This is a genomic window from Mucilaginibacter sp. NFR10 (genome assembly GCF_900100445.1).
GTDB lineage: Bacteria > Bacteroidota > Bacteroidia > Sphingobacteriales > Sphingobacteriaceae > Mucilaginibacter > Mucilaginibacter rubeus.
In genome coordinates this window covers 57672-115342 of sequence record NZ_FMTV01000005.1, presented here as the reverse complement: position 1 = coordinate 115342, position 57671 = coordinate 57672, and the positions used below count along the sequence as shown (strand labels likewise).

Here is a 57671-nt window from a genome sequence, read left to right as displayed (position 1 = left end):
GCCTAAACAGGCCACAAAAATGGCGATGCCGGTAAATACGCCAAACACCTGCCCAAAGCGCTGATCAGTTTTGTATTGCTCGTTAAAATGCTGATCTAAAAAGAAATAATCAAACTGGTCGCCTGGGAAAAAACTGGCCCAGGTTTTCTTTAAGTCGGCGATGGTTTGCGGCATATTGGTTGTACTTACCTTTACCGATACCGGGCCCCGAACATCAGGGATACAACGGAAGATCATGGAATCGTAGGCATCATGTAAGGATTGCTGGTGAAAATTATCAGCCACTCCTATTATCTCATAAACCTGTCCCCAAAAATCGATGCGTTTGCCAAGGGCATCGGCAGGTTTGCTAAAGCCTAACTGTTCAACCCCTTTTTTGGTGAATATCACTTTATGTGGTTCATCTCCAAACTCTTTCGAAAACTTACGACCGGCTATCAGTTTGATATCGTAGGCGTTAAGGTAATCGTAATCGGCACCGATAATGCGGTATTGTTTGCTTGTACTTTGATTTGAGCCAACCAACTTAATACCGCCAGCATTCCATTGCACAGGTTCACCGGGGATAGAAGTAGATACGGTTACACTTTTAACGGCAGATTGTGCCAGGCATTCGTGTTTAAATGAGCTCATGCTGCGGTAAAACGAATCTACCTTAACCAACGGAGCTTTAATGACCAGTGTTTGATCTATTTTTACCCCTAACTTTTGGCTTTGCATGTATTTAAGTTGTTTGAACACCGTAAGCGATCCTATCAGTAAAAATATCGAGGCAGCAAACTGGAATACCACCATTGCCTTACGTAATATCACTCCCCCTGGCGATGCCAGGATCTTGCCTTTCATCACCTCAACCGGCCTGAACGCCGATAACACTATAGCCGGGTAAAAGCCGCTGAAGAATGAGCCCAACACAAAGATTCCCAAAACAGCCAGCCAAAAAGTTGCTTTAGTAAATAAGGTAAAGCCCATCTGCATGCCGGAAATATTGGCGAATGCAGGCAAACAGGCCATAATGATAAGCAATGCGAGGCCAATAGCCATGGCGTTAAGCATCATAGCCTCCAACATGAACTGGGTAATCAACTGCGCTTTTGCCGAGCCCAAAGTTTTACGTACCCCAACTTCTTTAGCCCGGCCAATTCCACGGGCAGTAGCGAGGTTGATATAGTTGATCCATGCTATGATGATCACAAAGATGGCAATCCCCAAAAGCAGGTACACCGATTTGCCATCGCCATTGGGCTGAAACTCCAGCATCCTGTTGGAGTACAAGTGGATATCCTTTACCGGCTGAAGTGTATAAATGCCACCTTCGCCCGTACCGGGATATTTATCATATGCTTTTTTTACTACAGGGATAAACTTAGCTTCCAAAGCACGCGGATCAACTCCCGGTTTAAGCAGCAGGTATGTTGTGCAGCCGTCATTTAGCCAGGCATTATCGAGATTAAAATCTTTATTAGGCGGATTTTCTTTAAGCAGCGTAGCGTAGGATTGCATGATATCGAAATTCATATGCGTATTGGCAGGCATATTTTCCATTACGCCGGTAATTTTAAGCGGCTTATCTGTATTAATATACAAGGTTTGCCCAACGGGATTTATGCCATGAAAAAGCCTATCGGCAATTTGCCGGGTAATTACCGCGGTGTTGGGTTCTTTAAGTGCGGTATTTCCGTCGCCGTTTATTAGCGGGAAAGAAAATGTTTTGAAAAATGCATCGCTTACATAGTAAACATTCCGGATCACCATTTTCTGATCCCTGTAATTGGCTATGGTTTGCCCTGCTCCTACAATCTTTACGTATTCTTCAATATCGGGCAGCGCATTTTTAAATGCTGTGCCGGGTGCAAAAGCCCCGCCGGCCCATTGAGTACTTAACTTGCCATTGTTGTATCTGTCCTGATTAATCCGAAAAACGCGGTCTTTTTTGGTGTGGAAATCATCGAAACTAAGCTCAAAGCTAACATATTGCAAAATGAGCAAGCAAGCCGCCATGCCAATAGCCAGTCCTACTATGTTTATAGCGGAGAAAGCTTTGTTTTTTGAAAGGTTTCTAAAAGCAACCAGCAGGTAATTTTTAAGCATAATTGTGGGGTTTATACTGGCAATTCAGCTAATCGCGTGCCTTATTTTTAAATCACTGACTATAAGTAATTTAAATCAAAATCAATCAACGAAACTGTTCGTTTCCGCACAGTTATTGTGCGATTGTGGTTAGAGATTTGAGGTTCGGTTATTTTTACTGCGCAAGTATTGTGTGGCTGCCTATGAGAGGATTACTTGCGCCTTCTGCATCTTGTCCGGGTAGTTTGAAATCGTTGGACACAAGCAAATGAACGGACAGAGAAGGCTTTGACTAAACATCATTAGCTCGTGTAGTGGATTGTTTAGTGTTTTGTATTGATTAAGTATTATAACTAACTTACAGACAATTATAAACCTGATTATCAATCAATACAATCAACCTTGTTTTCAATTACCATGGATCAACCCAAAGTATTTATCAGTGTTGGGGGAACCTCAACTCCCAGCCAGGAAGATTTTGTAAAATCTATAGAAGACAGACTTAGAAGCGAAAATTTGATTCCCTACACCATCGGAAGAAATACATTCAGTTCTGATTCGCCTTTAAAATCAATAAAGGGATTGATGGATGAATGTTCAGGCATCTTAGTTATTGCACTTGAGCGAATCTATTTTGAAAGCGGGATTGAAAAACGGGGCAGCGCTAATGAAATAACACTATCAACAACCAAATTTGCTACTCCCTGGAATCAAATTGAATCAGCGATAGCATACACTAAGAATCTTCCGATTTTAGTTATCGTGGAGGAAGGAATACGTGCCGAGGGCTTATTAGAAAAAGGCTACGACTGGTATGTGATGACAGTAAAACCCAACCAAAATTCGTTATCAACAGTAGAGTTTAATGGTGTTTTGGCCAGTTGGAAGAGCAAAGTGGAGGCACTCAGCATTAGCAAAAATAATACTGCTGCCGAAAAAAGGAAAATTGTCCCGGACGAGCTAACTGTCGGCGAGTTACTATCAAATATGAAACTTGCTCAACTATGGGGAGTGTTGGCCGCTATTATTGCATTAATGGCTGCAATTTTCGTGATTGGCCAGCATTTTCCGGGCTAAATAGAATTTTAAGTTTGTAGTAGATCATTTCCTTGCGCAAACATTGTGCTTTTGCCTGTAGGGAGGCTTACTTACGCCCTCTGCATCAGATATCTCATGTCCAGGCAAATAAAAAAGGGTTGGATACCGGCAGGTGGACAAATAATGATAAAAATGAAAATACCGTATTATATAAGATTCTTTATTTTGGCTGAAGCAACTAAACCGATAATCAAAACAAGTCATCATGGGGCTATTCGACCTTTTCAGGAAAAAACCACCAGAACAAATCCAACCAACTGCACAGCCTCAGAAAGAAGAACCTATTGCAAAATATAGCGATTATAATGGCTACCTCATAGAGGTACTTAAAGACAGATTAGTTGAAATGGGGCACCAGGTTGAACGTCATCCGCAATATCTTACTTTGATACTTGATTCGGGCTTAGAAATATTCACTTCAATCATTGACGTGCCAGATGCACATCCATTTTTGATACAACTTAATATTTTAACCAGGCATCCTTTATATCTGGAGCAAGGGATATATGAATGTTTAGCCGGTATTGGCGAAACGATGGATAGGAGGATTACTTCGGCCTTAGATAATTACCTTAACATTGTGTTTCCGCCAATAATGGATGGCTTTACGGATACTCATGACCCGGAAGCTGATATGCTGGTAATTACAAATGCTCGGGAGATACTTTGGCACCCTAAGTTAGGCGACTTAATGGTGCAGGGGCAATGGGAGGAAATGCCGGACGGAAAATATCTTTTTGAAACTTTAAGAGAGAAAATTCAACCGGTTTTAATCGACAAAAAATTTAACTCTCTAAAAATTTATATTTCCAAACGAGCCGATGGTACTATAATAGGCGAATGCGTTTTTAATAATCAGCAATGGAACGATGGCCTTGACGAAATGACCAAACACGCAGAAACCTGGGTAGTGAAAGGTGACTTTATGGCCTTGAAACAAGTAATTATGTTCAGGAGATGCGACGTTTATGATGGTTTGTAGCGGTTACCAAATCCTCACATCAACTCATTATCCTTTTTAACATGATAAGCCTTGTACGATAAGTAAAACAAGGCCAAAGCTGGCAGAGCGCCAAGGATTATCCCAACTGTATTAGGCTTTGGATAGGTAGACACTATTTGCACAATAAACAATATCGTGGCAACTATACCACCTATAAGATAAAGATATTTGAATTTGGGGTTCATAGGTTATTTACATACTAACAACAGGGCATCCTCAACTTGTTTACTTAGTTTTGAAAGACTTACGAAGTATTTGGAACTTCGTAAGTCTTTCAAAGCTGCTTACCGTTTCAATTCATATTTAGCAGGCACATCAGGTACCAGTTTAAATACCGCAGCCGCAAGCGGCGGTATAGTAATTTTGATAGACTGGCTTTTGCCATGCCAGCTTACCTGATCGCTGTTTACAGGCTCATAATTGATGATGCCGCTGCCCCAGTATTTTTCATTATCCGAATTAAAGATCTCTTTCCACTTACCGGCAGCGGGTACGCCTATGCGATAATCACGGCGTACAACAGGGGTCATGTTCAGAATGATCATCAGGTCGTTTTTACTGTCGTGTCCCATCCGGCGGTAAACCAGTATGGAATCATTGGCATTGCCGCCGTCAACCCACTCAAAGCCCTGGTGCGAAAAGGCCTTTTCATATAGCGCAGGCTCTGTACGGTATAAATGGTTCAACGCCTTAACTGTTTCGCTAATACCCTGGTGATTTGGATACTGCAGCACATGCCACTGTAACGATTTGCCGAAATCCCATTCATCGCCCTGCCCAAATTCGCCGCCCATAAAGAGTAGTTTTGAACCGGGGTGTGTGAACATGTATCCGTACATCAGTCTCAGGTTAGCAAATTGCCTCCACTCATCGCCGGGCATTTTGCGCAACATACTACCTTTACCATAAACAACCTCATCATGCGAGAAAGGCAGCATAAAGTTTTCGGTAAAGGCATATATGGTGCTAAAAGTTATTTCGTTATGATGATATTTACGATGGATAGGATCCTCATGAAAGTAATCGATAGTATCATGCATCCAGCCCATCATCCATTTCATCCCAAAGCCCAGGCCGCCTAAATAAACCGGGCGACTAACGCCGGTAAATGACGTAGATTCTTCAGCTATGGTTTGTACCGATGGGAAATGGCTGTAAACAGCTTCGTTAAATTCTTTCAGAAATGATATAGCTTCGAGGTTTTCGTTACCGCCATACCTGTTAGCTTCCCATTCGCCATGCTTGCGCGAATAATCAAGGTACAGCATTGAGGCCACCGCGTCAACGCGTAAACCATCGGCATGATACCTTTCCAGCCAAAAAAGCGCGTTGCTGATCAGAAAAGCCCTTACCTCGTTTCGGCCGTAGTTAAAAATATATGATTTCCAGTCGGGGTGAAAACCTTTGCGGGCATCGGCATGCTCATAGAGGTGTGTACCGTCAAATTTATACAGCGCATGGATATCTCCCGGAAAATGCGAAGGCACCCAATCCAGGATTACGCCAATACCGGCTTTGTGGAATTCTTCAATCAGGTACATCAGTTGTTGTGGTGTACCGTAGCGTGATGCCGCTGCAAAATAACCACTTACCTGGTAACCCCAGCTCGGATAATACGGGTGTTCCATAATAGGCATAAACTCTACATGGGTGAAGCCCATTTCCTTTACATAAGGCACCATTTTTTCGGCAAGCTGAGTGTAAGTTAAAAACTCGTCCGGACTTTCGGGATTACGCGCCCATGAACCCAAATGCACTTCGTAAACCGAATATGGCCTGTCGAGCGCGTTATGTTCATGACGGTTCTGCATCCAATCCTGATCCTTCCACTCATAAAAAGTATCGGCAACTATAGAGGCAGTACGCGGCGGCAGTTCCCAGCGTAAAGCAAAGGGATCGCTTTTTTCCAGGTCTTCGCCGGTTGATGATTTGATATAGTATTTATACGTTTCGCCATTGCCAACATTTGGAATAAAACCTTCCCAAATACCCGATGAATCCCAACGGGCATTCAAGCTATGCGAACCGCGGTTCCAGCCGTTAAAGTTGCCAATTACCGCTACGTATTGTGCGTTTGGAGCCCAAACGGCAAAATAAGTCCCAATAACACCCTGATATTCCACTACATGCGAGCCCAGTTTTTCGTACAGCTTATAATGTTTGCCCGACTTAAATAAACTGATATCAAAATCCGTAAAACGGCTGTATGGTTCAACGGCTTTAAGCTTTACAGGTTGCGGGGTAATTTCTGTCGGGTTATTGGCATTCACCGCTTTCGACTTAACCGGCGCAGCTTTTTTAACGGCTGAAGGCTTCTCAGCAGCAGTCGATTTTGTTTTAACCGGCTCAGCTTTCTCTGCAACGATAGGCTTTTCGGCAGCCGCTGTTTTTGTTTTAACTGCTTTTTTAGGTTCCGGGGCTCCTGTTTCAGGCGTTACTTTATCGGCTTTGACCTTAGTGACGGCTTTTTTTTCCTTTACAGGCTTTGTATCCGGTAAGGGGTTCTCGGTTTTAGTTGTTTTTTTGGCCATGATATAGATAACCTGTTAGGGTGTTAGTAAATAACCCAAATCACAGAAATGAGTTTGGTTTATATGTAATCAAATATAACAGGATTAATATATTATGCAGGGTTTTGGAGATTTATTTTTGGAGGGAAGATCGTCTGAATCAGAATTTACCGAATTTGAGAATTAACAGGATAACTTGTCTGAACTGATTTATTGAATTAAGAGAATTTATTAAATTTACTAAGCATTCTGTCCGTTCATCTAATCCAATAAATTCGAATTCATACAAAAAACGCCATTGCAGTAGCAATGGCGTTTTAATGAGATAGCCTTAACGTGAGCAAAGCTATAAAGGTTTTTTTTCTTGATTTACAAGGCTACAGCTACCTTTAACCTTTTGCCCTTCAGCTTTAACCTCTTCTAAATACTATCTGCTTATTTCAATATGTTTAAAGTTTTTACTGTATTTAAACTCTACCGTTTTATCATCATTTAGTTGAAATTCTTTTACCTCTTTGCCATCTACTTTTATTTTTGATGGCGTAAACGGCAAACCTATCAGGTTAAAATGATAGCCGTCATAGCGTGGGGTATACAAACCTTCCAGGCTCTGATCAATGGTTAAATTTTTGCTGCTGCCATTTACCACAAACTTTTTCTCCAGGTAAATATCCTGCTCGTAAGCAAAGGTTTCGCCGTAATCTTCAAACAGGAATGAATTTACTTCATAATCGGTATAGTAAATATTCAGCTTTACTTCTTCAATCTCTTTGTGGCCAACATACTGCATTACCGGGTATTCAGGGATTACCGAACCTGCTTTAATGAATAGAGGCATGGTTTCAAGTGGGGTATCTACTGATACTTCCTGGCCGCCGTTAACAACCTCGTGAGTCCAGAAGTTGTACCATTTACCTTTAGGCAGGTATACGTTGCGTTTGATCTGGCCAGGTTCCATTACAGGGCAAACCAGGATCTTATCTCCATAAGTAAACTCATCCTGGCGGAAGTGGTTTAGCTGTGTGTCCTGCTCATGCATTACAACCGGCCTCAAAATTGGGAACCCATAGCGGTGGTGCTCCCAGAAAGTGGAGTACAGGTAAGGGATCAAGCGGTAACGCAACTCGATAAACTTACGGTTGATGGCAGTGAATGGTTCGCCAAAACTCCATGGCTCGCGCTCTTTGGTATCACCTGCCGAGTGCGCACGCATAAACGGCGAAAAGGTGCCCATCTGAATCCAGCGGGTAAACAGTTCGCCATCGGGCTCACCACTAAAACCGCCAATGTCGGTACCGCAAAACGGAATGCCCGATATCGACAAGCGCTGACACTGGATATTACCCAGCTTCAGGTGTTCCCATGAGGCTACGTTATCACCGGTCCAAACCGATGAAAAGCGTTGTACACCTGAATAACCTGCCCTTGTAATAGTAAAAGGGCGTTTGTTTTTCATGATCTTGCGCAAGCCTTCGTAGGTTGAGCGTACCATCTGCATGCCATAAATATTATGCGCCTTGCGGTGTGATCCACGGTAACCATCGTACTGGTGACGCACATCATCAGGGAAGGTACCGGCACCAAATACAGCAGGCTCATTCATATCGTTCCAAACACCGGCAACGCCCATTTGAACCAATTCGTCAAACAAACCGCCCCACCATTCGCGCACTTCAGGATTGGTAAAATCTGGAAACTGGCAACGGCCTGGCCATACGTGGCCCTCCATAAAGTAATCATCGCTTCGGCGGCAGAAATATCGCTTCTCCTTACCCTCCCTGAATACCTCGTAGTTGTCATCCACACGGATCCCCGGATCAATAATTACCACCGTTTTAAAGCCATCAGCCGCAAGCTCGCTGATCATTTTTTTAGGATCGGGGAAATACTTACGGTTCCAGGTAAAGCAGCGGTAACCATCCATATAATCGATATCCAGATAGATACCATCGCATGGGATCTGGTTTTCGCGGAAACCTTTGGCTATCTTCTTAACCTTAGCTTCAGGATAATAGCTCCAGCGGCATTGATGGTAACCCAGCGCCCAAAGCGGTGGCATAGGGTGTGTACCGGTTAAGGTGTGGTAGCTTTTTACCACGTCCATCATGTGCGGCCCGTGGATATAGTAATATTGCAGTTCGCCGCCATCAGCCCAAAAACTTGTTTTAGTCCTGTCTTCGGCGCCAAAGTCAAATTGCGCTTTAAATGTATTATCAAAAAAGATACCGTGTGCTATACCCTCGTTTACGCTGATATAAAAAGGGATACTGCGGTACAAAGGGTCCTGGTTCCACTGAAACGAGTAGGCATCAGTGTTCCAGTTTTTTAGCCTTTTGCCACGCAGGTTAAATTCGGTTGGTTTATCGCCTAAGCCAAAGAAGCTTTCGTCGGGTGCGCAGGTTTTGGTGCAAAACACATAATAACCGCCCGCCTGCACGTTCTCTTCCCAATGCATTGGCACAGCATCGATGCTGGTTACATGGTTACTGCTATCTGAAAAAGAGATAAAGAAATCCTTTTTGCGGATATGGCAGTTCACTTTATAAGTAGATACCCGAAATTCATTATCATCTTCATGCAGAGTAAAACCTGCCGCCTTGGTTGGCAGCTTAGGCACCCCGTATGAAAAATCGTCTAAAAAAACGCTATGCGGCGCAAGCCTCACACGGATAATCTCGTCGGTAACAACTATAACTTCAACTTTAGCATCGCCATCAGTAAAGTAGAACTTATTCCCCACCTGATCAGCATGATTGGGTACACCGAGATACTTTTTTACAACCGGCTTAATACCATCGGCAGGGTTATTAAGGTGGTGAAATTCCTCTTCTTCTTCAAGTAAGTTTTCTGCTTCAATTAACTTACTGGTTATCAACTCCGGATTTGGGGTATTACTTTCCATTCAAACAAATTAGTGGCTTCTGCAAAGATGTATAAAGTGTACTTACTACGCAATATACAATAATTGAATTAACGAAAAACCATTAACCGTGCCAAATCCTTAATTTTTATTCAATTTGCAGCTTCAATTATTTGAATTTTCTTACCATCCTGAACAAAAAGAACAGCTATCGCCCCCAGGAACATAAAAATACCGGCCATTACTAAAGCATAAATGGCATGCCCGCTGTATGCATATTTCACTATCGGACCACCAATAATGCCATTAACTATTTGCGGAAAAGTAATAAAGAAATTAAAAATGCCCATGTACACGCCTATCTTTTTGGCTGGTATTGAGCTTGATAGAATAGCATAAGGCATAGCAAGGATACTACCCCAAGCCAAACCGACACCAATCATTGACAAGATCAGCAGACGGGGATCAGGAATAAAGAATACTGAGATTAACCCTAAACCGCCCATAGTTAATGAAAACGCATGTGCTTTTTTTCGGCTCAGTTTTTTAACTATGCGGGGCAATAACAAAGCATACACTGCCGATACTAAATTATATACACCAAACAATACATTTACCCAGTTGGCGGCATCATTATAAGCTGCCGAAGAAGTATCCCCTGCCGAGATGTGGTAAACATGATCAACAACTGCCGGGGTTGTAAACACCCACATAGAGAAAAGTGCGAACCAGGAGAAAAACTGTACCAACCCTAATTGCTTCATAGTTTTGGGCATATTGACCAGGTCGGAGAAGATCTCCAACAAACCGCCTTTATGCCCAGATACCGTTTCGTCCTTTTCATGAAAGGTTGCATAAACTTCGGGGGGATATTCTTTAGTGCGGACTACAGTCCATAAAATAGCGCCTATTAAAACCGCGGCACCAATGTAAAATGAATACAGCACATTATTAGGCACAATGCCCTGATCGGCTGTTTTGGCTATTCCAAACCATTCGGCAAAAACATAAGGTAGCCATGAACCAATTACAGCGCCTACACCTATCAAACAGGTTTGCATGGAAAAACCGGTTGTATGCTGGCTATCGGGCAGGTTATCAGCCACCAAAGCTCTGAAAGGTTCCATAGCTACGTTGAATGAAGCATCCATAATCATGAGCATGCCAGCGCCTACTACTATCGGCGGGATCAGCGCTGCCAACATAGATGAGTTGGGCATAAAAAACAATGCCAAACCCGATAAAATAGCGCCTGTTAAAAAGTAAGGGCGGCGGCGACCAAGACGGTTCCAGGTCCTGTCGCTGTAATGACCAATGATAGGCTGAACAACCATGCCTGTTATAGGCGCGGCCAACCAAAACCACGACAAATGCTCCACATCGGCACCAAAGGTTTGGAGGATGCGGCTTGCGTTACCTGTTTGTAAGGCAAAACCAAACTGGATGCCCAAAAAGCCGAAACTCATGTTAAAGATCTGCCAAAAGCTTAACCGTGGCTTTTGCGCGATGGTTGGTTTACTCATAATTGGTTTTATAATGTCAGAATCAAAATTCACAGATTTTTTTGGATTTTCAGAATATCAGGGTGTCATGCTGAGCCTGTCGAAGCATGGCGGCGAAGGCCTCTGCGCGCGACCCTTCGACAAGTTCAGGGTGGCAGGCCCGCACGGAACACTACGACCTTTCACAACATGACAAGCATTCTGTCAATTCTAAAATTCTGTAAATTCTGATCAAAACTCCAGCAACAATCCACTCATGGCTGGCAGGCTTACTTCAACACCATTACGTATATCATCGGTATTGAATTTAGCGCCGCTTAGCAGATCGGTGAATTGTTTATGGCCGCTTTGATTTAATTTTGTTAACAGGTCTTCCGGAAGCTTTACGGTTAGTTTACGCTCACTCCGGTTAAAATTGGTTATTACTAATATACGTTGATTGTTGGTATAACGGGCGTAGATATACAAACGGGTGTCAAATCCGGGCTGACGCTCGTTAGCGATCATCAGCTCATAAAAAGCACCCGATTTAAGAGCTTCACTATTGCGCACTGCGTTAAGCAGGTTATGATAAAAGCCGCGAAGCTTTTGCTGATCGGCAGATAGTTGCGCGCCATCGTACTCGTGATTATTCACCCATTTTTGATACTCAGGCACTCCCCAGTAATCAAAGATGGAAGTGCGGCCGTCATTACCGCTAAAGCCTTCGTTGCCTATAGCAGGTTCGCCTACTTCCTGGCCAAAGTAAACCATCACCGGGCCGGTATTTAAAGTGGCTGTTACGATCATGCCGGGAACGGCCAGCCAAGGGTTACCCGCAAAATCATTTGAAGCAATGCGCTGCTCATCGTGGTTTTCCATAAACCGGAGCATGTGCTCGTCGATGCCTTTGCTATCATGGTTCCAAACAGCATTGATTTCCCAGGTTGATGAGTTATGCTCATCGCGGGTAAGGCGTTTGATGGCATCGTACAGGCCTACCTTATCGTACAGGTAATCAAACTTGCCTTTATAAATATAATCGTTATATTTTCCTTTATCGTAAGCTTCACCAATGAATACCAAACCAGGATGTTCGGCTTTTAGTTTGGGGATCACCCATCCCCAAAATTCAATCGGCACCATCTCAACCATGTCGCAGCGGAAACCGTCGACACCTTTTTCGCTCCAGTAATGCAGGATATCATAAACCTTATTCCAAAGCGGGGGGATGGGGTCGAAATGACCGCGGCGATGATCCATGTAGTCAACACCGTAGTTCAGCTTCATGGTCTCGAACCAATCGTTGATTGATGGTGCAGCACTGAATACATCATTACCGGTTGCCTTAGCAGGATTTTCATCAAATTTACCATCCTTCAGCGGGCTTTTAAACTCATCGCCTCCGGGATTATAGCCTGACGGCACAACAAAAGGCTGACCGGGCATATAGTAAAAATCATTGGTTGGGCTAAAAGCTTTGCTCTTATCATCGTGCTGGCCAAAATCACGTACACCGGCAGGCTTAACGTCCGAACCATAGGTACGGGCTACGTGGTTAGGTATCAGGTCCATCAGTACCTTTAAGCCGTTGTTATGGCTACGCTTGATCAGTGCCTCATACTCGCCGATACGGTTTTTAACATCAACAGCCAGGTCGGGATCGATATCGTAATAGTCTTTAATAGCATAAGGTGAACCTGCCCTGCCCTTTACAATATCCGGATCATCGGCTTTAATACCATATTGCGAATAATCAGTCATGGTTGCATGCTCAATTACACCGGTATACCAAACATAGGTAAAGCCCATTTTTTTAATTTCCTGAAGGGCCTTATCATTGATATCGTTCAACTTGCCTACACCGTTTTCCTCAATAGATCCATTGGTTTTATTAAATGTGTTGGTATTGCCAAACAGGCGGGGCAATAACTGGTATATGATGAGCTTATGGTTGGTAGTTTGTTCCATGCGTTTTTTTGTATGATGTGGTTTTACCTGTGCCAACGTAATAACGGGCAACATTGTTGCAGCAATAAAACACGTAAATACCTTATTGCCTTTCATTACGCTTCAATCAGGAGTTCATCATTGGCTTTCACCGATTGCTCTTTACCATAAACCAGCACTGTTGTTTCCACATCCGAAGCGTTTTTGATCTGCACACCTTCTTTGCTCACTTTAATATTCAGCAAGGCACCGCGGAAACCAATATGGAACGAAAATGACGACCATTTTTCGGGAATGAATGGCTGAAATACCAGCTTTCCATCTCTTACACGCATCCCGCCAAAGCCTTCAACAACAGCCATCCAGGTGCCGGCCATAGAAGTGATATGGCAGCCATCTTCAGTATCGTTGTTGTAATCATCCAGGTCTAAGCGAGCCGTGCGCAGGTAAAACTCATAAGCACGGGCTTCATCGCCGAGCTTGGCAGCCAAAATAGCGTGCACGCATGGTGATAACGATGATTCATGCACCGTACGCGGCTCATAAAAATCAAAGTTGCGGCGAATGGTATCTATATCGTACTGATCTTCAAAAAAGTAAATTCCCTGCAATACGTCGGCTTGTTTAATGTAGCATGAACGCAGGATTCTGTCCCAGCTCCATTTTTGGTTGATAGGACGTTCGGAAGCCGGCAGGTCTTTTACCAGGATCTGCTCTTTATCCAGGTAGCCGTCCTGTTGTAAAAACACCTGGCGTTTCTCGTCGTACGGATAATACATCTTTTGGATGATATCCCTGAAACGGCCAAATTCGGTTTCCTCATTCAGGCTTACCTTGCTCACCAATACGGCGTATTTTTCCGGATCAGCTGCTTTTATTTTATCAGCAACATCAACGGTATATTGCATACACCACGTAGCAATAGTACTGGTGTACCAGTTATTGTTTACGTTGTTCTCGTATTCGTTTGGCCCGGTTACACCCAGCATTACATATTGCTGTCTATCCTCCGACCAGTTAACCCTTTGCGACCAAAACCTGGCTATACCTAACAATACCTCAAAACCGTAATCGCCTAAATAAGCTTCATCGCCGGTATAACGCACATAGTTATAAATAGCAAACGCAATAGCCCCATTACGATGGATCTCCTCAAAAGTGATCTCCCATTCGTTATGACATTCGGTACCATCCATGGTAACCATCGGGTATAATGCTGCGCCATTTTTAAAGCCTAATAATTGCGCGTTTTCAATGGCTTTGCCCAATTGTTTATAGCGATAAAGCAACAAATTACGGGTAACCTTTTGCGGCGCGGTAGAGAGGTAAAAAGGCACGCAATAGGCCTCGGTATCCCAATAGGTAGAGCCTCCGTACTTTTCGCCGGTGAAACCTTTGGGACCGATATTCAGTCGGTCATCTTCGCCGGTATAGGTTTGGTTAAGCTGGTAAATATTGAAGCGGATGGCCTGTTGTGCAGAAACATCGCCATCAATAATAATATCGTTATGCTTCCATTTTTCGGCCCAGGCAGCAGCTTGTTCGGCCAGCATGGTATCAATACCTTTGATGCTGATACGGTTAAGCGTGTCACTTAACTGCTCAATCAGTTCTTCGGGTTTATAGTTTTGCGATGAAAGGTTGGCGGCGTATTTAACCATCGTGATGCTTTCACCCTGTTTTGCCTGCACATCAACTTTAGCAGCTACATATTTTTCTTTTTCAATAGCTTGAACAATGGGTTCGGTAGCGCCATGGTTTTGTAAGACACTGAATCGCATACCTGTAGCCACCTCAAAACCCGTTTTTTTGGTGCGCATTAAGATGTAACCACCATCGCTTTGTGACACCTTGCTTACTTCGTCCCAAAACTTTTCATCATAGTTGGAATCTTTGTTCACCACATCGCCATCAATTGAAGGCGTTAAGGTGATAGCCCCACTGAAGTTTAACGGCGTAAGGGTGTATTTGATAGCACCTGTTTCATCATCTGCCATGCTGCAAAAGCGGATAGCCTCTACTTTTACTTCTTTACCCGATGCTGTTTTAGCGCTAAAATCGCGCTTCAGGTAACCTTCTTTCATGTTTAGTTCCCGGCGAAAACTGAATACTTCGCATTTAGCAAGGTCAAGTTGCTCGCCATCAATTACCACATCAATACCAATCCAGTTGGCGGCGTTAAGCACTTTGGCAAAATATTCGGGATAACCATTCTTCCACCAGCCTACACGGGTTTTATCGGGATAGTACACCCCGGCTACGTAGTTGCCCAACAGGGTATCGCCGCTGTAAGCTTCTTCAAAATTGGCGCGCTGGCCCATGCGGCCATTACCTAAGCTGAAGATACTTTCAGAAATTTTATTGTAATGAGGATCGAAGCCTTCTTCAATTATCTTCCACTCATCAGCTTTTATGTAGTTTTTCATTTGCCCCCTCTAAATCTCCCCCTAAAAGGGGAGACTTTTAGTTTAATAGTTAATAGTTTATTATGCCTCCATGCAATTCAAAAGCCCTCTCCCTTTAGGGGAGGGTTTGGGTGGGGCTATAGTTTATACAATTTATCCAGTGTCATTTCATCCAAACCTTTAATAACCAGGTTGGCGCCTTTAAGTATATCGGATGAGCCAATGCCTACCACTTTCATATCCCCGGCAATGGCTGCCTCAACACCAGCAATGGCATCTTCAAATACCACACATTCTTCGGGTTCAACGCCCAGGGCCTGCGCTCCTGCCAAAAACACTTCAGGGTCGGGCTTAGCTTTGCTTACCTTATTGCCATCAATTACTGCATCAAACATATCGGTGATACCAATTTTCTCCAATATGGTCATTGAGTTTTTACTGGCGGAACCCAGCGCCGTTTTAAGACCTACCGCACGGCAGGTTATTAAAAACTCTTTGGCACCAGGCAGGATCTCTTCGGGTTTCATCTGGTTTACCATTTCCATATACCAGGTGTTTTTTTGAGTAGCCAACTGCTCCTGCTCGGCTTCTGTTTTGGTAACGCCACCCCAGCCCAGGATCAATTGCAGCGAACGTACCCGGCTTACGCCCTTCAGCTGTTCGTTCTGATGTTCAGTAAAATCAAAGCCAAGCGAATTGGCCAGCCTTTTCCAGGCTTTATAATGGTAAACGGCAGTATCGACTATCACACCGTCAAGGTCAAAAATACAGGCTTTTATTGTATTCATTTTTTTGGGTAAAACACAGGGAATTAGTCCCCTAAGATATTATTTTAATGAGTAACACCGGGTATTAATTCTAACACTAAAGTTGTCTTGCCTGGTATAGTGACTTTATCCAGACCAATCATTTCATCCGTTAGTACATTCTTTGCTTTTTTAGCATCGCCGATACGCTCAAAATACCGTGCGGTAGTAGTTTCCTGTTCCTTATCGCTGCTGTTGAACATGACCATCACCGTTTTTTGGGCATCATATCTAAAATAAACATAAATACCTTTTTCGGGTACAAATTGCATCATTTTACCGGTTTGCAGGGCAGTAGTGCCTTTGCGATAATTAGCCAGCTTGCTCACATAATTAAAAGCGTCATTTTCTTTTTTACTGCGGCCTTCGGCGGTAAATTTATTTTCCTTATCGCCGGCCCAGCCGCCCGGGAAGTCCTCGCGTACCAAACCATCAGGGTTCGAGTAGTTTTTCATCAGAATCTCATCGCCATAATACATTTGCGGCACGCCCCTCATGGTCAGCAGCATAGCCATAGCCGATTTGTATTTGGTAATATCCTCCCCTACCATTGATAATAAACGGCTCATATCATGGTTATCCATAAATATGGTATTGCGGGTGGCATCCTGGTACAGAAAGTCCTGAGCCACTACCGAATACAAGCGACCAACGCCGTCGGTCCAGCCATCGTTACCATTAATAGCTTCATAAATGGCATCTTTTAAAACAGCATCGGTTACGCCGGGTAGCTGCGTATCAAAACCTCGGTTAACCGTATTGCCCTGCGTAAAAAATGCCTGGTTAGCGGCAGACCATACCAGCGTTTCGCCAAATATGGAAAGCTTAGGGAACTCGGCTTTTACATCTCTCGCCCATTTGGCCATATAAACAGGTTCATTATAAGGATAAGTATCCAGCCTGAAACCGTCGATACCAGCATACTCCACCCACCAGATGTGGTTTTGGGTAAGGTAGTTTTGCACGTAAACATTATTTTGGTTTAAATCGGCCATGCGGTGGTCAAACCAGCCGTCCTGCATCAGTTTGCGGTCCATTGGCGAGGCGTGCGGATCCATCACCGCAGCATCCCTGAAGTTTGATTTGGTGTACGCTGGCCATTGGTGTACCCAGCTTTTCATCGGCATATCCTGTATCAGGTAACCTTCAGTACCTGCGTGATTGTGTACAAGGTCTTTAATAACCTTAAGCTCCATGCTGTGGCATTTTTCGACAAACTTTTTGTAAAGGTCGTTAGTGCCGTAGCGGGGATCGATCTTGTAATAATCGGTAACGGCGTAACCGTGGTACGAAGCACTTGGCTCGTCGTTCTCAATTTCGGGTGTAAGCCAGATAGCAGTTACCCCTAAATTTTTCAGGTAATCCAAATGGTTCATGATCCCCTGAAGGTCCCCCCCATGGCGGCTGAACATCGAATCGCGGTGGATGCCTCGCTCACGCAGGTTATCAAATGAGTCGTTGGCGGCATCGCCATTGCTAAACCTGTCGGGCATAATGAGATAGATCAGATCTTTATTGGTAACGCCCTGCGCCCTGCCTGCAGATCTGTCGCGTTTGTTAAGCGTATAATTATATGTAAGGTCTTTTTCACCTGCTTTCTTAAATTTTATCGGGAACGTTCCCGGAATGGCCGATGAAAAAATTTGCAGGTCGATGAATAAATAATTCGGATTTTCAACTTTATGAACTGCTTTAAGCTTTACACCGGGGTAAGTAAGCACTACATTACGGGCGGCAATGTTGTTGCCATGCACAACCAGTTGGAGGTTGGGATTGCTCATGCCAACCCACCAGGACATGGGCTCAACTCGCTCAAGTGCAGGCGTTTGTGCCTTTACACCCAAAGCAGCCAGCAAGCAGCATAAGGCGGATAGTAAGGTTTTTCTCATATAAAAAATGATAAAAGGATAATTGGTTAGGTTACAGACAAGCCCATAACCACGCTCCAAATTTATAATAAAATTTATTGCTTGTATGAAAAAAAATAACTCACACTAATTATTTCGAATTAGAGCGAATTACACGAATTTGCTTATCCATCATAATTTGTCGATCCCGAAGCATTCGTACTAATAAATTCCCATACTAATTTGGCTAATTAAATTACATTAATGCCTCTACGCAATAATTCGTGTAATTCGATTAAATTGTATTGAACATGCAAGACATTCGTGTTGAAATTATTTTCTATCTTTATTTGGATTGATTACAAATAATACCAATATTTGCAACCATTATATGATTGCGACCACCGAACTATCTTTATGGACCGATGTTTTCAGCACCAAGGCAGGTGCCGTTTACCAGTGCGATGCAGAACGTTGCTGGTATGTTGATTTCGCCGGTAAGGTTGCCCGGTTTGATCATCGCAATTTCTTAAAATTACGCAAAGCGGTTTATGCTATCGACATTGAGGAAAAGTTGCTGAACACCTCTACCGATCCTGACGTGGAGATCATTTTCATCTGCGCCTGCGACCATTGTTATGTACTTTCACTGGCTCAGATCATCAGCCTGAAAGATCTTTTAGAAGGCACTTTTGTAATGCTGGAACTCAACCACATTATCCACGACCGCCTTTACAGCAACTCACTGTAATTAGACTAATTATCAACACAATTTAGATTAATTTCATATTGTCTTTAAATTAAACTAATATGCTTTTACAGCATTATTATTGTATATAATTATCCTGCGATAAGACATATAACATTAATTTATCAAGACCATGAAAGACCTACTCCGCATAAAAAGCCTGATATCATCAGATATAGAAGCGCTTTTAAATCAGCAAGTTAAAAAAGAAGCATTTTCTTCGTCAGCATATTTGGCCATGGCATCATGGTGCAATCGAAACGGTTATGATTTTTCGTCAGAATATTTTTTCAAACAAGCCGAAGAAGAGCGCCATCACCAGCTAAAATTTTATAAATATATCCTTGATATGGGCGGCAATGCGATATCACCCGAAGTAACCGGCATTAAACAGGAATATAATTCATTCCGCGAAGTGTTTGAAGACGCCCTCGACCAGGAAATTAGCGTTACCAACGCTATCAAAAACATATATGCGCGCTGCATGAAAGAACAGGATTTTGTTACTATGGAGTTCCTGAACTGGTTCCTGAAAGAACAACGCGAAGAAGAATATAAAGCCCGCCGCGCCCTCGAACTGTTTGAGGTTATCGGCGAAGAAGGTACCGGCAGATGGCAAATTGACAAGCATGTTGGTCAGATAAAATATGATAGTGAGGCTTAAGCCCTACCCTGCCCCCTCCAGAAGGAGAGGTTTCCAACCAAAATGCCTTTCGATAAAAGAAAGGCATTTGTTTTAACATCTTATTTTAAGGAGACTGGATCGTAAATCAAATGATGCGGTTTTTTTTGTTTTGGTGGCTCTTTCCTTTTCATATGATACCTTCGGCATTACCCTGCAAACACAAAAAAACCGGCGATTGCTGGCCGGCTTTTTATAAGGTCGAAAAAAAGCTTATTTTCTGAAATCGGTCGATTTGCTGATATTCTCGAAAGCAGCCAGGTCTTTCTGAACGGCTTCGATCTTGTTTTGCGCCATAGCGAATGAATCTGAACCCAGGAATAAGTGCAGCGGGCGCTCTCCCATTTCAGCCACCTTGATGAAGGCTAAAGCCGCATTTTCGGGGTCGCCGGGTTGGTTGCCGATCACTTGTTCGTTGTGGATCACTTCCAGGTCGCGGGCTTCCTTATAGTCATTGATCGGGTTTACTGCGGTGCGCAATGAGCCTTGCAGCAGGAAATTGGTCTTGAAATAGCCGGGATAAACGATGGTGGCAGTTACGCCCAGTGATTTTGCTTCAGCCGAAAGCGCTTCGGTAAAGCCGGCAACCGCGAATTTGGTGGCGTTGTATATACCCCATCCGGGGAAAGTGCCCAGGAAACCGGCTATTGAAGAGATATTAAAGAATGCACCTGATTTCCTGGCGCGAAATATCGGCATTACGTTACGGATCACATTTAGCGAACCGAATACGTTGACGTCGAAGTTTTTGCGGGCTTCGTCGTCGGACAGTTCCTCCAATGTGCCGAGCTGCCCGTAACCGGCGTTATTCACAACTACATCGATCGTGCCTAATTTAGCAACTATCGCAGTAACCGCTTCGGCTACACTGTTATTGTCGGTCAGGTTCACCTGCAGCGGAAGAAAATCATCGCCACTGTAGCCCACCTCGGTACGTAAGGCTTCTGCATCCCTTGAAGTAGCCGCTACCTTGTAGCCTTCAGTTAACAACCGTTTTACTAAACTTAAACCTAATCCTTTTGAGGCTCCTGTAACGAACCATACTTTCTGTGTTTTCATTTTCTTGATCATTAATTGTATGGTACAAAATTGCGCAGGAAGGCCCTGAAGGCACTTATTCGAATCACAGGAAAATTTGTGAGTTTCAAATATGAGTGGAAACAGCCGCATTTCTGCGGAATTCTGAAGGGGAAACAAGGGCCTTTTTCTTGAATAGGGAGGTAAAGGCGGCCTGGCCGGAGAAGCCCAGCCCATCGCTGATCTCATTGATACCCCAGTCGGTTTGCACGAGTAAGGATTTGGCCTCATGGATCAGACGATCCTGTATATGTTCCCGCAGGGTTTTTCCTGTCTGATTGCGAACAAGGGAATTCAGATAATTGGGGTGCACATGCAGTTGGTCTGCAAATTCAGCCGCCGTTTTAAGCTTAACGGAGGAGTCGCGTTCCTGTACCTGAAAGGATGATTCCAGTAAGGATAAGAAACGGTAGATATAGCTATAACCTTCCGAAGCCTTCGTGCGAATCAGGTTCTTGCCAGCGCGCCGGCTTTCGAGCAACAGCATCTGCAACTGTAATAAAATCGCCTGCTTTTTATCGTCGCTGTTACCGCGGTCTTCCCGGTGCATCGTTTCGAAATAACCGTTGATCGTGGCCGACTGTTCGTCGGTCAGTTGGATCACCGCCTTATCAGTCTCAAAGTTCGGGAACTGCCGGAACAACTGAAGCACATGGTCGGCTTCGAGCCCGAAGTAGTTCGGATGGATCAGGCAGAAATGTCCGCCTGTCTCTGCTGAGGTGGTTTGCCAGGACATGATCTCGTCGGGGTGGAGAAAAGCGATCTCATTCCGCCCCATTTCGTAGCGGTGAAGGCCGATGGTCAAAACTCCGGTGCCCCGGGTCATATGGAAGATCTTGTAAAATTTACGACGGTGCGGCGATATATAATCCTTAATCGGGTAAGTGTCCCGGTTTTGAATGACAAAGTATTGCGAATCAACCGGGTAATGCTCTACGTTGAGCAATGGCTGCTGGTAGTTGTCCGCTGCGAAAGTTTCCAATGGCATGCGGGGGATCGTTGAATTTTCCATGGGCCCGGGGTAATGTAATTTGATTCGGCGCAAAGTTAGTGAATTTTAATAGCGCTGTCCAAGCCTGACAAAGCCGGGGCTCATGATACAGCATCTTTGGAAGAAGTCACTCAATCAGATCCATCAACTTCAACACCTCTTTAGGGTGATATTCTTTCAACCAGGTGTTGCCGGGCTGGATACTGCACACAGGAGCATATTTACACCTGTCAGTGCATTCGGTTTCAATTACCTCCAACTCTTCGGGGGCGTGATGATGTTTAATGTACGATTTTGCGATCTTGTACATTTCCTTACCGCCTCGTTTTCCGCATTTGCTGCCTACGCATACGTACAACACTTTATCAGGTATGGTAAATTTGCTCATAATGGCAATTATTAAGAATATGTTAATAATCAGCAAAGTTAATGCTTTAATGTCCCAATCGTATCTGAACCGGGATTTAATTGGATTTACAAGATTGAAAGGGCTTTATTACAGTGCCGCTGTCCAATTCGATACGCATACATCGACATGGTGCCGATGCCAATTTTTTTTAATTGTATATTTTAAAAGATAAATTTGAAATTCAATGTAGGGGTTAAGCCAACCCATTAGCATTAAACAAAGCTAAGTATATGAAAGCAATTGAAATTATCTCCATCCCAGTAACCGACCAGCAGGCAGCCAAAGCGTTTTACCTAAAAATTGGTTTTGAAATATTAGTTGAAGCTAACTTTGAAAAACAAACCTGGATCCAGATGGCATTTCCGGGCTCGCCTGTTTCCATCACCCTGGTAAACTGGTTCCCGGAAATGCCTGCAGGTAGTGTACGCGGCCTTGTAATTAAAACCGACGACCTGGATAAAGATATAGCAGACCTTAAAGCCAAAGGCCTTGAAGTAGGCAATGTTGACACAACCCCATGGGGCCGCTTTGCCACTGTTAAGGATCCCGACGGAAATGCGTTGAGCCTGCATGCGAAATAATTTCAGATGCGCAAATATGCAAATTTTGAATGCGCAGATTATTTGTTAGATAAGCTCATCAAATCTATCTGCACATCTGAAATCTGCACATCTATAAATTCATCTGCATATTTGCGCATTTGAAATCTGCACATCAATAAATTCATCCAAAATCCGCACATTAATATATGACATTTAAAAAGTACTCTGCCCTACTTCTCCTCATATTACTTATAATTGCCGGTTGTAATCCCAATAATACCAAACAACCCGATGCCAGTGTTTATAAAGTTGTGAAAATAAAAGATGGTGATACTTTGGGTTTGCTTACCGGCGATAACCAGCAGATTACTGTGAGGCTTGCCGAAATTGACTGCCCTGAAAAATCGCAGGCCTTTGGACAGGCAGCTAAAAAATTCACTTCCGATCTGTGTTTTGGTAAAGAGGTGAGATTAATTGGCAACGAGCATGATCGCTATGGCCGTACTGTTGCGCAGGTAGTACTTATCGATGGCACCAATGTAAATTATGCGCTGGTAAAAAATGGCTACGCATGGCAGTATAAAGCCTATTCCAAAAACACCGAACTGGCTGCTCTGGAACAACAGGCCCGCGAAGATAAACTTGGTTTATGGCAGGATGCCAATCCTACCCCGCCCTGGGATTTTCGCCGGGAAAAGAAACAACCTAAGACAGACTCACTTCAAACTCCTAAACCTAAAAAACATTATCGCAAGCGTAAGCCAAGACTTGAATATGCAGCCTAAATGGTTAACTTTAGGGGCATCATCATCCAAGCAATGAAGTTTACCAAAGCATTCATATCTATCTTTTTCACATTACTGCTCATTTGGGCACTGCAAACTAAAATAAGCCTCGTTCCACCATTAGGAAAATTCCTGAGCCCTGCTGATGGTTTTTGGCAAAATGCCGAAAGCAAGCACATTTTGCCAACGCTCGACCTGAAACTTAAAGGCTTACAGGGCAAGGTTACCATTAAATTTGATGAGAATCATATCCCGCACATTTTCGCACAGAACGAGCACGACCTGTACTTTGCCCAGGGATATATGACCGCAACCGACCGTCTTTGGCAAATGGATATCCAAACCCGGCAGGCAGCAGGCAGGCTGGCTGAAGTTATTGGCCCCAAAGTATTGGATATCGACCGCTATCACCGCCGCATGGGAATGGTTTACGGCGCCGAAAAAACAATAAAGGCAATGATGGCCGATCCAGTAGTGCGCAACATGATCCTGGCGTATACCGATGGCATCAACAGTTATATCCATCAGCTAAGCCCGAGGAGTTACCCCATAGAATTTAAACTCCTGAACTACGCCCCCGAAGACTGGAAACCTATCAACTGCGCCTTTTTGCTTAAGCTAATGTCGGAAACATTGGCCGGCGGCTCAAACGAATTTGCCATGACCAATATCCTGCGCAAATTTGGCCCGGCCACTACAAATGATCTTTTTCCCGATTATCCTATGCACGAAGATCCCATCATCCCCACAGGGACAAAATGGGATTATTTTAAACCACTGCCCATTCCCAAACCATCTGCTAATTTTTTAGCCGGCATGGCAGATAGTACAAATACTAAACCCCGTGTTGAAGGTATCGGCAGCAATAACTGGGCTGTAGCGGGCAGTAAAACAGCAAGCGGGTATCCTATTTTAGCTAATGACCCGCATCTTAACCTCACACTACCTTCTATCTGGTACCAGGTACAGCTTTCGGCGCCGGGTATGAATGTTTATGGCGTATCATTACCGGGTGCGCCCTGTGTTATTTTAGGTTTTAACAATAACATCAGCTGGGGTATTACCAATGTTGATGCCGACGTATTGGACTGGTACCAGGAAAAATTCAGGGATACCAAAATGGAGGAATACTGGTACAACAACAAATGGAATAAAACTACCCGCCGTGTTGAAAAAATTGAAGTACTTGGTCAAAAACCGGTTTATGATACAGTAGTTTATACGCACCATGGCCCGGTTGTGTATCAAAACAATGCTCAAAAAGCCGATGGCCCTGATTTTGTTCCGGTTGGGCATTCTTTAAGGTGGATAGCGCACGAATCATCCAACGAACTGATGGCTATGTACCTGCTTAATACAGGCAAAAACTATAACGATTACCGCAAGGCGCTTACCTTTTTCAGCGCCCCTGCTTCAAATTTTGTTTTTGCCAGTAAAGACGATATCGCCATAACGCCAAACGGTAAATATCCGCTTAAATACAAAGACCAGGGGAAATTTATTTTAGATGGAACCGATCCTGCCGACGACTGGCATGGTTGGGTACCATTTGAGCAGGATCCCACCATTAAAAATCCGCCTCGGGGATTTGTAAGCTCAGCCAATCAGTCGTCAACAGATCCGTCTTATCCTTATTATATCAACTGGTCATTTGCACCCTATGAACGCGGTAAACGCATTAATGACAGACTTTCCGTTATGACCAAAGCCACCGTTGATAGTATGCGCATCCTCCAAACAGATGTTTACAGTATCCGGGCACAGGACATTTTACCAACCCTACTTAAATATATCGACCCAACCAAACTTAATGCTGCACAACTTAGTGCTTACGATCAAATCAATAAGTGGGACAAAAATTTTACGCCGAATTCAATAGGTGCCACTGTATTTTCCAACTGGTGGTCGCAATTGTACAATGCTGTGTGGGGGGATGATTTTGCAGATAAAACCCTGCAAAACAATTTTCCTTCTGTAGATCGCACAGAAAAGCTACTGCTTAAAGAGCCAACTTCCAAATGGTTTGATGACATCCGCACACCGGCAAAGGAAACCGCGGCAGATATCGTTAATAAAGCTTTTGCAGCTGCGGTAAAGGAAATTACCGACAGATGTGGTAAACCCGGAGCAAACTGGCAATGGGGTAAATTTAAAAAAATGGAGATAGCGAGCCTTTCACGCCAACCGGCTTTTGGTTCGGGTAATTTTGAATCGGGTGGCACAGCATCAACAGTTAATGCCCTTCACGACGGGCATGGCCCGTCATGGCGTATGGTGGTGCAAATGGGCCCCAAAGTAAAAGGTTACGGTATTTTTCCCGGCGGCGAATCAGGTAATCCCGGCAGTTTTTTTTATAACGATATGTTCAAAACCTGGAATGAGGGAAAGTTAAAAGAACTACTCTTCATGCAATCGGTAAGTGAACAGTCACCACGCATTAAATCAACTTATACATTAACCGGTAAATAATAGCACTATGTTGTTCTTCATCATACTTATACTTTCATTTGCCAGCGGATATTTTTTACCCTGGTGGATAGTTGCCGTCATATCTTTTTTAACGGCCCTTTTTATTGGCACAACAGCAAAAAGTTCTTTCTGGCAAGCCTTTACAGCGGTTTTGGTGGTGTGGATAGTACTGGCTCTCTTTAAAAGCATACCCAATGACCATATCATGGTTACAAGGATGGCCCACTTATTTCATCTGCCTGGCTGGGGCTATATATTAGCTGTAACCGGCATTTTAGGAGGCTTAGTGGGCGGCATGTCGGCACTTTCGGGACTACTGCTTAAACGGGCATTTCAAAGGCATTAAAACAAAAATACCCGGAATTTAGCCGGGCATTTTTGTTTATCAGTGCATTATTTTTAAAACGAAGCCAATGTTTCTTTTAATGTTTTAACCGCTTCGGTATTGCTACTCGCCTGCGCAAAAATATCCTGCGAGGTGGCTTTGGCTCCATAATAAGCTGCATTTGAATCCTTATCAATGCCCAGGTTTGAGCCATTGATGTTTATCAGCGCATTGTTTTTAAAACGCGGCCAATGTTTCTTTTAATGTTTTAACCGCCTCTGTATTGCTGCTTGCCTGCGCAAAAATATCCTGCGAGGTGGCTTTGGCTCCATAATAAGCAGCATTTGAATCCTTATCAATGCCCAGGTTTGAGCCATTGATGGTTATTCCGGCAAACAAACCACGGCTGCGTGAGTATGAATAAACCTCAGCCTGTAGCTTATAATCGGTACTTGCAGTCGAACTGCGGCCCACAGGGCCGGCTGCTGCAGAAATATCGCCGCCGATAGTAAAATCACCATTCTTGACTTTGGTTAATACACCTTTATGGCGGAACACCAGCACCAGATCAACCGATTGTACGCCAATTTGCAAGCCAAAGCTACCGCCCGTTAAGGTAACAAACACCGGATCACTCCATTTGCCATTACCCAGTTTCACCATGGCTACGCCTTTACCGCGTTTACCGCCAATGCCAAATCCGGCATTGATGAGTTTGGGGATGATAACGATGCCTTCGTATTCTTCCAATAGCTGATGCGGGATGCTTTCCTTCATCTTGGCAAACTCTTTCAACACATTTGACGAATTATGGATGCGTTCTGTCTGTTTGCTGTCGTCGGCCGGTTTTGCCGATATCATTACAAAAAAGAGACCTAACAAAACCGGGAGTCTCAAGAATTTTAATGTTTTCATGGGGATGGATGATTAATATTATTAATTATATATTCAATACTTAACTAACCCCCAAAACACGTACTTGTTTTTTTATTTTATGTAATAGGAAAGTCAAACACGCTCAATTTTGCATATAAAACAACATGCCTGGGCATTTCTGGCATGCAAATATTCAACATTATCATTTTCAGCAAATATTCCGCTGATCAGTTCATCAACATCGGCATCACCAACAAGCCGGGTTAAAACCATTTGCTGCGCTTTGCTGTAACCTATAAGCGACAGCGGGAAACTCTTTTTATTAGCCTTAATCTCCGGCGGGAAACGATAAATGTCGCTGTATTCCTCCACATCTTCAGCGTGAATAAAAATAGGTCCCGGCTGGTTATAGGCATTTTCGATTTCAAAAGGCGAATGTTTTAGCAACAGGCGTTTATCAACGTTACGTTCAAAGGGTTTAAGTGAAACCCGGCATGGTCCAAGCCCGGTAGCCAGTTGTTCAACCACTTCGCCTCCAAAATCGTCGGTCATGGTTGTCCTTATTTTTTTGGCGAATGATTTTGATAGCGGTACAATTTTAAATGTGCTCATGATTATTGTTTTTTAGATAGATCAAAGTTCGCGCGATAAACAAAGCGTTTCAACCCGAAACTTGCGGAGTTTATTTATCCGAACCGTGATTTATAGGATGAAGGATTCACCGGATACCAATAAATAGTTTGAAAGCAAATCCGTTAATCCCAAACATCAGTTTAATCCCGGTTCAGATAATCTGCACATCTGAAATCCGCACATCTGCACATTTCCTTATCTTTGCCTCAATGGACAAGCCCGGAAAACAACAGGTATTTTCTATCGATACTGATGAACGATTTAATGAAACAGCCTTGCAGGTTTTCAATTACCAGGCACAGCATAACCCGGTTTACAGGCAGTTTATTGAAGGATTGAAAATTGACACCGCATCAATTACATCTTACAGCCAGATCCCATTTTTACCTATCGAGTTTTTTAAGTCACATACTATATTAAGTACCGGTGAGCCCGTCGAGGTAACCTTTACGAGTTCAGGTACCACCGGGATGATCACCAGCAGTCACCGGGTTACCGATATAACCTGGTATGAGGAAAGCTTTCGGCGTGCCTTCAATATTTTTTATGGTGATATCAGGGATTTTACTGTACTGGCTCTGCTCCCATCGTACCTGGAGCGCGAAGGTTCATCGCTCATTTACATGGTTAATGACCTCATTAAACAATCAAATCATCCGGATAGCGGTTTCTTTTTGTACAATCATGACGAGCTGTTTCATCAACTTAAAAAACAGCAGGATGTCGCGAAACCTACGCTTTTAATTGGCGTTACTTTCGGCCTGCTCGATTTTATTGAAAACTATCGCGTTAACTTTCCTGAGCTTGTTGTAATGGAAACCGGCGGCATGAAAGGCCGCCGCAAGGAAATGATCCGCGAGGAGCTGCACGCCATTTTGGGCAAAGGCTTTGGTGTAGAGCAGATTCATTCGGAATATGGAATGACGGAGCTGCTGTCACAAGCTTACTCCAAAGGCGACGGCATTTTCAATTGCCCGCCATGGATGAAGATCATCATCCGGGATACTAACGATCCGCTCAGTACGTTACAAACTGGTAAAACAGGCGGCATCAGCGTTATTGACCTGGCCAATATCAACTCCTGCGCGTTTATAGCCACGCAGGATTTGGGCAGGATTTACCCTGATGGCTCTTTTGAAGTATTGGGCCGGTTTGACCAGTCAGACATCCGCGGATGTAATTTGCTGATTGCTTAATACCATTTGAGAACCAAGACCTCAGGAATCAAGATTCCGGAAAACTTGATTCTTAACGCTTGATTCTTGACTCTTTAACAGGTATAATTGTTATTTTTGCGCGCATCATAAATGCTAAAAATATGATTGAGAAATTTTTAAACGAGGAACAGGACCCTAAAACAGTTGAAAAGGTTTATTCACGCCTTGTTGATCTACTTTCTTCAGGCGAAGAGGTTATCTACATTGCCGTTCAGAAAAAGCCGCTGGTAAACCTTTTTCCTGATTGTATAGCTATTACCAACAAACGTGTATTGTTTTTTACCCCGGCCAACCTTGGGCTATCTATCAAGTTTGTTGATTTTGTTTGGAAAGATATCGTTGACGTATATACCAAGGAAGAAATTATCGGTTCCATTTTCAGCGTAAAAACCACCGGTGGCGCCGAAATGGCTGTTGACTACCTGCCTAAAGTTCAGGGCCGTAAATTATACCAGTACGCCCAGGAACGTAAGGAAGTTGAGCGTGAAGCCCGCCGTCAGCGCGACCTGGAGCAAAAACGTGCCGAATCAGGTGCTATCCAGCTGGAAAACTCGCCTGCCCGTGCTTTTGTAGCACCGGCATCGCCTCAGCCGTTTTCTCAACCAAATGGCTATACAGCACCTGCTGCACCGGTAACGCCACCCGCACCAGTCGCGGCCCCTGCTCCTGTTGTACAGGAAACACCTCCGCCTGCCGCACCAAAGCCTGATGAGCTTACCGAAAAACTAAAAAAACTAAAAACCTTGTTTGATAATGGCCTTATTTCGCAGGAAGAATATAATGCCAAAAAACTTGACCTCTTGAGTGACTTATAGTCTTTTAGGGGACATCGTACCCTTATAAAAAAAGGAGGCCGTATCAATGTGATACAGCCTCCTTTTTTATCTACAGGCTGGCAACTAACCTCTAATCACCAGCCCCTAATCTTTAAAAAGAATTAAAGCGCCAAAACTTCTTTAACACGATCAGCAGCTTCTTTAAGCAATATTGCCGAGTAAACTTTCAAACCTGAGTTATCGATCAGTTCTTTTGCTTCGGCAGCGTTTGTGCCCTGTAAACGAACAATAATTGGCACCGGGATATTACCGATCTCTTTGTAAGCATCAATTACGCCTTGCGCAACACGGTCGCAACGAACGATACCACCGAAGATGTTGATCAGGATGGCTTTTACGTTAGGATCTGAAAGAATGATATTGAAACCAGCTTTTACAGTTTGCGCGTTGGCAGTGCCGCCTACGTCAAGGAAGTTGGCAGGCTCACCGCCGGCAATTTTAATGATGTCCATAGTAGCCATAGCTAAGCCGGCGCCGTTAACCATACAACCTACGTTACCGTCAAGCTTCACATAGTTAAGGTTTGATTTGCTGGCTTCAACCTCGGTTGGATCTTCCTCATCAGTATCACGCATTGCAGCGTAATCCGGATGACGGTAAAGCGCGTTATCGTCAAGGTTTACCTTAGCGTCAACAGCTAAAATTTTATTATCAGAGGTTTTTAAAACGGGGTTAATTTCAAATTGCGATGAGTCGGTACCTTCATAGGCTTTATATAAAGCAGCAATGAATTTGGTCATGTCTTTAAATGCTTCGCCTTCAAGGCCAAGGTTAAAGGCTATTTTACGGGTTTGGAAACCCTGTAAACCAACTTTAGGGTCAATCTCTTCTTTAAATATAAGCTCAGGGGTTGAATGTGCAACTTCCTCAATATCCATACCGCCTTCGGTGCTGTACATGATAATGTTACGGCCACGTGCGCGGTCAAGCAATACGCTCATATAAAACTCTTTGGTTTCGCTTTCGCCTGGATAATAAACATCCTGTGCTACTAAAACCTTCTTAACCTTTTTACCTTCAGGACCGGTTTGCGGAGTTACCAGTTGCATACCTAAAATATTGCCGGTATGTTCTTTTACCTGGTCGATGTTTTTGGCAAGCTTAACGCCGCCGCCTTTACCACGGCCACCTGCGTGAATCTGTGCTTTGATCACTACCCAGCTTGAGCCCAGGTCTTCTTTCAATTTTTGGGCAGCCTCAACAGCCTGCTCAACAGTATCGGCTACAATGCCTTCCTGAACTCTAACGCCATAGCTTTTTAATATAGCTTTACCCTGATATTCGTGAATATTCATGTTTTGAAGAATTTGCGGTAAAGCTACAATTTTGTTTGAAACGGTAAACACCTTGTTTCAGTTTATTTGCCCTTATCGGGGTAAATAACATTGTATTTACAAAGGATGCAAAGTACGGGAAAGTTAGGTAATTGAATATTAAGCACGCTAAGCCGCAACGCCGCAAAGAAAGTGGGAGAATTTGTTTTCAGTTGAGAGCCTCCTTAAATCATTTCATTCAGCTCTTTGTCAGAATCAGGATTTACAGGATTTTAAGATTAATAGAATGTTCGTCAAATCAGAAAAATCGGGTGTCAACATAATCAAGAATCATCAACGGTAAAAACCGGTGAAATCATAAATCAATCGGTGTAATCCCAACAAAATAAATCCAGCTAATCCGTTAACTTTGCCAAATGCTTAAAGCCAGATCTATCCATAAATCATACGGACAGTTACAAATATTAAAGGGCGTTGACCTTGAGGTACAAAAGGGCGAAATCGTAACCATCGTTGGGGCTTCAGGTGCCGGAAAAAGCTCGTTACTTAACATATTAGGGACCCTTGACCGGCCAGATTCTGGCACTTTAACCATTAATGATATTGAACTAAACAAACTAAACAATAAACAACTAAGCGATTTCCGGAACCGGCAGATTGGTTTTATATTCCAGTTTCATCATTTACTGGCCGAGTTCAGCGCTCTTGAAAACGTTTGCATCCCGGCCTTTATAGCAGGAAAATCAAAATCTGAAGCAGAAAAAAAAGCGGCCGGGTTGCTTGACCTTTTGGGTTTGAAAGACAGGCTGCACCATAAACCTAACCAGCTATCTGGCGGCGAGCAACAACGGGTAGCTGTGGCACGTGCGTTAATCAACAATCCGGCACTTATTTTTGCCGATGAACCTTCAGGCAACCTTGATTCGGTAAACGCGCTCGAGCTTCATGAATTATTTATTAAGTTGAAGAATGATTTCAGGCAAACCTTTGTAATTGTTACTCATAATGAAGATCTTGCAAACTTGTCAGACCGTACAGTTACAATGAGAGATGGTTTAATTGTTAACGGTCAGTAGCTATATGAGCATTTTAATTACCGCCGCCACAACGGCACAAGCCTACCAGCTCAAAAACAAACTTGAAGGAAAAAATATTATTTTGGGTGATCATATGGACTTGCCCGATTTTATGGTAAAAACGGGCAAAATGATAATGTTGCCCAATCCAGCTTCGGCAAGTTATACGCATGAAATGCTAACGCTTTGCCTGGATAAGAGCATCGATTCGGTTTATTTATTAAGGCCTGATGAAACAACACTCTTACTAAAGGCCGAAACCCTTTTTAATGAATACGATATAAACCTACACGTAATTGCTTAATGGACTATAAGGATATTGATAAACGTAAAACAGCTTTTATTTTTGAGTTAGATGATGTGCTTTATCCGGCAAAGGATTACTACTTTCAGGCTTATTACCTATTTGCAAACATGCTTGAATATATTGAGCTGATAGATGCAAAGGCCGCAACCAAAGTATTAACTGATACGTATATAGCTGAAGGGAAGGATGCCGCATTTAACCGTTTGACGGAGCAGTTCCCGGTGGCCGAACAATACCGCGATAAATTTGAGAACCTGCTTTTAACTGCCAAATTACCGCTAAAACTGCTTTTATATCAAAATATACTTACCTTAATGCAGGATATTGTGGTCGACCGCAAAAAATTGTTTATTGTAACTAACGGCAATGTTCAGGAACAGGTAAATAAAATTAAACAAACCGAATGGCACGGGCTGGAAAAATATCTCCGCTGCTATTTTACCGAAGAAACCGTACCAAAACCCGAACCAGATGTAATTAACCTGCTTATTCAGGAACATGGCCTCCAGCGTAAAGAAATAGTGATGATTGAAAATTCGGAAACAGACAAGCTTTGTGCCGAAGCCAGCGGCATTGACTGTATCAGTGTTGAAGACTTTTTATAGTATTACCTATAACATACTTACTAACAAGGCGTTTTAATACTTAAACTCAAGTGTATGAGAAAAATATTTTACTTTTTAGCCCTTATTTCCGTTGCATCGATATCTGCCTGTAAAAAAAATAAACCTATTAATAACGGCGATGATGGTACTACCGGCCCGCCAAGCACCGGTACCGCGCTTGATCGTATAAGGGACTCGGTTTATCTGTATCCGCAGGAAACCTATTTGTGGTACAATCAGCTTCCTACCTATAAAAACTTTCAGCCCCGTAACTATGTAAGCAGCGATACCATCACCGGCTTAAGCAGCGAGGTTGACCATTTATCGCAATATGCCATAAATCCGGCAAGCTCTCAACCGTATGAATATTATGATAATACCGGTACGGCCAAATACTCGTTTATTGATGATGGATCCGTATCAAACGAATTGAGCGGTAATGGCGGCGACTTCGGTTTTTCGGTATTCTACCCTACGCGTTCGGATCTGAGGATCAAATATGTATACCCTGGTTCACCTGCTGATAAAGCTGGTATTAAACGCGGGTATCAGATCACCAAAATAAATGGACGTACCGACCTTACTTACGATGACGGAGGTACGACTACCCAGTTTGTAATACAAGCCTATGCATACAGCAAAACTATCAGCATGACATTGGCCAGACCGGATAATACTACCGTTGATGTAACGCTTAATACTGCTAACTATACCATAAACCCTGTTATTACTTATAAAACACTGGACGCCGGCTCGGGCAAAAAAGCCGGTTATATGGTTTTTAATTCGTTTACTGATAAAACCAATGCCGGTCCTAAAATATTAGAGGCCTTAAACAGCTTCATGGGCATTTCCGATTTGATCGTTGATTTAAGGTATAACGGTGGCGGATCCGTTGAAACTGCAGAATATTTTGATAACCTTTTAGTACCATCGGCTAAGAACGGCACTAAGATGTACACAGCTTATTTTAATGATAAGCTTACAAATGATAACTATACCTTGTTTAAAAACCTTTACGAAATACCCAAAGGTTTTTTTTCGGTAAGCAACCAAACTGTCAATTTCCAAAAACAAGGGTCGCTTAATTTAAGCCGGATATTCTTTATAGTTGGTAGCGGTACTGCCTCGGCAAGTGAGTTAACCATTAATAACCTGATCCCTGAACTGGATGTTGAATTGATCGGCTCTGTCACCTATGGCAAGCCTGTTGGTTTTTATGGTATTGATATCAATAAATACCAATTGTATATGCCAATGTTCTCCACAAGAAATTCGGCAAACAATGGCGATTATTATACCGGTATGACACCAGGACAAGGCATTTATAAAGGTGTTAGCGCTGTAGATGACCTGACCAAAGATTTCGGCGACCCTACCGAAGGGTTATTAGCACAGGCTTTGAGCTATATCTCGACCGGTAAGTATAAAACCGGTTCAGTAACCACACAAAGCCTGGCTACCTCATCAAAAAACGTGCTTTCGGCCGATCAGAAACGCGCGATGGAACAGAGGTTCACTCGCAGCAAAGTAAAAGGTTTGATGCTTAAAACACCATCGGTGTTTAGAAAGAAGAACTAAAATTTTTCCGTATCATTTAAAGGCGGAGGGCTGAAAAGCTTTTCGCCTTTTTTATTATGCTAAAGCTACGCTATGCGCTTGCCGTTGTTGGTGTTGTCACCAACAACTTTATGCTATGCGTACCGGCTTTAGTGGTTAATAAAATCCTACAGGTATAACAAGTTGTTGGTGACAACACCAATAACGGCGAAAGGCGCGAGCTTTTAGTTTTCCGCCTTAGGCTTTAAGCTCTAATCAGCCAGTTCCCTTAAATCAACAGGGACAACGCGGGAAATCCCCTGCTCAACCATGGTTACGCCGTAAATAACATCTGTACTTGCAATAGTTCGTTTGTTGTGGGATACAATGATGAATTGAGAATCTTTGGAGAAGGTACGGATAATGTTATTGAACTTATCAATGTTGGTATCATCAAGCGGCGCGTCAACCTCATCAAAAATACAGAAAGGTGCAGGCTTTAGCAGGTACAGCGAAAAAAGTATAGCCGTTGCGGTAAGTGTTTTCTCCCCTCCAGATAGCTGGTTGATGGATAGCGGACGTTTCCCTTTTGGCTTCGCGATGATATCAATATCTGACTCGAGCGGATGATCAGGATCAGTCAGGATCAGATCGCATGAATCTTCCTCATTAAACAATGAGCGGAATACTTTGATAAAGTTTTCACGCACCATCATAAAGGCCGTCATGAACTTATCTTTGGCGGTATCGTCAATTTCCTGAATGGTAGCAAGTAATGATGCTTTAGCTTCGCTCAGATCTTTCTTTTGCGCCTGGATAAAGGTATAACGTTCGTTCATTTCGTTATACGCCTCTACCGCCATTGGATTTATGGCGCCAAAATCATCCAGCTGTTTTTTTAGCTTTTCGGCTTTCTCACGCAGGTCCTGCTCATTTTCACCTTCGGGTACTTCGCTTTCGGGCAGGTCTTCAATATCTATATTAAACTCAACCGAAAGACGCTCTTTCAGCGCGTTCAGGTCTATCTTTAAATTATTTCGTTCGTCGCGCAGCTCATTCTCAATAACTTCGCTGTTCTCTTTTTTGCGCCTCAATGAGCTTACCTGACTCTCATTTTCGGTGATGAGGCCGCGCCATTGATAGTACTCCTGTTCGGCTTGTTGTGTGGCCTTTTCCAGGTTTTCCTTCTGCTCATACATTTCGAGCAGGTTATCGTCGGAGTTATCGGCCAGCTTCAGGTTTTCCTGTATAGCAACTTTTACTTTTTCAAGCTCGTTGCTATTTTGCCTTATACGTGTTTCAAGGCTTTCCTGCTGGGTATCCCGATAGTCAAGGTCTTTCATTAAACCCGATACCTTATTTTGTTGCTGATGAAAACGGATGTTTTCCTGATTGTAGGCGTTTGACTGTACGGAAACGTATTCGTTCAGCTCGTTAAAAGCCATCTGCTTATCGGCCAATAAATCGCTTTGGATCTGGCGTTGAGTTTTTAGCTCGGCCAATTGCGGTTGTAGGGCAGCCATTTCATCTTTTATCCCGGAAATTTTACGGGCGATATCTTCTTTACGGTTAAGGCTGTTTTCAATAAAAGTTTGATATTGCTCCTGCCGGGTTTTAACAGTAATAAGTTCATTATTTAACCTGTTCAGGATCTGTTGCTGCTCATTAATCTCAGCTGCTTTGGTGGACGAGCGTAAAGCAGCAAGCATGTTCTGCAATTCATCAGATTTTGCACGGAACGCCCCTACCTGGTTCTCTACCCCACGGATCTCCTTGGCCAGGTTTTCCAGGTTTTTAGCACGACCGATCCTTTTACCCTCAAACAAACCCACCGACCCACCGGCCATGGTATGTTTTGATTTATTGAATTTACCGCTTTTACCTATCAGCACCACGCTCTGCGGCAAAGTTTCGCTGTTGATTTGCCCTTCCTTATCGTCATCAACCAAATAAACACCCTTAAGCAGGTAATTACAAAGTGGCAGGTAATGTTTATCAACCTCAATAACACTCAGCGCAGGGATAGCACCTTCCTTTTCGAAGCTGATTTGTGAGGGCGCTTCATCAGCGTAGTTGTTCAGCACAAAGAAGTTTGCGCGCCCTTTAGCCGAATTACTGAGCAGGTTGATGGCCTTCACCGCATCGTCATAGCTTTCAACTACGTAATAGTTCATGAGCGGTTCAAGGTAGTTTTCGATAGCTACACGAAACTCCTCCTTACAAAAAAGCACATCGCTAAACAGTGGTGCATTTTTGGCCCAATCGGTATTCTTTTTCAGGAACCTTATTGACTCCGGGAAACCTTCCAAACTATCAACCATGCTTTTGGTAAGGTTGTATTCGTTTTGCTTGGCATCAAGGCGGCGGCTCTCTTTTATAATGGTATCCTTAACCGAATTCAACTCAACATCGGTTTCGGCAATTTGTTCTTTTAACTTATTTTCAAACTCAACGGCTTGTTGAAATTCATCATCGAGGGTTTCTTTGCGGTATTGCAGCTCGGCAACCACCTGGTTAAAGTGCGAAAGCTCCACCTCTTTATTGGTGGTATCTTCCATATTCCGCTGGCTTTCCTGTTCTAAAGCCTGTTGCTGGATCTGTAAGATGTCCAGATCCTTTTCAGCTTTGTAAACCTGGTTTTGCAGGCGGGTGTTGATATTGTTAAGCTCGTTTAGCTCGTTACGGGCTTCGGTTTGCTGTGCCCGTAATTCGTCAACAGCCTCCTTTAAATCAGTTACCCTGCTTTGAATAGTTTGCAGGGTTTCGTCTTCAGTAGCCTTTTCCTCGCTTAAACGCTTGATATTGTATAACACGTGATTCAGCTGGTTTTTGTCCCGTTCTAACTCTTCAGTCAAACGCGATTCTTTATCCTGCTGAAACTTCAACTGTTCATTCTTGATCTTCTTTTCGCTTTCGTAAGCCCGGATCTTTGAAACAAATTCATTAGTAGTTTTTTGCTGAACAGAGAGGTTCTTTTCTTTGGTGATACTATCCAGCTTCTGCTGTTGCAGCGTTGCTTCCAAAGTATCTATCTGGGCGATGATATCGCCCTTCTCGGCCCTATGCTTTAGCTCCTGCTCCTCTATCTTTTTCAATGATTCGCTGAAAGCCACGATCCTGAACGAAGCCAGCATAATGCTCAATGTTTTATACTGCTCTTTGAGGCGATAGTATCGTTCAGTTTTCTTCGCCTGGTTCTCCAGCGATTTGAGGTTCTTCTCAATCTCAAATAGCAGGTCATCCACACGGGCCAGATCAGCCTCGGTTTCCTTCAGCTTGCTGAAAGTTTGCTTTTTACGAAGCTTGTATTTGGAGATGCCCGATGCTTCCTCAAACAGGTTACGGCGTGAGCCCTCCTTGTTGGTAATGATCTCATCGATCATCCGGAGCTCGATGATAGAATAGGAGTCGGAGCCGATACCCGTATCCAAAAAAAGATCGGTAATATCCTTTAAACGGCACTGTACATCGTTAAGTCGGTATTCGCTTTCGCCTGTGCGATAAAGTTTACGGGTAAGCGTTACCTGCGAATAATCGGTAGGCAGTACGTTTTTGGTATTATCAAAAGTGAGGGAAACCTCGGCAAGGTTAGCTGATTTACGGCTTTTGGTACCGTTAAAAATAACGTTATCCATTTTTTCCGAACGGAGCATCCGGGTGCTTTGCTCACCCAAGACCCAACGGATAGAATCAACAACATTTGACTTACCGCAACCGTTAGGGCCTACAATAGCGGTAACACCCTCATTAAAATTGATGGTTATTTTATCGCCAAAACTCTTGAAGCCCTTGATTTCTAAACGGGTAAGCTGCATTTAATTTATTAAGTACCTTGCAAAGTCCAAACCTCCAAAGTAATTATAAATAATTGAGTTTTGAAATATATTTTGAGGTTAAAGGTAAAAGGATAAAGGTAAAAGGATAAAGGCAAAAGGTTACTGGCAGGGTTTGTATAACGTCATTGCTTTGTTCCTACCGATGACGACTCAAAAAGGGTGTCATACTGAGTTCATCGAAGTATGGTGGGCTGGCCTCTGCACCCAACCGTTCGGTAACTCAGGGTGACAACTCCTTTTTTGCCATTTATCTTTAGCGGGCCGGACTTTTACATATTCGTAATGACAATTTATAATTTAAACCCTTATCTCCCCCTTCAAATAAGTAACCGCTTTGCCACTCATCAACACGCGGTTACCTTTAAGCTCGCACCAAAGTTCGCCGCGGCGGGCTGAGAGCTGATAGGCATGAAGCGTATCTTTACCCAGGCGTTTTGCCCAGTACGGGATCAGGTTACAATGTGCAGATCCGGTAACCGGATCTTCAGGAATACCTGCGCCGGGCGCAAAAAAGCGGGAAACAAAATCAGAGTTTTCGCCAGGTGCGGTAGCTATGATCCCTACCGTATCCATTTTTGACATGGCGAAGAAATCGGGCGTAAGCTCCCTGATATCCTGCTCGGTTTCATAAACAATGAAATAATCACGCGAGCGCAAAAATGCTACCGGTTGCTTTTCGCCAAGCGCTTCGGCTAATCCATTCGGCGCCTCAATGGGGATTGGCGGACGCGATGGAAAATCCATCGTATATTTATCGCCATCACGCTTTACGGTGAGCGTTCCGGCTTTTACAGTTTCAAAATGAATGATATCACCCTCATAGCCCAGTTCCGAAAACAGAATATGAGCAGATGCCAGGGTAGCATGCCCGCAAAGATCTATCTCATACTCGGGCGTAAACCAGCGAAGCTTATAACCATCGTCGTTTTTCACAAAAAAAGCGGTTTCGGCAAGGTTGTTTTCAATGGCTATCATTTGCATGGTAACATCGGGCAACCATTCATTAAGCGGACAAATTGCCGCCGGGTTACCGCCAAAAAGCTTATCGGTAAATGCGTCGGCCTGGTATATAGGGATGGTCATAACAGATATGGTATTTTAGCTAATATAACGAGGTGAGCGTCAAAATGCAAAAATATGAGAACCAAGATGCGAGAATACGAGAATCATGATGCAAGACTATGAGAATCAAGATCTTTCTTATCCAGCTTCTTTATTTTTTTTGCTTCTTTATTCTTGTATCTTGATTCTTGCAATCCTGCTTCTATAATTGTTCGATCCATAAAACGGAATTACCCGAATTATATTGGTTAGGTTCGTAAAGTTTATTGCCAGGGTCTATCATCCATTTACCATCCACAATAAACTTGTATAGTTGCTTGCCTGGCTTCAGGTAAACACTTACCGTCCACTCTTTACCGTTAAAAGCAAGTGTGTAACCAAAATCATCAAAGTTGTTAAAACTGCCCGCTAAATGAACCTTTTTAGCATTATTGAAACCGCTTAGCTTAAACGTATAATTTGGCTTCACCGAAATATATGAATTAACAACGCCGCCCTCCATCATATTACGAGGGTTTTTGGGGTCGGTGATCCAGTTATCATCCACAACAAACTTATAGCCATAATTGCCCGGCGGAATAATTAAGGACGATGCCCAGCCCGTTTTGGTTTTGGTAAGCGGGATCAAGCCATGCTCCCAATTATTGAAGCTTCCGCCTACGTACACTTTCTTTGCGCTGGTATAACCATCAAGCTTAAACACAACCGTTTCGCCAAGGTTCAGTATTGAGTTTGTATATCCATCAGCGGCCTGGATCTTATTGGGATTAGCCGGGTCGGTGATCCATTTGCCATCAACCAGGAAACGATATGCCTGTGTACCTTCGTGCAGGTAAAGCTGTTTTTGCCAGCCTTTGGGACTTTTCTCGAGGACGATATTGTTAGCGTCCCAATCATTAAAGCTCGCCGCCAGTGTTATTTTACGGGCATTGGCATATCCGTTCAACTTAAAAGTGTAGTTATAACGAAAATATATCGAATTATCGTCATGATCGCTCATCAGGTTGTTATAACGGTCGCTGATCCAATGGCCATCCACAATAAATTTATATTCATACTTGCCGGGTTTCAGCTTTATGTCGGCAATCCAACCACTGTCGGTTTTGGCCATGATACCTTTAAGGGTGCTCCAGTTATTGAAGTTGCCTGATAGCAGTACCCTTTTACTTTGGGCATACCCAGGCAAAAAGAACCGGGTTAAACCAGATGCTAATTCATGAACAGTGACTTTAGCAAAGTTATTGATACCGAAGTTAACATCAGCCGGATACCCCGGCGACTCATTATCATTGTTATCTATTTTAGTAGTTATCAGGTAAGGGGTGGCTTGCGGGTTAAGATTAAGGGTCTCAAGCGGCCTGTCGAACTCTATTATATTTCCCCGTTTTCCGGCCATTGCCCAGCCGTCTTTTTTCAGGGCGGTAAAATCGCCTTTTAAAACAGCAGCGGCATTTGCATCTTTTAACCCGGCTTTTCTGAGCAAGCTATCCACTTCTGTTTTGGATGAGCGCATATCAATAAGCAGTACGAGATTATCCCTGCCCATGATCAGGTTATTTCGCTTTTGTGCTCTTGCCTGAATGGCCACGCAAACCATCGCAAAAAAAACAATAACTATACGCCCGCGCCTTTTCATATTACTGGTTACTGTAAATGTACATTTCAAATTCTTTTTTAACAAAGTTGATGGTGAATATGCCGCGCACAAAAAAGTCATATCCTAAAACACCATCAATTTTATAGCCATACGCATTCCCCATTTTTTCGAGATTGGTTATTAAAATACGGTTTTTCATATACTTTCGGTCGCCGACAACCAAATTATCAAAGCGCGTATAAATCACCTCGATGGAAGTGCCACCAATACCCATAATTTTTGAGCGGCTGATAACCTCCATATCAGGAACCAGTTTTTTTGAACGCCGGTAGTCGAGTAAACTGGTTTCGGCGGCGCTGTCAAAAGCAAACCAAAGCGCATTGTCGTTAACAGTACCCTTCATTAAAATAACATCATTGAGCATACGGAAAGGACTTACCATAAAACGATCGTGAAATACCTTTTCGGTTTCGGGGATGTTACCATTCTCATCAAGTTTTTGGATGTATAACGTATTTCTGAAAAGATCAACGGTAATCGCGAAATCGGAAAATAGCCCGGTACCCAGCAATCCCAATATTTTGATCCGCTTACCGTTTTCGATAGATGATAGGTCGGTAACATCGGCCCGGAGCTTTGGATAGTGCAATTCGAGGATGTTAAAATTACGGATATAAGTAGTAAAAGAGCTGCCGGCAACCCCGTTAATCCCGGCAGATTCCTGTTCAGCCACGTGTGGCAGATCCCTAAAATAGGTTTCATTTAAAACAAGATAGGGTGCGCCTGTATCCAGTACAAAGTTGCCTTCAAGAGTATCGATCTGAGCTTCAATAAGAATTAGGTTCCCAGCCCTTTTTATCGGAATGACTAAAGTTTTAAAATCACCGGTGGGCGATGGATCAGGATCGGGTTTTGCATTTTTAAAGGTGATGCCATTGATAGTCACTTTCTCGCTGCCCGCCGCACTGAAGCAACAGAAAACTAAAAAAAAGATCAACAGATAAACCTTAGGCATCGTATTAAATACTATACCTAATAGACCCTCATTTTATGCCTTAAGTTACACAGTCTAACAATTAAATAATGTGACTGATGTACCCGTACCTGACCAGATCATCAGGACTTTTGATGGCTTTAGTGCTTCCGTCAGTGATCAGGACTATCCTATCAGCTACATCAAGAATGTTATAATACTGATGATCAGTAACAATGATACCTTTTACCTTAGCGCATTTACGAATGATACCCTTAAACATTTCCGCCTGCACCGGCGAAACATGAGTAAATGGCTCATCGAGCAATATAAAATCTGCCCGGCTGTAAATACACATCAGGGTTTCCAATTGCCTGAGTTCTCCGCCGGATAGCTGGCCGGGCTTTTTGTGATGATGATCCTGGTAAATTGACAATGAGGTAAATTCATCAGTAAATTGAGGATCGATAATGGTACCAGCAAGGCTTTGGATCTTTATACTTTGCGGCAGATAATTGTGCTGGGGCAAATAAGCTACCCGACCATCGTCATAACCTTTATAAATGTGTTTATCGTCGATGCTGACGTGCTTGTAAGTTGGCTTTAGGCTACCGAAAATAACCCGCAGCAGCGATGACTTGCCACAGCCGTTACGGCCAAGCAAACCTACCACCTCGCCCTGGCGGCAATCGAGATAAATATCCTGTAAAATCTTGCGTCCATCAAACTCGAGGTGAACGCTGTCGGTTTTTAAAATATACTGACCCAATATTTTACCAGTTTTAAGAGCGATAACAGTATTCCGTAGGCCAGGGCATCGCACGTAAGGGCGTACAGGTATAATCTGTCGATCCCGTAACCTGCATTACGGAAGTAGAAGAAGGTTTTAGTTGAGTTGTAATTATAATACCGGAACCCGATGATTAAACCATAACTCATTATTTTAAAAATGTATGATTCTACAATATTAACCTCTCCGCGAAACAAATAGTAGATGCAGATCATGTTGATGGTCATGCACCATAACAACATCGATTTATAAAAATACCAGGTGATTTTTATGGTGTTACGCATTCAGCTATTCATGACAGGTGAGCTAAAATAACGCAGGTTGTGGCTTAAAATTTTCCCCATAGATATTTCTATTTTATTCACCTGCAGATTCTCCTGGCGGATGGGTTCAGCGATGCAGCAACTGCAGACACAGTTTTTGATGAGCCAGCACTTACTCCATACTGATGTGTTGTTCCACCTGCAAAACGGGAAATGCTCATTTTCATGTTTACGTCCACGCTTATTTTAGCGTTGCTATGTGAGCGCGGACGCTTGAAGGGAATTGCATAATCCCCTTGCTCACAAACCTTATTCAACCCGATCCTTTAGCGCTGCTTCCCAGCCTATTATTGCGTTTTTACGGGTACTGCCCCAATGATATTGACCGATTTCGCCGGTTGATTTGATTACCCGGTGGCAAGGGATCAGGAACGCTACGGGGTTATTACCTACCGCTGTGCCGACTGCGCGATAAGCGTTTTCGCTGCCTGCTTTTCTGGCAAGTGAGGCATAAGTGGTCAATCCGCCGGCAGGTACTTTCAATAATGTTTCCCATACCTTGATCTGGAAATCGGTTCCTTTTAAATGCAGCTTGATCTCGTCCAGACGGCTCCAATCCTGCGTAAAAATAAACAGGGCGTTCTGCTGGATCCTGTCAACCAACTGGTTGAATACCGCGTTAGGAAAACTTATCTTCAGTTGCTCCAATGCTTTCTCTTCGCCCTCATCAACAAACGCCATGTGGCAAATCCCTTTAGCAGTGGATGCTACGATCACCTTACCAAAAGGTGTATCTGCAAACGAATAGTTGATATGCAGCATGGCTCCGCCGTTACGGTATTCGCCAGGGGTCATACCTTCTACCTTAATAAAAAGGTCATGCAGTCGGCCACCTCCCGAAAGTCCTGTCTCCATCGCGGTATTAAAAACATTAGCGTCTTCATGTTTCAATATTTCCTTGGCATGCTCCACACTCAAATACTGCAGGAATTGTTTTGGGGTTACCCCTGCCCAATCCTTAAACATCCGTTGAAAATGAAAGGGACTTAAATTAACATGTTCCGCAACTTCGTCCAGTTTAGGCTGTGCCTTAAAATTCTCCCTGAAAAAGCCAATCGCGTCGGCTATGCGGGTATAATCTATCTCTTGTTGAGTTTTCATAAAGCCTTTTTTTAATAAATTCAATTGTGTTTTTTGTATTTATAACACAAAAGTACCAGCCTCGTCTATGCTCAACAATCCGATTCTTGCGGAGTTTTCAGGCGATATGCTCTTCGATTATCTTGCTTAAAACTACCGCATTATTTAATTTCGGCTCTTTTGAAGAAAACACCAGCGTCACTGTTTTATGCTGACTGATATAATCTACCAATTCATCCAAAGCCTTTGCACCCTCAATTTCGGCGCGGTATTTTTGGTTAAAGGCTTCAAATTTTTCAGGATCATGGTTGTACCATTTTCTTAGTTCGTTAGATGGAGCTACATCTTTAAACCACTTGTCAATTCGTTGGTCTTCCTTTTTTATCCCCCGCGGCCAAAGGCGATCCACCAAAACCCTAACGCCATCTGCCTCGGTATAAGGTTCATAAACCCGTTTAAGTTTAATCTTCATGATAATGTATTTTAATACTTTTTCTTCGATGGAACCGAAAGTATAAATTCCGCAAGAATCGGATTGCCCACCAATCTTACTAACGATAGTTTTGATACTATTCAAAATAACAAAAATGACACCGGAACAAACACTTAAAGATCGTATCAAAAATCTTGATTGGGATCAAATTAATAAAACATTACATGACAAGGGTTTTGCAATTGTTAAACAGGTTTTACGTGAACGCTACTGCGATACATTAATCAGCGATTATGACGCAGATGCTTACCGCAAAACCGTCAACATGGAGCGCTACAGATTTGGATATGGCGAATACAAATATTATAATTACCCGCTTCCTGCAATTATAACCGATTTAAGGGAGAGCGTTTATTCGTACATCGTACCTGTGGCCAATAAATGGATGAATGAACTTGGTTTTGACAAACAATTCCCCGGCACCCATGAAGAAATGAAACAGTTAAGCCATGAAGCCGGGCAAACCAAACCCACAGCCCTGATATTGCAATACACAGAAGGCGGATTTAACACACTGCACCAGGACCTTTACGGCGAGGTATATTTCCCCATCCAAATGGTTTTCATGCTCGATCAACACAACAGAGATTATACCGGCGGCGAATTTGTAATCACCGAGCAAATTCCGCGGGCACAATCAAAAGTTAATGTACTTACTCCAGACATGGGTGATATGGTTTTATTTACCACTAACTTTAGGCCGGTAAAAGGCAGCAAAGGTTATTACAGGGTAAATATGAAACATGGAGTAAGCCCGGTTCACAGCGGTAAGCGCCATAGCCTGGGCATTATATTTCATGATGCACTTTCTTAAACACATTGATGTAATTTTAACCGATGCTGCAGAACCGCGTAAATCCATTTGGCCAACTCATTAAAACTCCCGAACGTGGCGCCTGGCTCGGTAACCGCGGCGTAATACATAACGAGTGCAAGGAGATAGTACGCCCCTTTAAAATCAAAGCATGGATAACTTGCGTTTTGGAGTTCAGGGGCCGCCATCGGGAAATCATGCAGCCCAACCGGTGGACGGAACTATTCTTCCTTGACGAAGCTACCGCATTTTCGGCCGGGCACCGCCCTTGCTTTCAATGCCGGTATAAAGACCATCAAAAGTTCAAACAGTTTTGGCTAAAAGGAAACCCGCAATATGGTTTCGATATGAAAACACCAGTATCCAAAATAGATGACATTTTACAGGCCGAGCGAATTACCGTCGATAAGTCAAAAGTTACTTATGACGAAAATATAAGGGCATTGCCAAACGGAACTTTTGTGATTCATGAGGGGCGGCCATATTTGCTTAAAGATGACGAGTTGCACTTGTGGAGCGCCGTGGGATATGAAGAAGGAATAGCATTACCCCATGTGGATAAACTGCAGGTGTTAACTCCCCGTTCTTTTGTGAATATGTTTAAAGCAGGATATGCACCGCAAATGAGTATTTAACTTATAATGCTAACAAATATCAGGGATTAAATAATTTCCAATGTCCTTCGGTAACAACCTCAATTACTCCATCGACAACTTTAATGGCGGTTTGATCGTCAATAGCGTATGATGGTACAGGTGTGGAAGCAGCCAGTTTCTCAATATTGGCCAGTGAATTCTCAGGGAACCATTCGTAGTCTAAATGAGGGTGAATAGCAAAATCAACAACATTCAGCGACTTATCACTGTTAGCCGGTAACACATGGTTGCCATAGGTTGTGCCAAACCGGGTCATGATCATACTGCCGGCACTTAAACCTACGTATACCATTTTATGCAATAACGATGGCAACAGCTCTGCCAGGCCGGATTGCTGCATCCAATAGGTCAGGTACTGGCAGTCGCCGCCACCTACCAGTAAAGCATCGGTTTCCCGGAGCATATCAACCCATAATTCTTTTTTGATACTGGGTAAAGCGGTAAGTTCCAATAAGCCCAGCGATTTCCAACCTAATTGGCAAAAGGGATCACCTAAGGACCCGCAAATAACCCTTCGTACTATGTCGCCGCCATTAGGAATGGCGTATATCGCGGTAGGAATAAAAAGGGCATTCGTCTCAGCAATTGGCTTGCCCAGTAGTTCAATGAGCGCATTTTGAATGCTCATATTGCTTATACCGGCAGAAGTGAGAAGCAGCTTCATATTTGTTTATATCGTGATTTTGCGTAATAAGCTTAAGGTTACCAATATAATTCAAAAGGTAACCGGGCTTATAAATAATTCATTTGATTATTTCACCCATTATAATGTAGCCGCACACCCGCATGCCGGCTTTCAGAAGAAGTGCCTTAGAAGCGTGATTATTGACGTTGCACCGGGCTGCAGGAACCCTATTTAACCGGTAGGCTTCCTTTTTCAACTCCTGCATAAGGAAAACGCCATATCCTTGTCTTCTTAAATCTTCCTTTACTTCATAGTAAATATCGATATAAGGGAAATTATAATTCCAGATAAAACCACCTGTAGCAATAACTTCACCATCTTTTTGTATACTGTAAGCATTCCATTCGTCTGCATTTTTACTTTTTACAAACTGCGCATCATCTATTGCAAATGCCGTTTCAAAAGCCGTTTCGAACAGAATAGCCTCGGCATTGATGTTTTTTGTTAGTTCAAACGCCATACCCGCAAGTAAGATATCATTGGTTTGGCATTCTACGAAGCCGGCACCCGAGGCTTTTATAAATAGCTCAAAGATCTGCCTGGCATGCTTTCTGAAAGGTTTATCTAAAAAGAACTCACATATGGTATCCCTTTCCTCGCGTTTATCTTTTCCCCATACCGAACCATAACCAATGGGGATGTCGTTATCCTTAAAAAGATAAGTGTCTACCCAACCTGCACCATGACATTTGTTATACACAAATTGAAATTTTGCTTCTGCAAGAAATAACCGGCGATGCGATTCAATATCTACTTCCTGTACTTTTACGACGTCAAATTTCATTTGCACGTTAAAATTAAACTACTAAGCATAAATATACCAAATAACAACAATTAGTAGTACCGGAGCCGAAGGAATTCCTGTTCTAAACCATATTTCGATATCAACCAACAGTATTTTCAGATGCAAACAGTTTGCAAAGCCTCTTCCATCCATTCAATCCTTTAATTCGTCGGTACAAAATTTCATATTAAAGCCTCACGGCTACTTTTACACTATCAAATAATAATTTGATCAGTGATAAGGTTTAGGTGATGGCCCCCAAGCAGCGAGTGCAAGGGGGCTTTCTTATATAATCCACTCATCCCTATTTTTAGGTAAAACACGCCGCTACCTCGTTCATCTATACAATTTCCCGGTTCACCGACACATGGTTGTTAAAACTCCCACTCATCTTCACCTTTGATTTATAATTCAGAAGCAGGGACACTGAATTATAGTTTTTTTCGTATAGATGGAGCACCTGTGCAATGTACAGGTGCTTTTTTTAAATTAGACGCTAAAATATGTGCCAGCCAGTGGCTTCGGCATTTATGAATAAAAGAATCTTAAAATAAAATGATCCGCTCAAAAGCAACCACTTTTTTTATTCATGCTGCAGGCTGGCTTGTGTTTTTAGGGTTCCCGCTATTATTCATGAACCGCACACAGCAAAGCAGCGCCGGCACCTATGCCGTCCTGTTTTCGCCTTACTACTGGCTGTTTTGTCTCACCTATATATTTATGTTTTACCTGAACGCCTGGTACCTGGTGCCAAAGTTCGTGTTCCGTAAAAGATATCTCTGGTATGGGATTATTGTGCTATTACTTTCAGGCTGTGTTTACTTTTTGCAGCCTTTTGATAACCTGCTTCTTCACAATCTCATTAAAGGGAATAAACCAGTAGCAACAACAGCCCCCAATCCGCAGCCTATAGGACCGCAAATTACACCAACGGGGATTGACAGCTCAGCACCTGATCAGCAAAATATGCCTTTCGGCCCGTTGCCGCACGAAGATCTGCGGATGCAGGATCCCAGCCTTAAACCCACCAACCGAATTATTTTCATTCATCAATCCGGTAATATTGATATGGTAGGCTTATTTATTTTTATCATTGTGATGGGGCTGAGCGTTGCCATTGCCACGGTTCAAAAATGGCAGCTTACCGAGCAGATGGTTACCCGTGCCGAGGCCGAAAAAGCCCATGCCGAACTCTCTTTTCTTAAAGCCCAGATCAATCCTCATTTTTTATTCAATACGCTGAATAATATTTATGCCTTATCGGTCACCAATAGCGAGCATACTTCCGAGAGCATCATGAAACTCTCTAACATCATGCGCTATGTAACCGATGAGGTAACGGAGGATTTTGTTTTGCTGCAAAACGAAATTGATTGTATCAATGATTATATCGATCTGCAACGCCTGCGCCTCGGCAAAAAAACAAAGCTTGATTTTGAAGTTTCGGGCAAGATTGACAATCAAAAAATTCCGCCCCTGATACTAATGACCTTTATTGAAAACGTTTTTAAATATGGCGTAAGTAAACACCAGCCATCAGTTATTAATATTTGCTTAAGGGTAAACGGCAACCAAATGCTGTTCATCTGTAAAAATACCATTTTCGAAAAACGACCTGCCACCGAACGGAAAGGGATCGGCATTGCCAATAACCGCCAGCGCCTGCAACATATTTATCCTAACAAACACCGGCTTGACATTAGCGTGGCCGATGGTAATTACATTGTTGAATTGGAGATTAACGCTTAAACTATTTATAATGCAATTAAAATGTGTAGCTATTGATGATGAGCCGCTGGCCCTTCAAATAATTGAAAAATATGTAGCCGAATATCCCGCGCTAACATTGGTTAATACTTTTGAGGATGCGATATCGGGCGGGGAATACCTGAAAATGAACAAGGTGGATGTGCTGTTCATAGATATTAACATGCCTGATATTACCGGTATCGACCTGGTAAAATCATTGACTGATAAGCCAATGATTATTTTTACCACTGCCTACAAAAATTATGCATATGAAGGTTACGAACTGGAAGCGGTTGATTACCTGCTGAAACCGATCAATAACCAGCGCTTTGGCACAGCGGTTCAAAAGGCAATTGGCTATTACCAGTACAAACATACCAATACCCCAAATGAAAGCGATTTCCTGTATGTGCATTCAGAATACAGACTGATCAAGATCAACATTAAAGACATTGAATACATTGAAAGCATGCAGGATTACATCAAGATCCATATGCTGGGCGTAGCCAAACCCATACTAACACTGATGCCCCTGAAAAGTGCAATTGAAAAACTGCCTGCATCAAAATTTATCCGCATTCACCGCAGCTTCGTGGTAGCGCGTGATCAGATCAGGTCTATCCACAACCGCAAGGTAAAACTAACCAACGTAGAGCTTCCTGTAGGTACAAACTATACCGATTTTATCAAAGACTGGCACAAATAATCAATTCATCGGCACATTAAAGGCATTGAACGACACATTATTTTACAACCCCTTAAATAGCCTCAACTTTATATTATTAAAATTGATACTAATCCCCTAAAGTCATGAAAACAGCAGGCGATAAAAAAACCATCTTAGTACTTGATAAAAACAGCCGGATGTTATCGGTAATTGATGACATTATGTACTATGGTGATTTTAATGTGCATTTAACTTTTGACCCTAATGCTATATATGATAAAGCTAAAATGATTAATCCGGATTTGATCATTTTGGATTATTTGTTGGTAGATAACGATTGTGAACTGGTTTGCCGGGACTTTAAGGACGATAAGCAACTATGCAATGTACCTATCATTATTGTAACCGCTTTTAAAACAAAAAAAGCACAGGCCGACTCTTATAAATGCGATGCCTTGTTTGTAAAACCGCTGGATATGGAAGTGCTTGCATCAAGGATAGAATACCTGATGGCATCCTGAAGCTGGTTTTGTAAACTCATATAAACCTGCTAAGTTTAGCTTTTATTAATTAAACAACTCTGCACTTATAAAATGAAACTCAAGAGCAACATAGCCACCAGCGAAAACGGGTTTATTTTTAACCCTGCCACCGGCGATTCATTTTCCGGTAACGGTATGGCGGCAAAACTGCTTGAGGCTATGAAAAGCGGCAAAACCGAAGATGATATCAAGCAGGATATTCTGAGCAGATATGAAGTGAGCGAAAGCCAGCTTAACAGGGATTGGGATAATTGGATGCTGCAGCTAAAAGAAGCAAACCTGCTCGAAATTTAAGGATGATGCCAAACAAGTACGCTGATTTATGTATTGCTGTTACCGGGCTTAATGCCAATGACAATCCGGGTCCTGGGATGGCGGTCATCCGTTCTTTAAAAGAGTGTTTTGGAGATAATTTGCGCATAATTGGACTGTCGTATGAGTCGCTGGAGCCCGGGATTTATCTGCGGGGGTGGGTAAATAAAACTTACCAGATCCCCTATCCAACCGAAGGTACGACAGCCCTTGTTGAACGTTTGGCATATATAAACGGACAGGACAAACTTGATCTCATTATCCCCAACTTTGATTCGGAGCTGTTCAATTTTATAAAGATAGCGCCCCAATTGCAGCAAATGAGCATAGCAACTTATCTCCCAACACATCAGCAACTGGCGTTAAGAGATAAGCTGAACCTAAAAAATTTCGGCACAAAAAATGGCTTTTATGTGCCTGCCGATCATAAGCTTTACACTACCGACGATATTAAAAAAGCGGCTGATGAGTTCAACTTTCCTATGGTAATAAAAGGCAAGTTTTATGAGGCTTATGTTGTATACACGATGGATCAGGCATTGAAAGCCTTTCATCAATTGTATGCAGCCTGGGGCGTGCCGGTAATAGCCCAGCAATACATCAAGGGCAACGAAATCAACATCGCGGCACTTGGCGATGGTAATGGCAACAACATCAGCTTGGTGGCTATGCGCAAGCTTTATATTACCGATAAAGGGAAGGCCTGGGCGGGCGTTACCATTAAAGATGATAAGCTTACCCAACTGGCCGACAACTTTGCCCGCGCAAGCAACTGGAAAGGGGGCTACGAAATGGAGGTCATGAGCGATGCAGAAGGGCATTTATACATATTGGAAATTAACCCCCGGTTTCCGGCATGGGTTTATTTAACTGCCGCCGCAGGCCAAAACCAGCCTGCGGCATTGGCTAAAATAGCGATGGGTGAAACCGTTGAACCCTATGCCGATTACCAGGCCGGAAAACTGTTTGTCCGGTATTCGTGGGACCATATCGCCGACATCGCCGATTTTCAGCAGATTTCGGCGTTTGGCGAATTATAATTTATAACGATGGAAAAGCTGCCATACGAGAAACCATATATAAAAAAACTACAGGCCGGTGCCCTTAACAAATTCGGCTCCCGCACCGGGGTGCAGCCCGTTAAAAGCATCGATGGCGTTTCTGTAAAAAGCCTTATCGAAAACTACGGTTCGCCGGTGTTCGTATTGTCCGAAAAACAGATCCGCAAAAACTACCGGGCTGCATACCGCGCTTTTAGTACCCGCTACCCAAAAGTACAATTTGCATGGAGCTATAAAACCAATTACCTCAACGCCGTTTGTCAGATTTTTCACCAGGAAGGCAGTTGGGCCGAGGTAGTTTCAGGCTTTGAATATCGTAAAGCTTTAGGTAATGGCGTACCGGGCAACAAGATCATTTTTAACGGACCGGGCAAGTCCATCAATGATTTACAGCTGGCCATCGAACATGATTCGCTAATTCATATTGATCATTTTGATGAGCTTAACCAATTACTTACTTTAGGTAAAAACATGGTCAATAAACCGCGTGTGGCCATCCGTATAAATATGGATACCGGCGTTTACCCACTTTGGGACCGCTTTGGTTTTAACTATGAAAATGGAGAAGCCTGGTCGGCAGTTACGAAGATCACAGGCTCGGGAAGTCTGCAATTGGTGGGCCTGCATTGCCATATCGGTACCTATATGCTCTCTGCCGATGCTTTTGGTATAGCAGCTAATAAACTGGCCGAACTGGCTGTTCGCTGCCAGACCGAGCTTAATCATAAAATAGAATATCTTGATCTGGGAGGCGGTTTCCCCTCAACCAATACATTGAAAGGTGCTTACCTGCCGGGAAATGATACCGTGCCGACGATTGATGACTTTGCTGAAGTCATAACTTCAGCTTTGCTCAATTTTGGCTTTGCCAATGATGACCTACCACTGCTGATACTGGAAAGCGGACGCGTTTTGATAGATGACGCCGGTTACCTGTTGGGCACTGTTATCGCCAACAAACGTTTAGCCAATGGCAAAGGCGCCACCATTGTTGATTTTGGGGTCAATATCCTGTTCACATCTTTTTGGTACGAACACCAGGTAAGCCCTGCTCAGGATTTTGCTGCACATACCGAAAACATGGTGATATATGGGCCGCTTTGCATGAACATTGATGTGATCAGGGAAAGCATTAACCTGCCACTGCTAAATCCCGGCGACCAGGTAGTGGTGCACAAGGTTGGCGCTTACAACATGACCCAATGGATGCAATTCATCACTTTAAGGCCTGCTGTTGTGTTGATAGATGAGAAGTTGCGTACGCATCTCATCCGCAAAAACGAAACATTGGAATATACTGCCGAACCAGAGTTAGTACCCGCTCATTTAAATAACAACAAGTGAAGCAAATTCCAGCATTCATAAAAACCATTATCAATTCTTATTCAGTGCTGTTTTTTTCGCAAAACCGGGTATTGGGGATTATTTTGCTGCTGGTATCATTTTTCAATCCGGTATCCGGCTTTGCAGGATTGAGTTGCGTCATTTTCTCTTTGCTGATAACAAAATTGTTAAACCAGGATAACGAAGATTACCGGGTAGGAATTTACAGCTTTAACAGTTTATTATCAGGGATAGCATTTGGCGCTTTTTTCCAGGTTAACGCCATGTTTGTGACCTGGCTAGTGGTTGCCTGTTGCCTGGTAGTGCTTGCTACCATCATTATGTCAAAGCGCATGAGTAAACCGGGTTTACCTATACTTTCACTGCCATTTATCCTGGTTTTCTGGCTTGTACTGCTGGCATCCAACAGCATCTTCAACACTGGATTATCACAAAAAAGCAGCTCCCTGCTCGAAGAAATTTACACTGGCCCGGGTAACCTGGCCGGCGCCGAAGGTTATCTTGCCACAACGTTACCAAAACTGATGAGCTTATTTTTCCGTTCATTGAGCGCAATTCTATTTCAGCATAATATCATAACCGGAATGCTTATTGCTATAGGGATACTTGTACATTCGCGCATTGCATTCAGCCTGCTTATCATTAGCTTTTTAACGGCCTGCGGGTTTAACAACATCACAAATACCTACCCAGAGGGTATCAGCTATTACCACCTTGGTGCCAATTTAATGATGGCTTCAATGGCCATCAGCAGCTTTTTCACCATCCCATCGTTACGCTCTTACCTGCTGGCAATTCTTTGCATCCCCTTGGGTTTCATACTCATTAATGCCCTTACCACACTCATGGCCTTGCATGCGCTGCCTGTTTTTTCATTACCGTTTTGCGTGCTTAATATCAGCCTGCTTTATTTTTTAAAGTTAACCGGTCATCACCCCAAATTGCAGTTAACCATAGCACAGCATTACTCGCCCGAAAAAAATCTTTACCATGTTTTAAACCTGCAAAACAGGCTGAACGATCTGAAATACATGAGGCTCAATTTGCCGTTTATGGGCTATTGGACGGTTTCGCAGGGTTATAATGGTAGCATTACCCACAAAGGCGAATGGGGCCAGGCGCTTGATTTTGTGATTACGGATGATGAACAAAAAACATTTCAGCATCCCGGTACCCTTCCTGAACATTTTTATTGTTTCAATAAGCCGGTACTGGCCTGCGGCGACGGCATTGTAGAACAGGTTGTAAACCATGTAGAAGATAACGACATAGGCGAGGAAAACCTGAAGGAAAACTGGGGGAACACCGTAGTGATACGCCACGCCGAAGGGCTTTATTCCAAACTCTCGCACCTCAAAAAAAACTCTGTAAAAGTTAAACCCGGCGATACCGTAAAACAAGGTGATCTGCTGGGTTTCTGCGGTAATTCGGGTCGGTCGCCCGAGCCGCATTTGCATTTCCAGTTGCAGGCTACGCCTTATATAGGATCTAAAACACTGCCTTATCCGCTCGCCTATTATTTTACCAAAAAAGCTGATCAAACCATCTTTGTAAGCTACAATATCCCAAATGAAAACGAATTAATAAGCAACCCCGAAATCAATACGCCACTCAAAAAAGCATTCGACCTGCAACCGGGCTTCGTATCTAAATTAGTTAACGGAAACGGCTCAACCGAAGAATGGGAAGTTTTTAAAGATGAATTAGGACAGTCATACATCTACTGCAAAACAACAGGTGCCGTTGCTTATTTTATTAACAATGGAACTATGTTTTACTTCACCAGCTTTTATGGCGATAAAACGTCGCTCCTCCACTATTTTTACCTTGCCGCATATAAAGTTATTTTTAACGATGCCGGGTATAGCCCGGCTAATGATGAGTTCCCGGTACCGCTTACCCATAACAAAACATTGCTTTGCCTGCAGGATTTTATTGCGCCTTTTTACCGGTTCATCAGCATAAAATATAAAAGCGGGATACAGTTAAAAAAAACAGGGTTAAACATTGTATCCAAACAATACCAGGAAATTGCAGGTAGAACATTGTCCCTTACAGAGGCAACCATTTTTGTAGATCATAGCAGCCTGCAAGCCCTCATTATAAATACAAACGGTCAGCATATTGAAGCACAATGGAGTACAGAAAATTAACCATACTTTTTGCCTTGCTATTTGCTGCTCTTGTAACCCGTGCACAAGATAATAAACTTGCCACGGCCGATAGTACCGCCGAACAATTGTACAATGCCGGCAACTGGAAACAACTTATCAGGTTTGTAAATCAATCGGTTGCTAAAAGTGTAGACTCTCCTACCTTGCGCTTTAAGGCCGGGTATGCTTATATGCTTACCGGTAATTATAAAGCGGCCATCTATCAGTTTAACCGGGTTTTACTTAAAGAGCCCCAAAATGTCACTGCATATTTGTATGCTTACTACTGCAACACCTATATCAACAACAATAACACCGCGTTTTACAATGCATCGCATTTAGACACAGCAACCCTGCGTGCTATCAAGTTATCACCCTTTGGTTTAACTGATGCGGTTTTAGAAAGCGGCATAAAATTGCCGAATAACCACGAACGCGACAACGGCTTTTTTGAACGCGCGGGTATCGGTTTAAGATTATCGTGGCGTTTGCAGTTGGATCAATCATTTATGTTTTTCAAACAGAATATATTCAGATCGGGCTATATTGATTACATTAACCAAACAGGCAAAACCGACCGCCAGTTTGAATATTATGCTAAAGCGAAATATTCTTTGACTAAAAACATCAATTTACTTGGCGCGTACCATTATTTACACACCAGCTACCGGAGCAATATTTACCAAAGTAACCTTGGGCTGTTAGGAATAAAATATGATACCCGCTACATTGATTTGCAGGGCGATGTTAATTTGGGCAAACTCATTAATAAAACCTTAAAACAATATGATGCCAAAGTGGATTTTTATCCACTGGGAAACTTGAATTTATACACCACAAGCAGGGCATCGGTACTGAATTTAAGCGGAGTAACGCATTTCATTTATAGCCAGTCGGTGGGATTTAAAGTGTTAAACAAAACGTGGCTGGAAACAGCCGCTACTTTTGGCAACCAGGATGATTACCTGGATGCAGACGGGCTTTATGTGTATAACGCCATCGATCCTACAAAATTTAAATGCGGTGAAAGCGTTTTTTATCAGTTAGGTAACCATGCCTTATTGAATTTAAATTACTTTTATGAAAAGAAAACAGACATTTACCGTGCTGTTAACTATAACCAAAACTCTGTTACGTTAGGTATAACATGGAAATTTTAAAGAAGACCTTTATTCCCATTTTTTTATTTGTATTTGCAGCACAATTGCAGGCACAGACAAATGTGGTGCTTCAAAAAGCTTTTCACAACAGTTATACCAATGAATTAAACAAAAACTACGTTGCTGCCATTGCCGATATTTACCCCTACTATTCGGAAAATAATTATGAGATAGCCATCAGGCTGGGTTGGCTTCATTACCTCAATAAAAACTACACTGCTTCGCAAACCTATTATCAAAAAGCAGTTAACCTGAAGCCCGGCGCTATTGAGGCTAAGTTTGGCTATATAAAGCCGCTCTCCTTTTTGCAAAACTGGGATAAAGTGCTGGAACAATATCTTGCTATCCTGAAAATAGACCCTCAAAACACACAGGCCAATTATTGGGCCGGCGTAATTTATTATAACCGTAAGCAATACGAACCCGCTATTAAGCTTTTCAGGGTAGTAGTAACGCTTTATCCTTTTGATTATGACGGCAACCATATGCTGGCCTGGTCGATGCTTATGGCTGGAAAAAAATCGGAAGCAAAACCTTTTTTTGAAAAAGCGCTGATCATCAAACCTGCTGATGCTTCCAGCACCGATGGCTTAGCCAGATGTAATTAGCCCGGTTTAAATTTTTCGTAGAGACGCATCACATGCGTCTCCGACAGCAAATTTGCGCATTAAATACCTTCATGCGCAAGACGCATGTGATGCGTCTCTACAACAAAAAACATATTCTTCATACGTCGATTTAAATCACTCATTTGTCGACACATTTCCCGACGGCCCGATTTTCCAAATTAATTTTAATTAAACCTGTCCGAAAAAAGGCAGCGCTAATTATCAATTTAAATTAATTCTATGAAAATGAAATCATTTTACGCCTCACTATTGATGGTCGGCACAATAATCGGCCTGGCATCATGTAAAAAGGAAAACGCTTCAAAATCAGCTTCGGCCGGCAGCGTTTCGTCATCAGCCGTCACATCAACCGGCGCCATCGCTATTAGCCTTGCATCGTCCGGAACTACTACCGACAGCGTTTATATGGTTGGCTGCTATGGCAAGCATGATACCAAAGACTCCGTTGCTTTTAGCACATTACCTACAGCTATCGGCACTTACCTTACAGCTAATTACAGCGGTTATACATTCAAAAAAGCATACTCCATTACTGATAGT

General features: G+C 43.0%; 52 protein-coding genes (2 of these 52 cut by a window edge). 26 read left to right on the top strand and 26 right to left on the bottom strand.

The window, feature by feature from the left end; all coding sequences use genetic code 11:
- On the bottom strand, nucleotides 1–2091 hold the 5' portion of the coding sequence (locus BLP33_RS17620) for an ABC transporter permease (protein WP_090531504.1). It extends 327 nt beyond the left edge of the window; 2091 of the gene's 2418 nt are visible here — the first part of the coding sequence; it begins with the start codon at nucleotides 2089–2091; its stop codon lies beyond the left edge, outside the window.
- A 396-nt stretch (nucleotides 2092–2487) separates the two neighbouring features.
- Here BLP33_RS17620 and BLP33_RS17615 point away from each other — a divergent pair, with 396 nt between their 5' ends.
- Both BLP33_RS17615 and BLP33_RS17610 read left to right on the top strand, forming a co-directional pair.
- The gene (locus BLP33_RS17615) at nucleotides 2488–3147 is read left to right on the top strand and encodes a hypothetical protein (RefSeq protein ID WP_090531502.1); all 660 of its coding nucleotides are present in this window, start codon (nucleotides 2488–2490) and stop codon (nucleotides 3145–3147) included.
- Nucleotides 3148–3373: 226 nt separating this feature from the next.
- On the top strand, nucleotides 3374–4150 hold the full coding sequence (locus BLP33_RS17610; protein WP_090531500.1) for a DUF6348 family protein: 777 nt from the start codon (nucleotides 3374–3376) through the stop codon (nucleotides 4148–4150).
- Between the two features lie 14 nt (nucleotides 4151–4164).
- Here BLP33_RS17610 and BLP33_RS17605 read toward each other — a convergent pair whose 3' ends face one another.
- The 8 genes from BLP33_RS17605 to BLP33_RS17565 form a co-directional block, all read right to left on the bottom strand.
- The gene (locus BLP33_RS17605) at nucleotides 4165–4356 is read right to left on the bottom strand and encodes a hypothetical protein (RefSeq protein WP_090531498.1); all 192 of its coding nucleotides are present in this window, start codon (nucleotides 4354–4356) and stop codon (nucleotides 4165–4167) included.
- 99 nt (nucleotides 4357–4455) lie between these two features.
- Entirely contained in the window at nucleotides 4456–6702 is a 2247-nt protein-coding gene (gene glgB, locus BLP33_RS17600) for a 1,4-alpha-glucan branching protein GlgB (RefSeq protein WP_090531496.1), read from the bottom strand.
- Nucleotides 6703–7108: 406 nt separating this feature from the next.
- Nucleotides 7109–9583: a TIM-barrel domain-containing protein gene (locus tag BLP33_RS17595; RefSeq protein WP_090531494.1), complete on the bottom strand. Its 2475-nt coding sequence runs from the start codon at nucleotides 9581–9583 to the stop codon at nucleotides 7109–7111.
- Nucleotides 9584–9693: 110 nt separating this feature from the next.
- Nucleotides 9694–11064 carry an MFS transporter gene (locus tag BLP33_RS17590; RefSeq protein WP_090531493.1) on the bottom strand — a complete coding sequence of 457 codons (1371 nt, stop codon included), beginning with the start codon at nucleotides 11062–11064 and terminating at the stop codon, nucleotides 9694–9696.
- Between the two features lie 210 nt (nucleotides 11065–11274).
- A complete protein-coding gene (locus BLP33_RS17580) occupies nucleotides 11275–12993 on the bottom strand; it encodes an alpha-amylase family glycosyl hydrolase (RefSeq protein ID WP_090532035.1) in 1719 nt (572 codons plus the stop codon).
- Between the two features lie 95 nt (nucleotides 12994–13088).
- Complete coding sequence (locus BLP33_RS17575; protein WP_090531489.1) at nucleotides 13089–15398, bottom strand: glycoside hydrolase family 65 protein; 2310 nt, start codon at nucleotides 15396–15398, stop codon at nucleotides 13089–13091.
- Nucleotides 15399–15514: 116 nt separating this feature from the next.
- A complete protein-coding gene (pgmB, locus tag BLP33_RS17570; protein WP_090531487.1) occupies nucleotides 15515–16165 on the bottom strand; it encodes a beta-phosphoglucomutase in 651 nt (216 codons plus the stop codon).
- 44 nt (nucleotides 16166–16209) lie between these two features.
- A complete protein-coding gene (locus tag BLP33_RS17565) occupies nucleotides 16210–18072 on the bottom strand; it encodes a glycoside hydrolase family 13 protein (RefSeq protein ID WP_090531485.1) in 1863 nt (620 codons plus the stop codon).
- A 349-nt stretch (nucleotides 18073–18421) separates the two neighbouring features.
- On the opposite strand from BLP33_RS17565, the gene BLP33_RS17560 reads away from it, so the two are divergent.
- Nucleotides 18422–18781 (top strand): hypothetical protein, encoded by a 360-nt coding sequence (locus BLP33_RS17560; RefSeq protein WP_090531483.1) that lies wholly within the window; start codon nucleotides 18422–18424, stop codon nucleotides 18779–18781.
- Between the two features lie 130 nt (nucleotides 18782–18911).
- Entirely contained in the window at nucleotides 18912–19442 is a 531-nt protein-coding gene (locus BLP33_RS17555) for a ferritin (RefSeq protein ID WP_090531481.1), read from the top strand.
- A gap of 231 nt (nucleotides 19443–19673) precedes the next feature.
- Here the strand turns inward: BLP33_RS17555 and BLP33_RS17550 are convergent, their stop codons facing one another.
- The 3 genes from BLP33_RS17550 to BLP33_RS17540 all read right to left on the bottom strand — a co-directional run bounded on the left by BLP33_RS17550 (nucleotide 19674) and on the right by BLP33_RS17540 (nucleotide 21916).
- A complete protein-coding gene (locus BLP33_RS17550) occupies nucleotides 19674–20519 on the bottom strand; it encodes an SDR family NAD(P)-dependent oxidoreductase (RefSeq protein ID WP_090532034.1) in 846 nt (281 codons plus the stop codon).
- Nucleotides 20520–20604: 85 nt separating this feature from the next.
- Nucleotides 20605–21549 (bottom strand): helix-turn-helix domain-containing protein, encoded by a 945-nt coding sequence (locus BLP33_RS17545; protein ID WP_090531479.1) that lies wholly within the window; start codon nucleotides 21547–21549, stop codon nucleotides 20605–20607.
- A gap of 106 nt (nucleotides 21550–21655) precedes the next feature.
- The gene (locus tag BLP33_RS17540) at nucleotides 21656–21916 is read right to left on the bottom strand and encodes a (2Fe-2S) ferredoxin domain-containing protein (RefSeq protein WP_090531477.1); all 261 of its coding nucleotides are present in this window, start codon (nucleotides 21914–21916) and stop codon (nucleotides 21656–21658) included.
- Nucleotides 21917–22167: 251 nt separating this feature from the next.
- Between BLP33_RS17540 and BLP33_RS17535 the strand changes: the two genes are divergently transcribed.
- The 4 genes from BLP33_RS17535 to BLP33_RS27200 all read left to right on the top strand — a co-directional run bounded on the left by BLP33_RS17535 (nucleotide 22168) and on the right by BLP33_RS27200 (nucleotide 26079).
- A complete protein-coding gene (locus BLP33_RS17535) occupies nucleotides 22168–22518 on the top strand; it encodes a VOC family protein (RefSeq protein ID WP_090531475.1) in 351 nt (116 codons plus the stop codon).
- A gap of 167 nt (nucleotides 22519–22685) precedes the next feature.
- Complete coding sequence (locus tag BLP33_RS17530; RefSeq protein WP_090531473.1) at nucleotides 22686–23264, top strand: thermonuclease family protein; 579 nt, start codon at nucleotides 22686–22688, stop codon at nucleotides 23262–23264.
- 33 nt (nucleotides 23265–23297) lie between these two features.
- Entirely contained in the window at nucleotides 23298–25733 is a 2436-nt protein-coding gene (locus BLP33_RS17525; RefSeq protein ID WP_090532032.1) for a penicillin acylase family protein, read from the top strand.
- A 7-nt stretch (nucleotides 25734–25740) separates the two neighbouring features.
- Entirely contained in the window at nucleotides 25741–26079 is a 339-nt protein-coding gene (locus BLP33_RS27200) for a hypothetical protein (RefSeq protein ID WP_139160015.1), read from the top strand.
- Nucleotides 26080–26132: 53 nt separating this feature from the next.
- Here the strand turns inward: BLP33_RS27200 and BLP33_RS27880 are convergent, their stop codons facing one another.
- The 3 genes from BLP33_RS27880 to BLP33_RS17505 form a co-directional block, all read right to left on the bottom strand.
- A complete protein-coding gene (locus BLP33_RS27880; RefSeq protein ID WP_371328327.1) occupies nucleotides 26133–26276 on the bottom strand; it encodes a YSC84-related protein in 144 nt (47 codons plus the stop codon).
- A 19-nt stretch (nucleotides 26277–26295) separates the two neighbouring features.
- Nucleotides 26296–26973: a lipid-binding SYLF domain-containing protein gene (locus BLP33_RS17510; RefSeq protein ID WP_175490050.1), complete on the bottom strand. Its 678-nt coding sequence runs from the start codon at nucleotides 26971–26973 to the stop codon at nucleotides 26296–26298.
- 93 nt (nucleotides 26974–27066) lie between these two features.
- The gene (locus BLP33_RS17505) at nucleotides 27067–27546 is read right to left on the bottom strand and encodes a DUF1203 domain-containing protein (protein ID WP_090531466.1); all 480 of its coding nucleotides are present in this window, start codon (nucleotides 27544–27546) and stop codon (nucleotides 27067–27069) included.
- 230 nt (nucleotides 27547–27776) lie between these two features.
- Between BLP33_RS17505 and BLP33_RS17500 the strand changes: the two genes are divergently transcribed.
- Both BLP33_RS17500 and BLP33_RS17495 read left to right on the top strand, forming a co-directional pair.
- Nucleotides 27777–28763, top strand: a complete 987-nt coding sequence (locus tag BLP33_RS17500; RefSeq protein WP_090532027.1) for a LuxE/PaaK family acyltransferase — start codon at nucleotides 27777–27779, stop codon at nucleotides 28761–28763.
- Between the two features lie 122 nt (nucleotides 28764–28885).
- Nucleotides 28886–29599, top strand: a complete 714-nt coding sequence (locus BLP33_RS17495) for a PH domain-containing protein (RefSeq protein WP_090531464.1) — start codon at nucleotides 28886–28888, stop codon at nucleotides 29597–29599.
- Nucleotides 29600–29721: 122 nt separating this feature from the next.
- On the opposite strand, the gene sucC is transcribed toward BLP33_RS17495, so the two are convergent.
- On the bottom strand, nucleotides 29722–30915 hold the full coding sequence (gene sucC, locus BLP33_RS17490) for an ADP-forming succinate--CoA ligase subunit beta (RefSeq protein ID WP_090532025.1): 1194 nt from the start codon (nucleotides 30913–30915) through the stop codon (nucleotides 29722–29724).
- A 395-nt stretch (nucleotides 30916–31310) separates the two neighbouring features.
- Between sucC and BLP33_RS17485 the strand changes: the two genes are divergently transcribed.
- Genes BLP33_RS17485 through BLP33_RS17470 form a run of 4 tightly spaced genes read left to right on the top strand, consistent with a single transcriptional unit; the run spans nucleotide 31311 to nucleotide 34463 of the window.
- Complete coding sequence (locus BLP33_RS17485) at nucleotides 31311–31970, top strand: ABC transporter ATP-binding protein (protein WP_090531462.1); 660 nt, start codon at nucleotides 31311–31313, stop codon at nucleotides 31968–31970.
- Nucleotides 31971–31974: 4 nt separating this feature from the next.
- Entirely contained in the window at nucleotides 31975–32274 is a 300-nt protein-coding gene (locus tag BLP33_RS17480; protein WP_090531460.1) for a hypothetical protein, read from the top strand.
- A complete protein-coding gene (locus BLP33_RS17475) occupies nucleotides 32274–32882 on the top strand; it encodes an HAD family hydrolase (RefSeq protein WP_090531458.1) in 609 nt (202 codons plus the stop codon). Before BLP33_RS17480 ends, BLP33_RS17475 begins: the two co-directional genes overlap by 1 nt.
- 54 nt (nucleotides 32883–32936) lie before the next feature.
- Nucleotides 32937–34463, top strand: a complete 1527-nt coding sequence (locus BLP33_RS17470; RefSeq protein WP_090531456.1) for a S41 family peptidase — start codon at nucleotides 32937–32939, stop codon at nucleotides 34461–34463.
- 230 nt (nucleotides 34464–34693) lie between these two features.
- Here BLP33_RS17470 and smc read toward each other — a convergent pair whose 3' ends face one another.
- From smc to BLP33_RS17435, 8 genes are all read right to left on the bottom strand, one after another.
- A complete protein-coding gene (smc, locus tag BLP33_RS17465) occupies nucleotides 34694–38236 on the bottom strand; it encodes a chromosome segregation protein SMC (protein ID WP_090531454.1) in 3543 nt (1180 codons plus the stop codon).
- Nucleotides 38237–38554: 318 nt separating this feature from the next.
- Nucleotides 38555–39340 (bottom strand): PhzF family phenazine biosynthesis protein, encoded by a 786-nt coding sequence (locus BLP33_RS17460; RefSeq protein ID WP_090531452.1) that lies wholly within the window; start codon nucleotides 39338–39340, stop codon nucleotides 38555–38557.
- A 181-nt stretch (nucleotides 39341–39521) separates the two neighbouring features.
- On the bottom strand, nucleotides 39522–40955 hold the full coding sequence (locus tag BLP33_RS17455) for an early set domain-containing protein (protein WP_175490049.1): 1434 nt from the start codon (nucleotides 40953–40955) through the stop codon (nucleotides 39522–39524).
- A 1-nt stretch (nucleotide 40956) separates the two neighbouring features.
- Complete coding sequence (locus tag BLP33_RS17450; protein WP_090531448.1) at nucleotides 40957–41931, bottom strand: aspartyl protease family protein; 975 nt, start codon at nucleotides 41929–41931, stop codon at nucleotides 40957–40959.
- Between the two features lie 61 nt (nucleotides 41932–41992).
- Entirely contained in the window at nucleotides 41993–42658 is a 666-nt protein-coding gene (locus tag BLP33_RS17445) for an ATP-binding cassette domain-containing protein (protein WP_175490048.1), read from the bottom strand.
- Nucleotides 42640–42963: a hypothetical protein gene (locus tag BLP33_RS27195; protein WP_139160014.1), complete on the bottom strand. Its 324-nt coding sequence runs from the start codon at nucleotides 42961–42963 to the stop codon at nucleotides 42640–42642. Before BLP33_RS27195 ends, BLP33_RS17445 begins: the two co-directional genes overlap by 19 nt.
- A 288-nt stretch (nucleotides 42964–43251) precedes the next feature.
- Nucleotides 43252–44103, bottom strand: coding sequence for a methylated-DNA--[protein]-cysteine S-methyltransferase (locus BLP33_RS17440; protein ID WP_090532023.1), 852 nt, complete (start codon nucleotides 44101–44103; stop codon nucleotides 43252–43254).
- A 97-nt stretch (nucleotides 44104–44200) separates the two neighbouring features.
- Nucleotides 44201–44554, bottom strand: a complete 354-nt coding sequence (locus tag BLP33_RS17435) for a DUF488 domain-containing protein (RefSeq protein WP_217633184.1) — start codon at nucleotides 44552–44554, stop codon at nucleotides 44201–44203.
- Between the two features lie 115 nt (nucleotides 44555–44669).
- Here BLP33_RS17435 and BLP33_RS17430 point away from each other — a divergent pair, with 115 nt between their 5' ends.
- Nucleotides 44670–45389: a 2OG-Fe(II) oxygenase gene (locus tag BLP33_RS17430; RefSeq protein ID WP_090531444.1), complete on the top strand. Its 720-nt coding sequence runs from the start codon at nucleotides 44670–44672 to the stop codon at nucleotides 45387–45389.
- A 23-nt stretch (nucleotides 45390–45412) separates the two neighbouring features.
- Nucleotides 45413–46024 (top strand): hypothetical protein, encoded by a 612-nt coding sequence (locus BLP33_RS17425; protein ID WP_090531443.1) that lies wholly within the window; start codon nucleotides 45413–45415, stop codon nucleotides 46022–46024.
- Nucleotides 46025–46043: 19 nt separating this feature from the next.
- On the opposite strand, the gene BLP33_RS17420 is transcribed toward BLP33_RS17425, so the two are convergent.
- Together BLP33_RS17420 and BLP33_RS17415 are read right to left on the bottom strand one after the other, a co-directional pair.
- Nucleotides 46044–46709 (bottom strand): Type 1 glutamine amidotransferase-like domain-containing protein, encoded by a 666-nt coding sequence (locus BLP33_RS17420; protein ID WP_090531442.1) that lies wholly within the window; start codon nucleotides 46707–46709, stop codon nucleotides 46044–46046.
- 79 nt (nucleotides 46710–46788) lie between these two features.
- Nucleotides 46789–47514 (bottom strand): GNAT family N-acetyltransferase, encoded by a 726-nt coding sequence (locus BLP33_RS17415; RefSeq protein WP_090531440.1) that lies wholly within the window; start codon nucleotides 47512–47514, stop codon nucleotides 46789–46791.
- Between the two features lie 555 nt (nucleotides 47515–48069).
- Here BLP33_RS17415 and BLP33_RS17410 point away from each other — a divergent pair.
- The 10 genes from BLP33_RS17410 to BLP33_RS17365 all read left to right on the top strand — a co-directional run.
- Complete coding sequence (locus tag BLP33_RS17410) at nucleotides 48070–49263, top strand: sensor histidine kinase (protein ID WP_090531438.1); 1194 nt, start codon at nucleotides 48070–48072, stop codon at nucleotides 49261–49263.
- A gap of 10 nt (nucleotides 49264–49273) precedes the next feature.
- Nucleotides 49274–49969 carry a LytR/AlgR family response regulator transcription factor gene (locus BLP33_RS17405; protein ID WP_090531436.1) on the top strand — a complete coding sequence of 232 codons (696 nt, stop codon included), beginning with the start codon at nucleotides 49274–49276 and terminating at the stop codon, nucleotides 49967–49969.
- Nucleotides 49970–50073: 104 nt separating this feature from the next.
- On the top strand, nucleotides 50074–50451 hold the full coding sequence (locus BLP33_RS17400) for a response regulator (protein WP_090531434.1): 378 nt from the start codon (nucleotides 50074–50076) through the stop codon (nucleotides 50449–50451).
- A gap of 72 nt (nucleotides 50452–50523) precedes the next feature.
- On the top strand, nucleotides 50524–50766 hold the full coding sequence (locus BLP33_RS17395; RefSeq protein WP_090531431.1) for a PqqD family protein: 243 nt from the start codon (nucleotides 50524–50526) through the stop codon (nucleotides 50764–50766).
- A 2-nt stretch (nucleotides 50767–50768) separates the two neighbouring features.
- Nucleotides 50769–51824, top strand: coding sequence for an ATP-grasp domain-containing protein (locus BLP33_RS17390; RefSeq protein ID WP_090531429.1), 1056 nt, complete (start codon nucleotides 50769–50771; stop codon nucleotides 51822–51824).
- Between the two features lie 9 nt (nucleotides 51825–51833).
- Nucleotides 51834–53189: a type III PLP-dependent enzyme domain-containing protein gene (locus BLP33_RS17385; protein WP_090531427.1), complete on the top strand. Its 1356-nt coding sequence runs from the start codon at nucleotides 51834–51836 to the stop codon at nucleotides 53187–53189.
- The gene (locus BLP33_RS17380; protein ID WP_090531425.1) at nucleotides 53186–55342 is read left to right on the top strand and encodes an urea transporter; all 2157 of its coding nucleotides are present in this window, start codon (nucleotides 53186–53188) and stop codon (nucleotides 55340–55342) included. Before BLP33_RS17385 ends, BLP33_RS17380 begins: the two co-directional genes overlap by 4 nt.
- Nucleotides 55324–56502 carry a tetratricopeptide repeat protein gene (locus tag BLP33_RS17375; RefSeq protein ID WP_090531423.1) on the top strand — a complete coding sequence of 393 codons (1179 nt, stop codon included), beginning with the start codon at nucleotides 55324–55326 and terminating at the stop codon, nucleotides 56500–56502. Before BLP33_RS17380 ends, BLP33_RS17375 begins: the two co-directional genes overlap by 19 nt.
- Complete coding sequence (locus tag BLP33_RS17370; RefSeq protein ID WP_090531421.1) at nucleotides 56490–57110, top strand: tetratricopeptide repeat protein; 621 nt, start codon at nucleotides 56490–56492, stop codon at nucleotides 57108–57110. The genes BLP33_RS17375 and BLP33_RS17370 overlap by 13 nt, the downstream gene beginning before the upstream one ends.
- 246 nt (nucleotides 57111–57356) lie before the next feature.
- Nucleotides 57357–57671 carry the 5' end (the start) of a PepSY-like domain-containing protein gene (locus BLP33_RS17365; RefSeq protein ID WP_175490047.1) on the top strand. 591 nt of this gene lie beyond the right edge of the window, so only the first 315 of its 906 coding nucleotides appear in the window; its start codon is at nucleotides 57357–57359; its stop codon lies off the right edge, out of view.

Bases quoted from the DNA above. Each gene is read 5' to 3' on its own strand.
- BLP33_RS17615 (WP_090531502.1), top strand. From the start codon at position 2,488: ATGGATCAACCCAAAGTATTTATCAGTGTTGGGGGAACCTCAACTCCC.
- BLP33_RS17610 (WP_090531500.1), top strand. From the start codon at position 3,374: ATGGGGCTATTCGACCTTTTCAGGAAAAAACCACCAGAACAAATCCAA.
- BLP33_RS17605 (WP_090531498.1), bottom strand. From the start codon at position 4,356: ATGAACCCCAAATTCAAATATCTTTATCTTATAGGTGGTATAGTTGCC.
- glgB (WP_090531496.1), bottom strand. From the start codon at position 6,702: ATGGCCAAAAAAACAACTAAAACCGAGAACCCCTTACCGGATACAAAG.
- BLP33_RS17595 (WP_090531494.1), bottom strand. From the start codon at position 9,583: ATGGAAAGTAATACCCCAAATCCGGAGTTGATAACCAGTAAGTTAATT.
- BLP33_RS17590 (WP_090531493.1), bottom strand. From the start codon at position 11,064: ATGAGTAAACCAACCATCGCGCAAAAGCCACGGTTAAGCTTTTGGCAG.
- BLP33_RS17580 (WP_090532035.1), bottom strand. From the start codon at position 12,993: ATGGAACAAACTACCAACCATAAGCTCATCATATACCAGTTATTGCCC.
- BLP33_RS17575 (WP_090531489.1), bottom strand. From the start codon at position 15,398: ATGAAAAACTACATAAAAGCTGATGAGTGGAAGATAATTGAAGAAGGC.
- pgmB (WP_090531487.1), bottom strand. From the start codon at position 16,165: ATGAATACAATAAAAGCCTGTATTTTTGACCTTGACGGTGTGATAGTC.
- BLP33_RS17565 (WP_090531485.1), bottom strand. From the start codon at position 18,072: ATGAGAAAAACCTTACTATCCGCCTTATGCTGCTTGCTGGCTGCTTTG.
- BLP33_RS17560 (WP_090531483.1), top strand. From the start codon at position 18,422: ATGATTGCGACCACCGAACTATCTTTATGGACCGATGTTTTCAGCACC.
- BLP33_RS17555 (WP_090531481.1), top strand. From the start codon at position 18,912: ATGAAAGACCTACTCCGCATAAAAAGCCTGATATCATCAGATATAGAA.
- BLP33_RS17550 (WP_090532034.1), bottom strand. From the start codon at position 20,519: ATGAAAACACAGAAAGTATGGTTCGTTACAGGAGCCTCAAAAGGATTA.
- BLP33_RS17545 (WP_090531479.1), bottom strand. From the start codon at position 21,549: ATGGAAAATTCAACGATCCCCCGCATGCCATTGGAAACTTTCGCAGCG.
- BLP33_RS17540 (WP_090531477.1), bottom strand. From the start codon at position 21,916: ATGAGCAAATTTACCATACCTGATAAAGTGTTGTACGTATGCGTAGGC.
- BLP33_RS17535 (WP_090531475.1), top strand. From the start codon at position 22,168: ATGAAAGCAATTGAAATTATCTCCATCCCAGTAACCGACCAGCAGGCA.
- BLP33_RS17530 (WP_090531473.1), top strand. From the start codon at position 22,686: ATGACATTTAAAAAGTACTCTGCCCTACTTCTCCTCATATTACTTATA.
- BLP33_RS17525 (WP_090532032.1), top strand. From the start codon at position 23,298: ATGAAGTTTACCAAAGCATTCATATCTATCTTTTTCACATTACTGCTC.
- BLP33_RS27200 (WP_139160015.1), top strand. From the start codon at position 25,741: ATGTTGTTCTTCATCATACTTATACTTTCATTTGCCAGCGGATATTTT.
- BLP33_RS17510 (WP_175490050.1), bottom strand. From the start codon at position 26,973: ATGAAAACATTAAAATTCTTGAGACTCCCGGTTTTGTTAGGTCTCTTT.
- BLP33_RS17505 (WP_090531466.1), bottom strand. From the start codon at position 27,546: ATGAGCACATTTAAAATTGTACCGCTATCAAAATCATTCGCCAAAAAA.
- BLP33_RS17500 (WP_090532027.1), top strand. From the start codon at position 27,777: ATGGACAAGCCCGGAAAACAACAGGTATTTTCTATCGATACTGATGAA.
- BLP33_RS17495 (WP_090531464.1), top strand. From the start codon at position 28,886: ATGATTGAGAAATTTTTAAACGAGGAACAGGACCCTAAAACAGTTGAA.
- sucC (WP_090532025.1), bottom strand. From the start codon at position 30,915: ATGAATATTCACGAATATCAGGGTAAAGCTATATTAAAAAGCTATGGC.
- BLP33_RS17485 (WP_090531462.1), top strand. From the start codon at position 31,311: ATGCTTAAAGCCAGATCTATCCATAAATCATACGGACAGTTACAAATA.
- BLP33_RS17480 (WP_090531460.1), top strand. From the start codon at position 31,975: ATGAGCATTTTAATTACCGCCGCCACAACGGCACAAGCCTACCAGCTC.
- BLP33_RS17475 (WP_090531458.1), top strand. From the start codon at position 32,274: ATGGACTATAAGGATATTGATAAACGTAAAACAGCTTTTATTTTTGAG.
- BLP33_RS17470 (WP_090531456.1), top strand. From the start codon at position 32,937: ATGAGAAAAATATTTTACTTTTTAGCCCTTATTTCCGTTGCATCGATA.
- smc (WP_090531454.1), bottom strand. From the start codon at position 38,236: ATGCAGCTTACCCGTTTAGAAATCAAGGGCTTCAAGAGTTTTGGCGAT.
- BLP33_RS17460 (WP_090531452.1), bottom strand. From the start codon at position 39,340: ATGACCATCCCTATATACCAGGCCGACGCATTTACCGATAAGCTTTTT.
- BLP33_RS17455 (WP_175490049.1), bottom strand. From the start codon at position 40,955: ATGAAAAGGCGCGGGCGTATAGTTATTGTTTTTTTTGCGATGGTTTGC.
- BLP33_RS17450 (WP_090531448.1), bottom strand. From the start codon at position 41,931: ATGCCTAAGGTTTATCTGTTGATCTTTTTTTTAGTTTTCTGTTGCTTC.
- BLP33_RS27195 (WP_139160014.1), bottom strand. From the start codon at position 42,963: ATGCGTAACACCATAAAAATCACCTGGTATTTTTATAAATCGATGTTG.
- BLP33_RS17440 (WP_090532023.1), bottom strand. From the start codon at position 44,103: ATGAAAACTCAACAAGAGATAGATTATACCCGCATAGCCGACGCGATT.
- BLP33_RS17435 (WP_217633184.1), bottom strand. From the start codon at position 44,554: ATGAAGATTAAACTTAAACGGGTTTATGAACCTTATACCGAGGCAGAT.
- BLP33_RS17430 (WP_090531444.1), top strand. From the start codon at position 44,670: ATGACACCGGAACAAACACTTAAAGATCGTATCAAAAATCTTGATTGG.
- BLP33_RS17425 (WP_090531443.1), top strand. From the start codon at position 45,413: ATGCTGCAGAACCGCGTAAATCCATTTGGCCAACTCATTAAAACTCCC.
- BLP33_RS17420 (WP_090531442.1), bottom strand. From the start codon at position 46,709: ATGAAGCTGCTTCTCACTTCTGCCGGTATAAGCAATATGAGCATTCAA.
- BLP33_RS17415 (WP_090531440.1), bottom strand. From the start codon at position 47,514: ATGAAATTTGACGTCGTAAAAGTACAGGAAGTAGATATTGAATCGCAT.
- BLP33_RS17410 (WP_090531438.1), top strand. From the start codon at position 48,070: ATGATCCGCTCAAAAGCAACCACTTTTTTTATTCATGCTGCAGGCTGG.
- BLP33_RS17405 (WP_090531436.1), top strand. From the start codon at position 49,274: ATGCAATTAAAATGTGTAGCTATTGATGATGAGCCGCTGGCCCTTCAA.
- BLP33_RS17400 (WP_090531434.1), top strand. From the start codon at position 50,074: ATGAAAACAGCAGGCGATAAAAAAACCATCTTAGTACTTGATAAAAAC.
- BLP33_RS17395 (WP_090531431.1), top strand. From the start codon at position 50,524: ATGAAACTCAAGAGCAACATAGCCACCAGCGAAAACGGGTTTATTTTT.
- BLP33_RS17390 (WP_090531429.1), top strand. From the start codon at position 50,769: ATGATGCCAAACAAGTACGCTGATTTATGTATTGCTGTTACCGGGCTT.
- BLP33_RS17385 (WP_090531427.1), top strand. From the start codon at position 51,834: ATGGAAAAGCTGCCATACGAGAAACCATATATAAAAAAACTACAGGCC.
- BLP33_RS17375 (WP_090531423.1), top strand. From the start codon at position 55,324: ATGGAGTACAGAAAATTAACCATACTTTTTGCCTTGCTATTTGCTGCT.
- BLP33_RS17370 (WP_090531421.1), top strand. From the start codon at position 56,490: ATGGAAATTTTAAAGAAGACCTTTATTCCCATTTTTTTATTTGTATTT.